This is a genomic window from Pseudomonas yamanorum, assembly GCF_013386765.1.
Classification (GTDB): Bacteria; Pseudomonadota; Gammaproteobacteria; order Pseudomonadales; family Pseudomonadaceae; genus Aquipseudomonas; species Aquipseudomonas yamanorum_A.
Map to the genome: position 1 here is coordinate 1 of NZ_JACARE010000008.1, position 42,066 is coordinate 42,066.

Consider the following 42,066-nt stretch of genomic DNA (forward strand, 5'->3'; position numbering starts at 1 on the left):
TTTTGTTTTTGGGCGGTCGAAAAGTACGGGCGCGCAACGCATCAAGCGTGTCTCGCTTGCAGCCTGCAACTGCCTTCAATGCTAAAGTCCATCCCTCGATTTTGCTTTTCCCAAGGAAGCCGTTATGCCGGATGCGACGTCCCTCAGTGCTGGATTCATGGTGGTTCACGGCAACCGCCTGGATGAACTGCGCAGCCTGGTTGTCAGTTGGATGCGTCGTTACCCACTGGCTCCCCTGGAAAACGAAATCGCCTTGGTACAAAGCAACGGCATTGCCCAATGGCTCAAACTGGCGCTGGCCGAAGACCCTGAAGATGACGACATGGGCGGTTGCGGTATCGCCGCGGCCATCGACGTGCAACTCCCCGGCAGCTTCATGTGGCAGCTCTATCGAATGGTCCTGGGTAAAGATGAAATCCCGCCCAAGTCCCTGCTCGATAAAGCCCCGCTGACCTGGCGCCTCATGCGCCTGCTCCCGGAGCTGATCGATCAGCCCCACTTCGAACCCCTGCAACGCTTTCTGACCCACGATACGGATCTGCGCAAACGCTACCAACTGGCAGAGCGTCTCGCCGACCTGTTTGACCAATACCAGGTCTACCGTGCTGACTGGCTGGAAGACTGGGCCGCCGGCCGCCACCAATTGCGCAACGGCCGAGGCGAATCAAAACCCTTGAGCCCGGCCAACTGCTGGCAAGCCGAACTATGGCGTGCCCTGTTGCTGGACGTCGGGGAGGAGGGCATGGCCCAGAGTCGTGCCGGTGTTCACCAACGCTTTATCGAGCGCATCAACACCCTGGAACAAGCGCCCGCGGGCCTGCCTTCCCGAGTGATCGTGTTCGGCATTTCATCCCTGCCAGCCCAAGCCCTGGAAGCGCTGGCTGGCCTGGCTCGTTTCAGCCAGGTCCTGTTGTGCGTGCACAACCCATGTCGCCACCACTGGTCCGACATCGTCGCCGACAAAGACCTGCTCCGGAACGAATACAAACGCCAGGCCCGCAAAGCCGGAATGCCGGTCACCATCGACCCGCAAACCCTGCACCAGCATGCCCATCCGCTGCTCGCTGCCTGGGGCAAACAAGGTCGCGACTACATCAACCTGCTGGACAGCTACGACGACCCCAACAGCTACCGCTCGGCATTTCGTGACGGCCGCATCGACCTGTTCAGCGAGAGCGAGCCCACCACCTTGCTCAACCAGCTCCAGGACGACATCCTCGAACTGCGCCCGCTCAACGAAACCCGAGAACTCTGGCCAAGCGTCGATCTGGAGCACGACACCTCCATCCGCTTCCACATTGCCCACAGCGCCCAGCGCGAAGTGGAAGTTCTCCACGACCAATTGCTGCAGCGCTTCAGCGCCGACCCCACGCTGCGCCCACGGGACATCATCGTCATGGTTCCCGACGTCGACAGCTACGCGCCGCACATTCGCGCTGTATTCGGCCAGCTTGAAAGAAGCGACCTACGCTTCATCCCGTTCACGCTCACAGACCAAGGCCAGCGCGGCCGTGACCCATTGCTGATCGCCGTCGAGCACCTGCTCAAGCTCCCCGACAGCCGCTTCCCGGTCAGCGAAATCCTTGACCTGCTCGACGTCCCGGCCTTGCGCGAACGTTTCGCCATCAAGGAGCGCGACCTGCCGACCCTGCACCGCTGGATCGAAGGCGCCGGTATCCGTTGGGGCCTCAATGCCGAACAGCGCGCGGGTCTTGGCTTACCCCATGAGCTGGAGCAAAACAGCTGGCGTTTCGGCCTGCGCCGCATGCTCCTGGGCTACGCCGTCGGCACAGGTTCTGCCTGCGACGGCATCGAGCCTTACGATGAAATCGGCGGCCTCGACGCCGCATTGATCGGCCCGCTGGTTGCACTGCTCGATGCGCTGCACGACGCCCACCAGGCACTGTCACAACCAGCCGCGCCGCAAGAGTGGGGCGAGCGTCTGCAAAACTTGATGCAGCTGTTCTTCCTCCCGAGCAATGAGCACGACGACTACCTATTGGGCCAGCTCGAGCAACTGAGAGAAACCTGGCTGGAGACCTGCGAGTCCGTCGGACTGCACGACGAGTTACCTCTCACCGTAGTCCGCGAGGCTTGGTTGGCGGGCCTCGACCAAGGCCGCCTGTCCCAGCGCTTCCTTGCAGGTGCTGTCAATTTTTGTACCCTGATGCCCATGCGAGCGATCCCGTTCAAGCTGGTGTGCCTGCTCGGCATGAACGACGGTGATTACCCACGCGCGCAACCACCGCTGGACTTCGACCTGATGGGCAGCGACTACCGCCCAGGCGATCGTTCGCGCCGCGAAGACGACCGTTACCTGTTGCTCGAAGCGCTGCTTTCGGCACGCGACCAGCTCTACATCAGTTGGGTCGGCCGCAGTATCCGCGACAACAGTGATCGTCCGGCGTCCGTTCTGATCGGCCAGCTGCGTGACCATATCGCCAGCGGCTGGCACACCACCAGCGGCGTACCACTCCTTGAAGCCACCACCCAGGAACATCCGCTCCAACCCTTCAGTGCTCGCTACTTCCATGAAGGTGACGAGCTGTTCAGCTATGCCCGTGAATGGCAGTTGCTCCACGCGACCCCGGAAAACCGGCTCGATACTGGCAACCTCGCTCCCTACATCCAGGAAGAACCGCTGAGCCTTGGCCAACTGCAGGATTTCCTGCGCAACCCGGTCAAACACTTCTTCAGCCAGCGTCTGAAAGTGTTCTTTGAAGCCGCCGAAGTCCCGCTGGAAGATGAAGAACCCTTCGTCCTCGACGCACTCCAGCGCTACAGCCTGAGCGACAGTTTGCTCGCCGCCGCGCTGACCCAACCCGACAACCTCGACGAAGCCCTCAACGCCCAGGCCTTGCGCCTGCAAGGTAGCGGCTTGCTGCCAATGGTCGGTTTCGGCGAATGCCTGCGCAAAGAACTGATCGAGCCTTTGCCTGATCTGCTGCAACGTTACCAGCAGCTCCTGGCACTCTGGCCCACACCATACACCAGCGCCGAACCGATCAGTTTTGAGTATCAAGGCATCCAGCTGGAAGGCTGGATCAGCGGCCTGCACCAGCGCAGCGACGGTGGCTTCCTGAGCGTCACCGCCATCCCCAACAGCATCGGTTCGATCAAAACCCGGAAGTGGCACCGCCTGATTCGTCCGTGGGTGAACCACTTGGTGGCCTGTGCTTGCGGACTGCCACTCAGTACCGGCCTGGTCGCCAGCGACGACACGCTGCTATTGGCCCCGCTGGAGCAAGCCACAGCCCAGGAACTCCTCGGCAACCTGCTGCTCGCCTGGAAAACCGGCATGAGTGAACCACTGCCGATTGCCGTTAAAACAGCGTTCGCCTGGCTCGGTCAAACCGACCCTGCCAAAGCCCAAGCCGCCGCCTGCAAGGCCTACGAAGGCGACGGCCAAACCACCGACGGCGAGCGCCGTGAAAGCCCAGCGCTCACCCGCCAGTTCCCGGACTACGCTGCGCTAATGGCCAGCGAAGAGTTCGAAGGCTGGTGCGAAACCCTGTATCGACCGTTGATCAATGCCCCCTGGCGATCACTCACCAGCGCGGAGGCCAGCGCATGAGCGGCACAAAACCCCTGGCCCTGGCTTTCCCGCTTAAAGGCAGCCAACTGATCGAAGCCAGTGCCGGCACGGGCAAGACCTTCACTATCTCGGCGCTCTATCTGCGCCTGGTACTCGGCCATGGCGGTGATGAGTCGGGCTTTGGCCGCGAATTGCTGCCGCCGCAAATCCTTGTGGTGACCTTCACCGACGCCGCCACCAAAGAGCTGCGCGAACGCATCCGTATCCGCCTGGCAGAAGCCGCGCGTTTTTTTCGCGAAGAAATCGAACAGCCCGATGCGCTGATCGCTGAGCTGCGCGATCAATACAGCCCCGAACAATGGCCCGGCTGCGCCAATCGCTTGGACATCGCCGCCCAATGGATGGACGAAGCCGCCGTCTCGACCATCCACAGTTGGTGCCAGCGCATGCTGCGCGAACACGCATTCGACAGCGGCAGCCTGTTCACCCAGACCCTGGAAACCGACCACAGTGACCTGCTCGGCGAAGTGCTGCGCGACTACTGGCGGTTGTTCTGCTACCCGATGCACGACGATGCGCTGAACTGGGTACGCAACAATTGGGGCGGCCCGGCTGCGTTGATGCCACGGGTACGCGCCTTGTTCGGCAGCGAACGGCCCACCGATGAAACCCGTGAACCCGCCGAGCTGATCAACGCGTGTTTGCAAGAGCGCCGCCAAGCCCTCGTTTCACTCAAGGCGCCCTGGCTGCAATGGGCAGAAGAACTGCGCAATATTTGCCTGCAAGCCGTCGCGGCCAAAGCGGTCGATGGCCGCAAGATGCAAGCCCGTTACTTCGAACCCTGGTTCGAAAAAATCAGCGCTTGGGCGGCTGACGAATCACTCGAACAACTGGATATCGGTACCGGCTTCACCCGGTTGACGCCCGACGGCATGGCCGAAGCCTGGAAAGGCGAACCGCCGCAGCATCCAGGTATCGAAGCCATGGCCGGCCTCAAGGCCAGCCTCGACGCCCTGCCAACGCCCGACGCCGCCGTACTGCAACACGCCGCCGGCTGGGTTGGAAAACGCTTCGAAGAAGAGAAACGCCGTCGCGCTGAAATGGGCTTTGACGACATGCTGATCCGCCTCAACGCCGCTCTGCAGGCCGATGGCGGCGAGCGCCTGGCCAGTGTGATCCGCGAGCAATTCCCGGTCGCCTTGATCGATGAATTCCAGGACACCGACCCGGTTCAATACAGCATCTTCGACAGCATCTACCGCATCGAAGAAAACCACCTCGACAGCGGCCTGTTCCTGATCGGCGACCCGAAGCAGGCGATCTATGCGTTCCGTGGCGCCGACATCTACACCTACCTGCGTGCGCGCCAATCCACCACCGGCCGCCATCACACCCTGGGCACCAACTTCCGTTCGAGCCACGCCATGGTCGAGGCGGTAAACCACGTGTTCCAGCGCGCAGAAAAAGGTCGCGGCGCGTTCCTGTTTCGCGAACCCGACGGTACGAATCCGGTGCCGTTCCAGTCGGTATTGTCCCAAGGCCGCAAGGAACAACTGCAGGTCAACGGTCAGACGTTGCCGGCGCTGAACCTCTGGCATCTGCCCACCGACCAGCCGATCTCCAGCGTGCTCTACCGCCAACAACTGGCCGCGTCCTGTGCCAGTCAAATTGTCGCCTTGCTCAACGGTGGCCAGCAGGGTACTGCGGGATTCCTGAGCAAAGACGGTAGCTTCAAGGGCGTACTGCCGTCGGACATCGCCATCCTCGTGCGCGACGGCAAGGAAGCCCAGGCCGTGCGTGGCGAGCTGGCCGCCCGTGGTGTGCGCAGCGTGTACCTCTCCGACAAGGACTCGGTGTTCGCCGCCCAGGAAGCCCACGACCTGCTGGCCTGGCTCAAGGCCTGCGCCGAGCCGGATGTCGAGCGCCCGCTGCGCGCCGCCCTGGCCTGCATCACCTTGAACCTGTCACTGCCCGAACTGGAACGTCTGAACCAGGACGAATTGGCGTGGGAAAAGCGCGTGATGCAGTTCCGCGATTACCGCACGATCTGGCGCACCCAAGGCGTGCTGCCGATGCTGCGCCGCCTGCTGCACGACTTCAAATTGCCGCAAACCCTGATCACCCGCAGCGATGGCGAACGGGTACTGACCAACCTGCTGCACCTCTCGGAATTGCTGCAACAGGCAGCCGCAGAGCTGGACGGCGAACAGGCACTGATTCGCCACCTGGCCGAACATCTTGCACTCTCCGGGCAGGCCGGCGAAGAGCAGATCCTGCGGCTGGAAAGCGATGAGCAGTTGGTCAAAGTGGTGACGATCCACAAGTCCAAGGGGCTGGAATACGACCTGGTCTTCCTGCCCTTCATCTGCTCGGCAAAACCGGTGGATGGCAGCCGCTTGCCGTTGCATTACCACGACGAAAACGGCAAGTCCCAGGTCAGCCTCAGGCCCACCGCCGAATTGATCGCCCAAGCTGACGACGAGCGCCTGGCCGAAGACTTGCGGCTGTTCTACGTAGCACTGACCCGTGCCAAACACGCCTGCTGGCTGGGGATCGCCGACCTGAAACGCGGCAATAACAACAGCTCGGTGTTGCACCTGTCGGCCCTGGGCTACTTGCTCGGCGGCGGCGCTTCACTTGGCGAATCCGCCGGCTTGGCCCGTTGGCTGCTCGACTTACAGGATGGTTGCCCCGCGCTGCATTACGCAGAAATACCCGAAGCCGACGCGGTCGTGTTTCATCCGCCGCGCAACGAAGCCACCTTGCTCGCGCCGCTGCTGCCCAAGCGCAAGGCGGCAGAAAACTGGTGGATCGCCTCCTACAGCGCCCTGCGTATCGGCGAAAGCATGAGTGCAGCGAGCCTGGAAGCGCCGGAAAGCCCACAGGCGCAGAAGCTGTTCGATGACGAACGCCTCGACCCGGATGCACCGCGTGAAGTGCCGGCTTCCGGTGGTGATATTCACCGTTTCCCACGCGGGCCGAACCCCGGCACCTTCCTCCATGGCCTGTTGGAATGGGCGGGCGGCGAAGGCTTCAACGTGACTCCCGAAGCCATCGAAGATGCAGTCGCCCGGCGCTGCAACCGACGTGGCTGGGAAGGCTGGATCGACACGCTGTCCGGTTGGCTTGGGCACTTGTTGCAGGCCCGGCTGCCCTTGGGCAACGGGCAGGTGGCCCTCAGCGAATTGCAGCAGTACCAGATCGAAATGGAGTTCTGGTTCGCCAGCCACAAAGTCGACGTCCTCGCGCTCGACAAACTGGTGTGCCAGCACACTCACAACGGCGTATCCCGTGTGGCCGCCGAGCCGGTGTTGCTCAACGGCATGTTCAAGGGCTTTATCGACCTGACCTTCGAACATGAAGGCCGCTACTACGTGGCCGATTACAAATCCAACTGGCTCGGCCCTGATGATTCGGCCTACACACAACAGGCCATGGAACTGTCGATCCTCGATCATCGTTACGACCTGCAATATGTCCTTTACCTGCTGGCCCTGCATCGCCAGCTCAAGGCTCGATTGCCGGATTACGACTACGACCGCCACATCGGCGGCGCCTTGTACCTGTTCCTGCGCGGCACCCATTCTGCGAGCCAGGGCGCGTATTTCACCCGTCCGCCTCGTGAATTGATCGAAAGCCTGGACCTGCTGTTCCAGGGCAAACCGCTACCACCCAAGGCCGAACCCGCGTGGGAACAAGGAGTGTTGCTATGAGCCTGTCGCCGTTACCGCTTGAGGACCTGACGCCCCTCAGCCGCGCCGCCGATCTGGTGCAGTTGCTCGATCTCTGGGTGCAGCGCGGATGGTTGCGTGCGCTGGATAAAGCCTTCGTCGGCTTCCTCCACGAACTCGATCCCCAGGCCGACCCCTTGGTGCTGTTGGCCGCTGCCTTGACCAGCCACCAACTGGGCCACGGCCATGTGTGCCTGGACCTGTTCGAAACCCTCAAGGCCCCGGATTTTGCCCTGTCGCTGCCGCCTGAAGGCGATGTGCAAACCGGCGCCATGCTGCTGCCTTCGCAATTGCTTGAAGGCCTGGACGGCGCTCATTGGTGCCACGCCCTGGCCGCCAGCCGCCTGGTGGCACTGGCCGTCGACGGCAGCGAAGACGCGCAAAGCCGACCACTGGTGCTGTCGGACAAACGCCTGTACTTGCGCCGCTACTGGACCTACGAGCGGCGCATTGACACCGCTCTGCGCCTGCGACTCGCCACCCGCGAGAGCGTTGCCGATGATCTGCCCGAACGCCTGAATCGCCTGTTCGACCAGGCCCCGCCGGATGGGGTTGTCGACTGGCAGAAACTCGCTTGTGCCTTGGCCACCCGCGGTGCATTCAGCATCGTCACCGGCGGCCCTGGCACTGGCAAGACCACCACCGTGGTGCGCTTGCTCGCGTTGTTGCAGGCACCCGCCGTGGAAGCGGGCAGCGCGTTGCGCATTCGTCTGGCTGCGCCCACCGGCAAGGCGGCCGCGCGCTTGACTGAGTCCATCAGCCAGCAAGTGCTGTCGCTGAAAGTGCCTGATGCAGTGAAGGAAAAAATCCCGACCCAGGTCACCACTGTCCACCGTTTGCTGGGCAGTCGCCCCGGCACCCGGCACTTCCGGCATCACCTCGGCAATCCGTTGCCCCTGGATGTGCTGGTGGTGGACGAAGCCTCGATGATCGACCTGGAAATGATGGCCAACCTGCTGGACGCCTTGCCGCCTCACGCCCGTCTGGTGCTGCTGGGTGACAAGGACCAGTTGGCCTCGGTTGAGGCGGGCGCGGTGCTGGGGGATTTGTGCCGTGACGCCGAAGCCGGTTTCTACAGCCCGCAAACCCGCCAGTGGCTGCAACAGGTCAGCGGCGAAGACCTCGGCGCCAGCGGCCTGCAGGAAGACCTCGACGGCAGCCATCCCTTGGCGCAACAAGTCGTGATGCTGCGTTACTCGCGACGGTTTGGCGAAGGCAGCGGCATTGGCCAACTGGCCCGCTGGGTCAACCAGCAAAACGCCGAACAGGCTCGCAAACTGCTGGCGGCCCGCAGCCATGCCGACCTGTTTTGCGTCAGCCTCAAGGGTGAGCACGACCATGCCCTGGAGCGCCTGGTGCTGGATGGTCACGGCGACGGTGCCCATGGCTATCGCTATTACCTGAAGTTGTTACAGACCGCGCGTCCGGCCCTCGACACTCCTCGGGATGACGAAGCCTGGACCCTCTGGGCGCAAAGGCTGCTCAAAGCCTTCGATGCCTTCCAGCTGCTTTGCGCCGTGCGCAAGGGGCCGTGGGGTGTCGAGGGCTTGAACCTGCGCATCACCGCCGCGCTGCTCAAGGCCCGGCTGATCGACAGCGACCAGCAATGGTACGAAGGCCGCCCGGTATTGATGACCCGCAACGATTACGGCCTGGGCCTGATGAACGGCGATATCGGCATTGCCCTGAAGCTGCCCGAAAGCGATGGCGGGCCGCAGGTGCTGCGCGTCGCGTTTCCACGCAACGATGGCCAGGGCGGTGTGCGTTTTGTGCTGCCCAGCCGGCTCAATGATGTGGAAACCGTGTACGCGATGACGGTGCACAAATCCCAGGGTTCTGAATTCACCCATACCGCGCTGATCCTGCCGGACGCCTTGAACCCGGTGCTCACCAAAGAGTTGATCTACACCGGTATCACCCGCGCCAAGGACTGGTTCAGCCTGATCGAACCCCGGGGCGGCGTGTTTGAAGAAGCGGTGCGGCGCAAGGTGAAGCGCTTGAGCGGGCTTATGCTTGAACTGGGTGCTTGATCATTAAATAAGCTGACCGATGGGTTATCTAAATTTTCTGATCCATATGTGTGATTTTTCTTAATAAAATGTCGGAATCCTCCTAGGTGTCGCCTCGGGGGTTTTCCGCCGTTGTGCTATCGTTGCGGCATCATCCAAAGAAGATCAAAGAGAATCGCTGCATGAACGTGGCTGTCTCGCCCACAGAGCGAAGTTTGAGCTGGAGACGCATGCTGCTGTTGGCGCTTCTGTGGATATTCACGCCTCTCGCTTTTGCCCAGCCACCTGCCGGCATGGCCGATCAACGGGCCAAGGCCGTCACCCAGGTGGTCCTGGGCATTCTCAGTTACGCCCGCTGGCCGGTAGAGCCCGCGCAATTGCGCCTGTGCATCGTCGGGCCGACCCAATACACCGATGACCTGGTCAAAGGCACCACCCAGGCTACCGGCCGTCCGGTGGTGGTGCAGCGTTTACTGGCCAACCATCCGGACATCGCCAATGCTTGCGACGCGGTGTACATCGGCCAATTGACCAGCGATGAGCGTAGCCGTCTGTTTGCGGCCTTGATCGGCCATCCGGTGCTCAGCATCAGCGAAGGCGGCGACCAATGCACCGTGGGCAGCCTGTTCTGCCTGCGTGTGGCCGATGAGCAGGTGTCGTTCGAGGTCAACCTCGACTCCGTTGCCCGCAGCGGTGTGCGTATTCATCCAAGCGTACTGCAACTGTCCCGCCGTCGAGCGCCAGGGTCATGAGTGTGGATAAAACCCCGGTACGGCCAACCCTGCGCTCAGTCATCGGTCGCGGGCACCTGAGCCTGGCGCTGATGGCGGTGACCATGGCGAGTGTCTCGCTGACGCTGCTCGGGGTGCTTGCGTTGCGGGTGTATGCCGACCACAACCTGCATTTGATCGCCCGCTCCATCAACTACACCGTAGAAGCGGCCGTGGTGTTCAACGACAGTGCGGCGGCTACTGAAGCGTTGGCGGTGATTGCCTCGGAGGAAGAGGTGGCCGAGGCCGAGGTCTTCAATGTCGACGGCAAGCAACTGGCACATTGGGAGCGCCCGGAAACCGGGATGCTCTCAATGATTGAGCTGCAGTTGGCGCATGCACTGCTCGAACAGCCGATCACCCAGCCGATCCTGCATCAGGGTCAAGTTATCGGCAGTGTCCACCTGACGGGGCATGGCGGCAGCCTGTTGCGCTTCCTGCTCAGTGGGCTGGCCGGGATTCTGATATGCACCGCCCTCAGTGCCTGGGTCGCCTTGTTCCTGGCGCGGCGGCTGTTGCGTGGCATCACCGGGCCGCTGCACAGCCTCGCCTCGGTGGCCCACGCCGCCCGCAGCGAGCGGGCGTTTGACCGGCGCGTGCCACCGGCGCAAATCGCCGAGCTCGACAGCCTGGGCAATGACTTCAACGCCTTGCTCGACGAGATGGAAGCCTGGCAAACCCACCTGCAAAGCGAAAACGAAACCCTTGCCCACCAGGCCAGCCACGACAGCCTGACCGGGCTGCCCAACCGGGCGTTCTTTGAAGGGCGATTGATTCGTGCCCTGCGCAGCGCCGCCAAACTCAACGAGAAAGTCGCGGTGTTGTTCCTCGACAGCGACCGCTTCAAAGACATCAACGACAACTTCGGGCACGCCGCCGGCGATGCGGTATTGGTGGCCGTGGCGGCGCGCGTGCGTGCGCAACTGCGCGAAGACGATCTGGTGGCACGCCTGGGTGGCGACGAGTTTGCGATCCTGCTGTCGCCCCTGCACAAGCTGGAGGACGCCCAGCGCATCGCCGACAAGATCATCGCCAGCATGGATACACCGATTCCTCTGCCCGGCGACACCCAGGTATTGACCTCACTCAGTATCGGCATTGCCGTCTACCCTGACCATGGCGCCACCCCGGGCACCCTGCTCAACGCCGCCGACGCGGCGATGTACCAGGCCAAACGGCTTTCCCAGGGGGGCCAGCAAACGGCGGAATCGGAGGATCCCGCTGTCAACGTTCAACACAGGAGTTGATCCCTTGTTCTCGACCGCACGTTTTTTGTTTATCACCTTGCTCGTGGCCCTGCTCGCGCTGACGGGCTGCCAGACCCCGCCACCCAAAGGCCTGACACCGGCGCAGATTGCCGTGCTCAAACAACAGGGTTTTGAACTGACTGATGAGGGTTGGGCCTTTGGCCTCTCGGGCAAGGTGCTGTTTGGCAGCGACGTCGAAGTGCTGAATGCACCCAGCACCGAGATCGTCCAGCGCATCGGCAAGGCGCTGTTGGGCGTGGGCATTGAGCGGGTGCGGGTCGACGGCCACACCGACGCCTCGGGCAAGGAGACCTACAACCAGCAACTGTCCCTGCGCCGGGCCAAAAGCGTTGCGCACGTGTTGGCGGGTGTGGGGATGAAAGAAGAAAACGTGCAACTGCGCGGGCTGGGCAGCAGCGAACCGGTGGCCTCCAACGAGACCGCGGCGGGGCGTACCGAGAACCGACGGGTGTCGATTGTGGTGATTGCTGACTAGTCTGGCTTCCGGGCAATTCGAGTTGGAATGCAATCAATGTGGGAGCCGGGCTTGCCCGCGATGGCGGTGTATCAGTTGATGTATTGGGTGACTGACACACCGCCATCGCGGGCAAGCCCGGCTCCCACATTTTATTTGTGGCGTGCTTTATATGACGTCCGCTTAACCACTTGGCAACATGGCCTTGGTCAGGTCATCAACCACGGCCTTCCCCATCTCACACAGATAATGCGCAGCCCACGCATACTGCTCGCCACGCACATCCATGGCGGCTTCCATTGCGAGCTTCAGCCTGCAAACCGCATCTCCCGCGTCTCCCCCATCAACAACGGCTGATTCTGCTCCGTCACCTCACGGATGTAATCCCACAACAGGGTGATCCGTTTCAACTTCCTCAAGTCCTCGCGGCAGTACATCCAGAACTGCCGCGTAATGTTGATCTCTTTGCCCAGCACTGGCAGCAATCGCGGGTCCTGCGCCGCCAAGAAGCACGGCAAGATCGCCAGCGATCGCCCCTGCTGCGCCGCCACGTACTGCGCGATCACGCTGGTGCTGCGCAAGCTCGCGCTGGCGCCGGGCACCACGTTGGCCAGGTACAGCAGCTCCGAACTGAACGCCAGGTCATCTACGTAACTGATAAACGGATGTTCGGCCAGATCCGCCGCCCGGCGGATGGGCGGATGCTGGTCGAGGTATTCCTGGGTCGCGTACAGCTGCAGTTTGTAGTCGCACAGTTTGCAGCACACGTACGGCCCGTGTTCCGGACGCTCCAGGGCGATGACGATATCCGCTTCGCGCTTGGACAGGCTGATGAAGTGGGGCAGGGGCAGGATGTCCACGGAGATCGCCGGGTAGGTGTCGACGAAGTGGCTCAGTTGCGGGGTGATGAAGAAGCTGCCGAACCCCTCGGTGCAGCCCATGCGCACGTGGCCCGACAGCGCCACGCCGGAGCCGGATACCTGTTCGCAGGCCATGTGCAACGTGCTTTCGATGGACTCGGCGTAACCCAGCAAGCGCTGGCCTTCTGTGGTCAAAACGAAGCCGTTGGTCCGGGATTTTTCAAACAGCAGGGTGCCCAGGGATCCTTCAAGGGAGCTGATGCGTCGCGACACGGTGGTGTAGTCCACCGCCAGGCGCTTGGCGGCGACGCTGGCCTTGCGGGTGCGGGCAACTTCGAGGAAAAACTTCAGGTCATCCCAGTTCAGGGAGCCTAGTGACGTGATGTTTTTTTGCATATTGGACCGGCTTTTATGTGCGTTCTTATTAGAAGTTTGCACATCTATACTCCAAAAACAGTCCGAACGCCTCATTCCTCAAGGCGATTCAACGCCTTGGTTCTCTGCATACCTACAAGAATTGGAGACCACATGAACGCATCTGCCGATATTTCCGTAAAACAGGTCAAGCTGCTGATCAACGGCGAGTGGGTCGAATCCAAGACCACCGAATGGCAAGACATCGTCAACCCGGCCACCCAGCAAGTGTTGGCCCGCGTACCGTTTTCCACCCCCGAAGAAGTCAACGCTGCCATCGACGCCGCCCATCGCGCCTTCCAGACCTGGAAGCTGACGCCGATCGGTGCGCGCATGCGCATCATGCTCAAGCTGCAAGCCTTGATCCGCGAGCACTCCAAGCGCATCGCCGTGGTGCTCAGCGCCGAGCAGGGCAAGACCATTGCCGACGCTGAAGGCGACATTTTCCGTGGCCTGGAAGTGGTGGAGCATGCGTGCTCCATCGGCACCCTGCAGATGGGCGAATTCGCGGAAAACGTCGCCGGTGGCGTCGATACCTACACCCTGCGCCAGCCGATCGGCGTGTGCGCCGGCATTACCCCGTTCAACTTCCCGGCGATGATTCCGCTGTGGATGTTCCCGATGGCCATCGCCTGCGGTAACACCTTCGTACTCAAGCCGTCGGAACAGGACCCGCTGTCGACCGTGCTGCTGGTGGAGCTGGCGCTGGAAGCCGGTGTGCCAGCCGGTGTGCTGAACGTGGTTCATGGCGGCAAGGACGTGGTGGATGCGCTCTGCACCCATAAAGACATCAAGGCGGTGTCCTTCGTCGGTTCGACCGCCGTCGGTACCCACGTCTACGACCTCGCCGGCAAACACGGCAAGCGCGTGCAATCGATGATGGGCGCCAAGAACCACGCCGTGGTGCTTCCGGATGCCAATCGCGAGCAAACCCTGAACGCCCTGGTAGGTGCCGGTTTCGGCGCCGCCGGTCAGCGTTGCATGGCAACTTCCGTGGTGGTGCTGGTGGGCGCGGCCAAGCAATGGCTGCCGGACCTCAAGGCCCTGGCGCAAAAGCTCAAGGTGAACGCCGGCAGCGAAGCGGGCACCGATGTGGGCCCGGTGATCTCCAAGCGCGCCAAGGCACGCATCCTCGACCTGATCGAAAGTGGTGTAAAAGAAGGCGCCAAGCTGGAGCTGGATGGCCGTGGCATCAAGGTGCCGGGTTTTGAAGACGGCAATTTCGTCGGCCCGACCCTGTTCTCTGGCGTGACCACTGACATGCAGATCTACACCCAGGAAATCTTCGGCCCGGTGCTGGTGGTGCTGGAAGTCGACACCCTCGACCAGGCCATTGCCCTGGTGAACGCCAACCCGTTCGGCAACGGCACCGGCCTGTTCACCCAGAGCGGCGCGGCGGCGCGTAAATTCCAGAGCGAAATCGATGTGGGCCAGGTTGGCATCAACATCCCGATCCCGGTGCCAGTGCCGTTCTTCAGCTTCACCGGTTCCCGTGGTTCGAAACTCGGCGACCTGGGCCCGTATGGCAAGCAAGTGGTGCAGTTCTACACCCAGACCAAAACCGTCACCAGCCGCTGGTTCGACGACGACAGCGTCAACGATGGCGTCAACACCACCATCAACCTGCGCTGATCGAGGAGACGACCATGAAGATTGCATTTATTGGCCTGGGCAACATGGGCGCGCCGATGGCGCGCAACCTGATCAAGGCAGGCCACGCGCTGAACCTGTTTGACCTGAACCAGACCGTGCTCAAGGAACTGGCCGAACTGGGCGGCACCATCAGCGCCTCGCCGCGCGCGGCAGCAGAAGGCGCCGAGTTGGTGGTAACCATGCTTCCGGCTGCGGCCCATGTGCGCAGCGTATGGCTGGGTGAAGACGGCGTGCTGGCCGGCATTGGCAAAGGCGTGCCGGCGGTGGATTGCAGCACCATCGACCCGCAAACCGCTCGCGACGTGGCGGCTGCGGCGGCGAAACACGGCGTGGTGATGGCCGATGCCCCGGTGTCCGGCGGCACCGGCGGCGCCCAGGCCGGGACGTTGACCTTCATGGTCGGCGCCACCCCGGAACTGTTCGCCACCCTGCAGCCAGTGCTGGCGCAGATGGGCCGCAACATCGTGCACTGCGGTGAAGTCGGCACCGGGCAAATCGCCAAGATCTGCAACAACCTGCTGCTGGGCATCACCATGGTCGGCGTCAGCGAAGCCATGGCCCTGGGCGATGCGCTGGGCATCGACACCCAAGTCCTGGCGGGAATCATCAACAGCTCCACCGGGCGCTGCTGGAGCTCGGACACCTACAATCCGTGGCCCGGGATTATCGAAACGGCGCCGTCGTCCCGGGGTTATACCGGTGGGTTTGGTGCGGAACTGATGCTCAAGGATCTGGGACTGGCCACTGAAGCAGCACGCCAGGCGCACCAACCGGTGATCCTCGGCGCGGTGGCGCAGCAGTTGTATCAATCGATGAGCCAGCGTGGAGAAGGGGGCAAGGACTTCTCGGCGATCATCAACAGTTATCGCAAGCCCCAATAGGGCGTTTGTGGTGAGGGGGCAAGCCCTCTCACCACAATGGCTTCAGGCAAACACAAAATACTTACGCACCGTCTCGACCACTTCCCACGTCCCCTTCATCCCCGGTTCCACCACGAAGATATCCCCAGCCCGTAAATGGATGGGCTCCAGGCCGTCCGGGGTGATCACGCAGTAGCCTTCCTGGAAATGGCAGTATTCCCACTTCACATACTCCACCCGCCATTTGCCCGGGGTGCAGATCCAGGTGCCCATGATCTTGCTGCCGTCTTCGCTGGTGTAGGCGTTGAGGTTGACGGTGTGCGGGTCGCCTTCGAGTTTTTCCCATTTGCAGGCGTCGAGCACCGGCAGTGGGTGGGTGTCGCGCAGTACGGTGATTGGCTTGGACATGATGATTCCGAGGCAGAGGAAGGGAAGCCCGAACCCTAGCGCCTTGGGCGGCGTGCCAGTGGTCTGAACTCGACATCGGGATGCCCAGAAGCGCAGGCATTTGCACAGCCGTGAGTCACCGCTAACCCCTGTGGGAGCCGGGCTTGCCCGCGATGGCGGAGTGTCAGGCGATGGACGGGCAAGCTGTGCCGACCTCATCGCGGGCAAGCCCGGCTCCCACAGGGAATATTTGTTGTTTGAAGGATTGAGTCAGTACGAAATATCTGTGCGCCAATCAGCCATTTCCTCGCAGTAAGTGCGAAAGATTTCCCGCTTTGCGCTGGAATTCGCAAGAATATTTACAGCTGGCCCTCGTATCATTCACCCCAGTAACGACCGAGAGCCTTGAAATGAATCCAATAAAAACGTGGTGGGACATCAGCCCGCCCTTGAGCACCGCGACCCCGACCTGGCCGGGTGATACGCCGTTTCAGGAAGAGCGCGTCTGGCAGTTCGGCCCTGAGTGCCCGGTGAATGTCGGGCGCATCACTCTGTCGCCCCACACCGGCGCTCATGTAGACGCGCCACTGCACTACAGCGCCGACGGTGCGCCGATTGGCGAAGTGTCCCTGGATGTGTACATGGGCCCGTGCCGGGTGCTGCATTGCCTGGGCAGTGGCGCGTTGGTGCAGCCGCACCAATTGGAAGGCCACCTGGAGGACCTGCCGGAGCGTGTGCTGTTGCGCACTTATCAACAGGTGCCGCTGGAGACCTGGGATTCGAATTTCACTGCGGTCGCCCCGGAAACGATTGAGCTGCTGGCCAGCCTCGGTGTGCGCCTGATCGGTATCGACACGCCGTCGCTGGACCCGCAGCAGTCCAAGACCATGGATTCCCACAACGCCGTGGCCCGGCATGGCATGGCGATTCTCGAAGGCATCGTCCTTGATGACGTGCCGGAGGGTGATTACGAGTTGATCGCGCTGCCGTTGCGTTTTGCCAACCTCGATGCCAGCCCGGTACGAGCCATCCTCCGCCCGCTCAAGGAGCCCACGCGATGAGCCAGTGTCCTTTCTCCCCTGACTACCAGCCGCCGGAAGAATGGCATAACGCCGAGCTGAATTTTTCCGAGTCCATGAGCTACGGCGACTACCTGGACCTGGGCAAAGTGCTCAGCGCCCAGCACCCGCTGTCGCCGGACCACAACGAGATGCTGTTCATCATCCAGCACCAGACCTCGGAGTTGTGGATGAAGCTGATGCTCCACGAGCTCAAGGCCGCCCGCGAACACGTGCGCCTGGGTGAGTTGCCGCCGGCATTCAAGATGCTGGCGCGGGTGTCGCGGATCTTTGACCAACTGGTGCACGCCTGGGCGGTGCTGGCGACCATGACGCCGTCGGAGTACAAGTCGATCCGCCCGTACCTGGGGCAATCGTCGGGCTTCCAGTCGTTCCAGTACCGGGAAATCGAATTCATCCTCGGCAATAAAAGTGCGGCGCTGTTGCGGCCTCACGCCCATCGCCCTGAGCTGTTGAACGAGCTGAAAGTGGCGATTGCTACGCCGTCGCTGTATGACGAGGCGGTCAACCTGATGGCCAAGGCCGGACTGGCGATCGACCCCAAACGCGGCGAACGCGACCCGACCGCGCCGACGGTTCACGATGATTCCGTTGAGGCGGCGTGGCGCGAGGTCTATCGCGACCCGAGCCGTTATTGGGACCTGTACCAACTGGCCGAAAAGTTTATCGACCTGGAAGATTCCTTCCGCCAATGGCGCTTCCGCCACGTCACCACGGTGGAGCGAATCATCGGCTTCCAGCCGGGCACCGGCGGCACCGAAGGCGTGGGTTACCTGCGCAAGATGCTCGACACCGTGCTGTTCCCCGAGCTGTGGCGAGTGCGTTCCACGCTGTAATAAAAAAGCCCCGGAGAACCGGGGCTTTTCATTTGCAATACGATCCAAATGTGGGAGCTGGCTTGCCTGCGATAGCGGTGTATCAGTCACCACCGCTATCGCAGGCAAGCCAGCTCCCACAGGTTTAGCGCACAGCCACAGCCTTCGCGTTATTCAACCGCAACCGGTACGCCACATAGATAATCCCGACCCAAACCGGGATCGCATACACCGACGCCCGCACACCCGGAATCGCCAGCATCACGCAGATGATCATCAGCATGAACGCCAGGCACAGGTAGTTGCTGAACGGGAACCAGAAGGTCTTGAACGACGGCACCACGCCTTGTTCGCCCATGGCCTTGCGGAACTTGATGTGAGTCAGGCTGATCAGCGCCCAGTTGATCATCAGCGAGGCAACCACCAGCGCAAACAACAACTCCAGTGCGTCATGCGGCGCGACGTAGTTGATCACCACGCACAGCAGCGTCACCAGGGCCGAAATACCCAGGGCACGCAGCGGTACGCCTTGCTTGTTGAGTTTCATCAGCGCTTTGGGCGCATCGCCTTGCTCGGCCAGGCCGAACAGCATGCGGCTGTTGCAGTACACGCCGCTGTTGTACACCGACAGCGCCGCGGTCAATACCACGAAGTTGAGGATGTGGGCGGCGGTGTCGTTGCCGATCAAGGAAAAGATCTGCACAAACGGGCTGCCGCTGTAGGCATCGCCCGACGCGCCGAGGGTTTGCAGCAGTTGGTCCCACGGGTACAGCGACAGCAGCACGGTGAGGGCGCCGACGTAGAAAATCAGGATCCGGTACACCACCTGGTTGATCGCCTTCGGGATCACCTTGCGCGGCTCGCTGGCTTCGGCGGCGGTAATACCCACCAGCTCCAGGCCGCCGAACGAGAACATGATGAACGCCATGGACATCAGCAGCCCCATGCCGCCATTGGGGAAGAACCCGCCGTGGCTCCACAGGTTGCTCACCGAGGCTTGCGGGCCGCCGGTGCCGCTGAACAGCAGGTAGCAACCGAGCACGATCATGCCGACAATCGCCACCACCTTGATGATCGCGAACCAGAACTCGGTCTCACCGAAGAACTTCACGTTGAGGGTGTTGATCAGGTTGACCAGCACGAAGAACACCACCGCGCTGACCCAGGTCGGAATCTCCGGCCACCAGAACTGGATGTACTTGCCCACCGCCGTCAGCTCGGCCATGCCCACCAGTACGTAGAGCACCCAGTAGTTCCAGCCGGCGAGGAAGCCTGCGTAACCGCCCCAGTATTTGTGGGCGAAGTGGCTGAAGGACCCGGCCACCGGTTCCTCGACGATCATCTCGCCGAGCTGGCGCATGATCAGGAACGCGATGAAGCCGGCTACCGCATAGCCCAGGATCATCGAGGGGCCCGCCGACTTGAGCACGCCCGCCGAGCCGAGGAACAGCCCGGTCCCGATCGCCCCTCCCAAGGCAATCAGCTGAATATGCCGGTTCTTCAGGCCACGCTTGAGGCCTACCGGGTTAACCATGTCATCCGCCATTAACATTCCCTTCTACTTGTTTTTTTCAGGGTTGATCGCACACCGAACCAGCCCCTCATACCGCTGAGGGGTCAGATATTACTCTCGGTAAACTTTTCGTAATACAGCTGAACGTCATCAAGTGCCTGATCCAGCAGCCATTGTTTGATGGATTCGACCATCGGCGGCGGCCCGCACACATACATATCTGCCGATCGATCCCGCAATTCGGCCAGGTCGAAATGCTCGGTGAGGTAGCCGCGTTTGCCGGGCCAGTCGGGTGGCGGGTCGCTGAGGACTTCGGTGTAGCGAAAGCCCGGGATTTTTTCGGCGTAGGCTTTTATGCGTGTGGCCTCGCACAAATCTGCCGCACCGCGCACGCCGTAGTACAGGTGCACCGGCTGCTGGCAAGCGTTGGCGGCCAGTTCATCGAGCATGCCCAGCAGCGCCGACAAGCCGGTGCCGCCGGCCACCAGTACCAACGGTTGGGTGACATGCCGCAGGTAGAAGGCGCCCAGTGGCGCTTCCAGCAGCAGCTCATCGCCGACCTGGCAGCGTTCGCGGAGGTAATTGCTCATCACGCCATCGGGCAGCAGGCGAATCAGGAACTGCAACTGATTGCCCGGGCGGTTGGCGAAGGAGTAGGAGCGCCAACTGTCGGTGCCGGGGATCGACAGTCGGGCGTATTGGCCCGGCAGGAAATCCAGTGGGGTTTCAAGCTCCAGGTGCAGGATCGCCGTGCTGGCCGAGACCTGCTGCACCGCGCTCACCGTGCTGCGAATCTGTACCGGCCCCGGTGCGTTGCACAGGCTGGAATCAAAATCGAAATAAAACGCTGCGTCGGATTGGACCCGGGTCTGGCAACTGAGCATTTTGCGTTGTTGCAGGTCGAGGCTGGAGAGGGCTTCCTCGTCCACATAGTCCTGAGTGAAATTGCCCGACTCGCACCGGCCCTGGCAGGTGCCGCACACGCCTTCGCGGCAGTCGAGCGGGATCTTGATGCCATTGCGCAAGGCAGCATCCAGCAGGATTTCATTGGCGCCCACCGGGAAAAACAGGGTCTTGCCGTCGGCAAAACTGAAGGCCACTTTGTGATTCATATGATCGCTCTCTAAAACGCCGCGTAGCAGCTGTCGAGCCTTGGCGAGGCTGCGTCGGCGGCGCATCTGACACTCCGCAGACGCAGCCTCGCCAAGGCTCGACAGCTGCTACGGGGGGGTGAGGTGTTCACAGGTGATAGAAATCCAGCACCGAATTGATGGTGTCGTTGAGCAACAACGCATGCTTGCGGGTGATCAACCAACTGTCGCCATCAGGCTTGAGGCTGTACGTGGCGCTGCCATAAAACTGCTCCGACGTCGCCAGTCGATAGAACAGCGTGTGCCAGTTCAGCTTCACTTCCAGCAGCCCGTCTGCCTGCTCGGCAATCCGCACGTTATTGATCAAATGCAGCGTCCTCGGCATCGGCGTGGCCGACGCCGCCTTGCCCGTGCGCAGGCGAAACACCCGATCCTCCAGCCCCGAACGGTTGGCGTAATAGATCAACGACATTTCGCGCTTGGGGTCGCGGGTGTAGACGTGTTCCGAATCCCATTGCGGCAGGTGCAACTCACTCTGCGGGTCGAACAGCTGCACGTAGGCGTCCCAATCCTGGGCATCGCACAGCTCGGACTTGCGATAAAAGAACTGCTCGATCCGGTACTGCAATTGCGCATTCATCATTCCACCTCCCGCAGTTTCAGGGCTTGGGCATCGAGCCCGTCCAGCAGGAACTTCTGCCAGTTGCGATGCTGGTTGACGTACAACCCTTCGTGGGTGAATTCGGTGCCGGTCATCGCCGGCTGGATACCGATGGATTCACTGTTGGGCGTCGGCCCGGTTTCCCAGCGATGGCTGCCCCGGGAGATATCGCTCCAGCGCTCCAGGCGACCCTGGAAGCCGCGCTGGGCTTCGCGAAATTCCACCAGGTCATCCGGCGTGCCCATGCCCGAGACGTTGAAGAAATCCTCGAACTGGCGAATACGGTTTTCACGGTCGGCGTCAGACTCGCCTTTCACCCCCAGGCACTGGCTGATGATCTCGGTCTTGTTCCAGGCGATAGGGCGGATGATCCGCAACTGCGAGCTGATCTGGTCGAGAAAGAACAGGCTCGGATAGATATTCAGGTTGCGCAGGCGGTGCATCATCCACTCGGCTTTTTGCTGGCCGTGTTCTTCGATCAGGCGCGGCATGATGGTGGCGTAGCCCGAGCGCACGGTGGGGTTGGGCATGTCGCTGAACAACAGGCTGTGGCCGTTGTTGAAGGCGAACCAGCCGTCGTCGGTGTTGGCATCACCGGCGCCGAGCTTGCTGTAGTCCAGGGTCGTACCGGAACCTGTGCCGTTCTCGGTGTTGACCTGCTGGCGGTGCTGCACGGTGGCCACGTAGTTGTAGTGCACGGTGCTGACGTGATAACCGTCCAGGCCGTTTTCGTTTTGCAGTTTCCAGTTGCCGTCATAGGTGTAGGCGGATTTGCCCGGCAGCACTTCCAGCTCACCGGTGGCCGACTGCGCCACCATCATGTCGAAGAACACTTTGGCATCGCCCAGGAAGTCTTCCAGGCGGTTGGTGCCGTTCACGTCCAGGCTGATGAACACAAAGCCCTTGTAGCTCTCGATCCGCGCCTTCTTCAGGCCGCGAGTGGCCTTGTCGAACCCTTCCGGGTATTCGCCCGGCGCCTTGACCTTCACCAGCCGGCCGTCGCTCTTGTAGCACCAGGCATGGAACGGGCAGGTGAAGGTGGACTGGTTGCCTTTGCCGACGCGCGTCAGGGTGGTGCCGCGATGCTGGCAGGCGTTGATCAGCGCGTTGAGCTGGCCTTCGCCATCGCGGGTGATGATCATCGGCTGGCGCCCGGCGCGCATCGTCATGAAGTCATGTTTGTTGGCCAGTTCGCTTTCGTGACAGGCGTAGATCCAGTTCTTTTCGAAGATCAGCTCCATCTCCAGATCAAACAGTTCCGGCTCGGTGAACATGTCCCGGGCGATGCGGAACACTTCATCCACCGGACGAAAATCCAGGCAGCCTTCGATAAAACTTTTCCACTGCTCGACGCTTCTTGCACCACTCATGGGAGGCACCTTTTTGATAATGGCTAAACGGGTAGGCCATTAAGGGGCTGCGGCGGGGCGGCGGGCTATCCGGTTAATGGGGGAAGGTGGGCCAGTTAGTTGGGCACGAAATACCCACGGCGGTGCAGGGAGGTGGCGCAATGCGCTACTGTCTTGCAAGGTGATTGTCGGAAAAGTCTGCTTGTTATCCACTTAGTCGACGGTTGCTATCCACCCAGTGGCGATCCCGCTGGCGTGGCGCAAAACTTGCTGTTGCTCTACCAGGACGCGCCGTCAGAGCGCGCCGACCACAATTGCCGTGGGTGCCCCGTGATGAGTAGCAATACACGCGATATACGTATCGAGCGCTTCGACCTTGAAGGCGCTTGCAGCTGGATGTCCGGCATTTGCGGGCCGCACCGGCTGCAAACCGCGACGCCGGAGCGCATCCGCTTTCACCACAGTGCCAATGTGTTCAAGTCCCGCGCCACGACGCTGGGGATTATCGAGTACGGCACCGACGTCACCATCGACATCGAAGACGCCGAGCACTTCAGCAGCTACAGCCTGACCCTGCCGCTGGTGGGCGAGCAGGAGCTGAGCAAGAACGGCGTGCGGCTCAGCTCCAACCGCGACCAGGGCGTGATCATCTCGCCCAACGAGCATCAGGTGCTGGAGATCTCCGGCGACTGCCGCAAGCTGCAAGTGGTGATCACCCGCGCGGCCATGAGCGAATCCCTGGAAAGCCTGCTGCAACGGCCGATTGAGGCGCCGCTGCGCTTCGAGTCGGCGATGGACGCGGTGGACGGTGCCTCCGCATCGTGGTGGCGCATGGCGCGGTATTTCATCGCCGAACTGGAACGCAGCAGCGAGCTGTATGACCAGGTGGCGTTTACCCGGGACCTGGAAAGCTCGCTGATCAAGGGCCTGATCCTGGCCCAGCCGAACAACTATTCCGAAGAACTGCGGGACGTGCTGGGAGTGAAGCTGCCGCACTATCTGATTCGGGCCCGGCAGTACATTCACGACAACGCGCGGGAAGCGGTGCACCTGGAGGATCTGGAGGCGGCGGCAGGCGTGTCGCGGTTCAAGCTGTTCGATGCCTTCCGCAAATACTTCGCCCTGTCGCCCATGGCTTACCTGAAGAAATACCGCCTGGGTGCCGTGCGCCAGCAAATCCTCGAACACGGCTCCACCCGCACCATCTCCGAGATCGCCCTGGGCTGGGGCTTTACCCACCTGGGACGGTTTTCGGCCGAGTACCGCAAGCTGTTCGACGAGTCCCCCAGCCAGACCCTGCAACGCAACGACGCCCGGCGCATGCGTGGCTGAACACACGACTCAAAACCGATGGAGATCCCCTGTAGGAGCTGGCTTGCCTGCGATAGCGGTGGATCAGCTTGCACCTTCTTTTCCGAATCACCGCTATCGCAGGCAAGCCAGCTCCCACAGGGGATCTGTGGTGGTTGTGAGACCTCAGATCAACTCTTCGACCAATTGCAGACAATGATTGAGCCCCGGCGACTGGTCGTTGATCCGCCGGCTGAGAATGATCGGCGACGTAGCGGTGGCTTCCACCACCGGCGTGTAGCCGATATCTGCGCGATGCAGCACCTGCACCGAAGCCGGCACCAGGGTCACGCCCATGCCCGCGCCGACCAGGCCGATGGCGGTCTGCAACTCATTGGTCCACTGCGAAACCTTGAGGCTCAAGCCATGGGCGTCGAACAGTGCGATCACATGGTCGGCATAGCTCGGCCGTGGGTTGCCGGGGTAGAGCACGAACGGTTCTGCAGCCAACTGCGCCAGGGTTGCCGGGGCGCCGAGCAAGGGATGCCCGGCCGGCAGCACCGCCACCAGCCGGTCCTCCACCAACACCCGCTGCACAATGGCCGGGTCGTCGATGCGAATCCGCCCGAAGCCCACGTCAATTCGCCCGGCCTTGAGGGCTTCGACCTGTTGCAAAGTAGTCATTTCCGACAAACCCAACTCCAGCTCCAGGCCATCGTGGCTGCGCAGCCGCCGGATCAACTCCGGCAGCACGCCATACAGCGTCGACGGCGCAAAACCGATGCCCAGCCAGGTCTTTTGCCCAAGGCCGATGCGCCGGGTGTTGTCGCACACCTTGCCCAGTTGCTCCAGCAGCACATTGGCGTGCTCATAGAAAAACCGCCCGGCCTCGGTCAGCCGCAACGGCCGCCCGCGTTCCAGCAGGACCACACCCAGTTCGTCCTCCAATTGCTGGATCTGCCGGCTCAACGGCGGCTGGGCAATGTGCAGGCGTTCGGCGGCGCGGGTGAAATTGAGGGTTTCCCCCAGCACCTGGAAGTAACGCAGATGGCGCAGTTCCATAAGGACTCCATTCATACCTTAAGGGTATTGTTCGAGACCAATTCTATATTGGAAGCCAGAAAAAATGAGGAACAGAATCAGGCCAAATCTATAAAGAACCCAACGGGTATTGCCATGCCGATTTGCGCCATCGAGTCGATCGAGACCATCATCGTCGACCTTCCTACCATCCGCCCGCACAAGCTGGCGATGCACACGATGCAGAACCAGACCCTGGTGATCATCCGCGTGCGCTGCGCCGACGGCATCGAAGGCATTGGTGAATCCACCACCATCGGCGGCCTGAGCTACGGCAATGAAAGCCCCGACAGCATCAAGATCAACATCGACCGGCACTTCGCGCCGCTGCTGCTCGGCCAGGACGCCAGCAACATCAACGCCGCCATGTTGCGCCTGGAGCGCAGCATTCGGGGCAACACCTTTGCCAAGTCGGGTATCGAAAGCGCCTTGCTCGATGCCCTCGGCAAGCGCCTGAACCTGCCGGTCAGCGAACTGCTCGGCGGCCGCGTGCGGGACGCCCTGCCAGTGGCCTGGACCCTGGCCAGCGGCAACACCGAAAAAGACATCGCCGAGGCCGAGAAGATGCTCGACCTGCGCCGCCACCGCATCTTCAAACTGAAGATCGGCGCCGGAGAAGTCAGCCAGGACCTGGCCCACGTCATCGCGATCAAAAAAGCCCTGGGCGAGCGCGCCAGTGTGCGGGTCGACGTCAATCAGGCCTGGGACGAAGCCGTGGCCCTGCGCGCCTGCAAGGTGCTGGGCGACAATGGCATCGACCTGATCGAACAACCCATTTCACGCAACAACCGTGGCGGCATGGCCCGCCTCAACCTGTCGAGCCCGGCGCCGATCATGGCCGACGAATCCATCGAATGTGTGGAAGACGCCTTCAACCTGGCCCGCGAAGGCGCGGCTTCGGTGTTCGCCCTGAAGATCGCCAAGAACGGCGGCCCGCGTGCGGTGTTGCGCACTGCCGCGATTGCCGAAGCCGCGGGCATCGGCCTGTACGGCGGCACCATGCTCGAAGGCGGTATCGGCACCCTGGCCTCGGCCCATGCCTTTCTCACCTTGAACAAACTGGCGTGGGACACCGAGCTGTTCGGCCCGCTGTTGCTCACTGAAGACATCCTGGCCGAGCCGCTGGTGTACCGCGATTTCCACCTGCATGTCTCCACCGCTCCGGGCCTGGGCCTGGCCATCGATGAAGAGCGCCTGGCGTTCTTCCGTCGCGATAAATAACAAGAGGACACTTGCGATGTTGTTCCACGTAAAAATGACCGTGAACCTGCCCGTCGACATGAACCCCGAGCGCGCCGCCGCGCTCAAGGCTGAAGAAAAAGCCTTCTCGCAGCGGTTACAAGAGCAAGGCAAATGGCGCCACCTGTGGCGCATCGCCGGGCTGTATGCCAACTACAGCGTGTTCGATGTCGACAGCGTGCAGGAACTGCATGACCTGTTGATGCAGCTGCCGCTTTATCCTTACATGGCCATCGAAGTGAATGCCCTGTGCCGGCATCCATCGTCGATCCGTGAGGATGATCGCTGAGTCTGTTTTTTCACCTAATAATTACAAGATGAGGATTGCACCATGACCATCCGACTTTCCCAGACTGCTCACGCCCAACAGTTTCTCGAAGAAGCCAGCGGCAACCTGAACGACGGCGGCAACCCACGGGCCAAGGCGCTGATCTACCGGATCCTGCGGGACACGGTGAACATCATCGAAGACCTGGAAGTGACCCCGGAAGAGTTCTGGAAGGCGGTCAACTACCTCAACGAACTGGGCAAGAACCAGGAAGCCGGCTTGCTCGCGGCAGGCCTGGGCCTGGAGCATTACCTGGACATGCTGATGGACGCGGCGGACGAGGAAGCCGGCAAATCCGGCGGCACCCCGCGCACCATCGAAGGCCCGCTGTATGTGGCCGGCGCGCCGCTGTCCAAGTACGAAGCGCGGCTGGATGACGGGCAGGACCCGGGTGTGCCGCTGTTCATGCAGGGCCAGGTGCGCGACACCAATGGCAAGCCGCTGGCGGGGGCGATTGTCGATGTGTGGCAGGCCAATACCGGCGGCACGTATTCGTGGTTTGACGGCACGCAGTCGGAGTTCAACCTGCGTCGACGGATCGAGACCGATGCTCAGGGCAACTATCGTTTCCGCAGCATCGTGCCGTCGGGGTATGGCTGCCCGCCGACCGGGCCGACCCAGCAGTTGCTGGACCAGTTGGGCCGCCACGGCCAACGGCCGGCGCATATCCACTTCTTCATCTCGGCCCCGGGCCATCGGCACCTGACCACGCAGATCAACCTGTCGGATGATCCGTACCTGCACGATGATTTTGCCTATGCGACGCGGGATGAATTGATCGCCGAGATTCGCTTCAGCGAAGACGCACACCTGGCGAAGGAGTTTGGTGTGGAAGGGCAGTTTGCGCAGATTGATTTTGACTTTGAGTTGCAGCCTGCGGCGGCGCCGGTGGAGCAAAAGCGCATGCAGCGAGTGCGCGCGCTCGAAGACTGAATGCGGTAAAAATGTGGGAGCTGGCTTGCCTGCGATAGCGGTGGTGAATGAAACACCGCTATCGCTGGCAAGCCAGCTCCTACAGGGGTTGTGGTGTTCGTGCTATTTGCGGACAACCAGATCCAGCAAATCATCCCGATCCTTGATCTTCTGCAACACAATCTCCGAACGAATATCCATCACCCCCGCCGTGCGGTTCAGGTGGTTCACGATAAAGTCCGAAAAGTGCTTGAGGTTACGTGCCTGCACCCGCAGCACATAATTACTCGCCCCGGTAATCACATACGCACTGGCCACCTCCGGCCACCCCTGCACCTTCTTGATAAACGTCTCGTGCCAATCCTCCACATCCTGGCGCAACGACAGGTGGACGATAGCCTCCAGCTCAATTCCCAACTGCTCGGCGTTCAACACCGCCCGATAACCACTGATGATTCCCTCGCTCTCCAGCAGGCGCAAACGCCGCAGGCAGGCCGATGGCGACAGGGCGACTTTCTCCGCCAGTTCCTGGTTACTGATACGGCCATCCTGTTGCAGGAAATGCAGAAGGCGCAGGTCGGTGGCGTCGAGAATCATGGTTAGAATAAATCCGCGTGTTTGGAGGTTAAATTCGAATTTCCTACAGCTTAATTAGCCTGTTGCCCACCACTTTGCACGAAAATTCTCTAAAGCTTCGTTCATTATTTGGCTCATTGTTACTACAAGAACAGGACTGACCATGACCACCCGCACCCATTGCCTGACCCTCGACGCCCAGGATCCGCTGGCGCCGCTGCGTAACCAATTCGCCTTGCCGGCCGGGGTGATCTACCTCGACGGCAACTCCCTCGGCGCGCGCCCGGTGGCAGCGCTGGCGCGGGCGCAAGCGGTGATCGCCGAGGAGTGGGGCAATGGCTTGATCCGCAGCTGGAACAGTGCTGGCTGGGCCGACCTGGCCCAGCGCCTGGGCAATCGCCTGGCGCCGCTGATCGGTGCCCGCGACGGTGAAGTGGTGATCACTGATACCACCTCCATCAACCTGTTCAAGGTGCTCAGTGCGGCCCTGACCGTGCAGCGCGAACGTGCGCCAGGCCGCAAGGTGATCGTCAGCGAAGCGAGCAATTTCCCCACCGACCTGTACATCGCCGAAGGCCTGACCGAACTGCTGCAACAGGGCTACTCCCTGCGCCTGGTCAACAGCCCGGACGAACTGCCCCAGGCCATCGACCAGGACACAGCGGTGGTGATGCTCACCCACGTCAATTACAAGACCGGCTACATGTACGACATGCAGGCCCAGACCGCGTTGAGCCATGAATGTGGCGCGCTGGCGATCTGGGACCTGGCGCATTCGGCGGGCGCGGTGCCGATCGACCTGCATCAGGCGGGCGCCGATTACGCGATTGGCTGCACCTACAAGTACCTCAACGGCGGGCCGGGCTCCCAGGCGTTTGTGTGGGTCAGTCCGACGCTGGTGGATGCGGTGACGCAGCCTCTGTCGGGCTGGTTCGGGCATACCCGGCAGTTCGCCATGGAATCGCGTTATGCGCCGAGCCAGGGAATCGCCCGCTACCTGTGCGGTACCCAGCCGATTACCTCGCTGGCGATGGTGGAATGTGGCCTGGATATTTTTGCCCAGACCGACATGGCCAGCCTTCGTACTAAATCCCTGGCGTTGACCGACCTGTTTATCGCGCTGGTGGAGTCCCGTTGCGCCGCCCACGAACTGACCCTGATCACCCCGCGTGAACATGCCCGGCGTGGCAGCCATGTCAGCTTCGAGCACCCGGAAGGTTATGCAGTTATCCAGGCCTTGATCGCCCGTGGCGTGATTGGTGATTATCGCGAGCCGCGCATCATGCGGTTTGGGTTTACTCCGCTGTACACCAGCTTTACCGAGGTCTGGGACGCAGTGGAAATCCTTGGCGAGATTCTTGACCAGAAAACCTGGGACCAGCCGCAATTCAAAGTTCGCCACAGCGTCACCTGATACAACACAAAACCCTTGTAGGAGCCCGGCTTGCCGGCGATGGCGTCCGTAAGATCGCCATCGCCGGCAAGCCGGGCTCCTACAAGGGGCATTAACATCGTGTGCAATCACAATAATAAAGGGGCACGCCACGTGACCACGCCAGACCAAGGCTTTGCCGAAATAACCAATCGCGAACTGGGCCTGCGGCGCCAGCTCACTTCCGGCCAGATGAGCATGATCGCCATCGGTGGCGCCATTGGCACCGGGCTGTTCATGGGCAGCGCCTACGCCATCGGCTATGCCGGGCCCAGCGTGCTGGTCAGCTACGCCATCGGCGCGCTGATCACCTTGCTGTTGATGGGCTGCCTGGCGGAGATGACGGTGGCGCATTCCACCTCGGGCTCCTTCGGCGCGTATGCCGAGTTCTACGTCAGCCCGCTGGCCGGTTTCCTGGTGCGTTATGCGTACTGGGCGGCGATTGTGCTGGCGGTGGGCGCCGAGGTCACGGCAGTGGCGATGTACATGAAGTACTGGTTCGCCAACGTGCCGGAGTGGGTGTGGATCGTCTCGTTTTCCAGTGTGTTGATCGTGCTCAACGCCATCAGCGTCAAGACCTTCGGCAACTTCGAATACTGGTTCTCCACGATCAAGATCAGCGCCATCGTCGGCTTCATCATCCTCGCGGTGTATGTGGTGTTCGGCTCCGGCAATCCGGATTACGGCGTGCAGAATTACACGGCCCACGGCGGCTTTTTCCCGAACGGGTTGAGCGGCATGTGGATCGCGGTGATTGTCTCGATCTTCAGCTACCTGAGCGTGGAGATGATCGCGGTGGCCGCCGGTGAAGCAGCCGACCCGGAGCAAGCGGTGAAGAAAGCCTTCCGCGCAACCATCGTGCGGCTGGTGGTGTTCTACCTGCTGACCCTGGCGCTGATGTTGGCCATCGTGCCGTGGAACCAGGCCGGGCATGCCCAGAGCCCGTTCGTCACGGTGATGCAGACCATCGGGATTCCCGGCGCCACGGGGGTGATGAATTTTGTGATCCTGATCGCGGCCTTGTCGGCGATGAACAGCCAGCTCTACATCACCACCCGCATGATGTTCAGCCTGTCCCGCGCCGGGTTTGCGCCCAAGTCCATGGGCGCCTTGAGCAAGAGCGGGATCCCGCTGAACGCCTTGCTGCTGTCCAGCTCGGGCATCGCCCTGGCGACGCTGCTGAATGTGGTGTACCCGGAAAGCTCGTTCACCCTGATGATGGCGATCTCGATGTTTGGCGCGATCTTCACATGGTTCATGATCTTCCTCACGCACCTGTTTTTCCGCCGCTATCGCAAGCGTCACTGCGGAGCGAAGTTGTCGTTCCAGCTGGCGCTGTTTCCCTACAGCACCCTGCTGGGCCTGGTGTTGATGGGTGCGGTGATGATCACCACGTTCTTCACCGACGCGTTCAAGATGACGCTGGTGTTCGGGGTGCCGTTCCTGCTGATTCTGTCGCTGGTGTATTACGTATTTTTCCGCAAGGGCCGCCAAAACCCTGTAGGAGCGAGCTTGCTCGCGAAAAACCCGAGGGCGCCGGGTTAAATCAGAAAACCCGCGTTATCGTTGACGTTCTTCGCGAGCAAGCTCGCTCCTACAGGGGGAGAGGGCGTTTAGCAGTTGGGTGGCGTAACCCGGCAATTGCTTGAACTCGCGGGCGCATAACAGCAGCTTGCGACAGGCCCACTCCTCGGTCAGGGGTTGGGCCTTGAAGCGCCGCACCAATGGCCAGCGTTCCAGCGCCGCCTGAGGCACGATCCCCAGCCCGGCGCCCCGGGCGACCATGCGAATCAACCCGTCAAAACCGTCCGCGCGGATGCGTGTCTGCAAGCGAAAGCCGGCGTGCAACGCTTGTTCTTCCAGGTACACCGCCAGCGCGCTGCCGGCGGCCAGGCCCACATAGTCGTGCTGCAAGCTGTCGATGAAACTCACGGTGCGTTCGGCCAAGGGATGATCCAGCGGCATGATCAGCACCAGCGGGTCGTCGCGAAAGGGCAGGGTTTGCAGGCCGTGGGTGTCCACCGCATCGGAAATAATTCCCAGGTCTGCTGTGCCCTGGCGCAAGGCTTGGGTGATGCGCAGGCTCGGCAGTTCCTGCAGGTCGATGTCTAGGTTGGGGTGCTCGTGCAGAAAATCCGCCAGCAGTTCCGGCAGGTATTCGCTCAGGGCAGTGGTGTTGCACAGCAGGCGCACCTGGCCTTTGACGCCGTTGGCGTATTCGGCGAGGTCTTGCTGCAGGTGTTCGGCTTGCTGCAACAGCAGGCGGGCGTGACGGGCCAGGGCTTTGCCTGCCGGGGTTGGGGTGACGCCTCGGCGGCCACGCTGCAGGAATTCGATGCCCAGTGAAGCTTCCATCGCCCGAATCCGCGCGCTGGCCGCCGCCAGGGACAAATGGCTGCGGCTGGCGCCGGCGGTGATATTGCCGGTGTCGAGGATGTGCAGGTAGAGGCGCAGGTCGATCAGGTCAAAGTGCATGGGCTGCAGGTTCCGGGTGAATGGGCCGGCCTCATCGCAGGCAAGCCAGCTCCCACAGTTGGAATGCGATCCACTGTGGGAGCTGGCTTGCCTGCGATGGCGTCATCAGCCTCATGCAAAACAAGAGGCTGCCTCAGTATATGGCGAATTTTCAGACATCACCCAAACCCGCAAAATCAACCCATGAATACTTTACTCGCGTTCTACCAAACCCTCGGCCCGGCCCTGACATTACTGGTGATCGGCACGTTTATGCTGGCCGGTACCGTCAAGGGCGTGATCGGCCTGGGCCTGCCCACCGTCGCCATGGGCATGCTCGGCCTGGCTATGTTGCCGGCGCAGGCTGCGGCGTTGCTGATCATCCCGTCCACCGTCACCAACCTCTGGCAACTGGCGTTCGGCGGTCACCTGAGCGCCTTGATCAAACGCCTGTGGCCGATGCTCCTGCTGATTTTCCTCGGCACCGGGCTGGGCTCGTTGTGGCTGGGCATGGACGGTGGGCATTGGGTGGTGCGGGCGTTGGGCGGGGCGTTGCTGGTGTATGCCTTGAGCGGGTTGCTGCTGCCGACGTTCAAGGTCAGCCCGGCTACCGAGCGCTGGCTGGGGCCGTTGTGCGGCGTGCTGACCGGGGTCATCACCTCGGCCACTGGCGTATTCGTGATTCCGGCGGTGCCGTATCTGCAAGCCTTGGGCTTGAGCCGCGATCAACTGGTGCAGGCGCTGGGCTTGTCGTTCACCGTCTCGACCCTGGCTCTGGCCGCCGGTTTGTTCTGGCGCGGCAGCCTGGGCGGTGGCGAGTTGAATGCCTCGCTACTGGCGCTGGTTCCGGCGCTGCTTGGGATGTGGCTGGGCCAGGCCCTGCGCCAACGCATCAGTGCCGTGTTGTTCAAGCGCGTGTTCTTTATCGGCATGGCTGCGCTGGGTGGGCATCTGCTGATCAGTGGTTAAGAATGCGTTATTGATTCGTGCGATTTGATCAAATGTATTTTGCCTGCCCGACGCTTATTCCAAAGCGCCGACCCCGTTACCCTGCCTTCAGACATTTTTAATCTTTAGGCATCTTCATGAAAAAAGTTCTGCTGCTCAACGGTGGTAAAAAATTCGCCCACTCCGACGGTCGCTACAACAGCACCCTGCATGAAGCCGCCCTGGCCGTGCTCGACCGTGGCGGCGTCGACGTCAAGGAAACCCACATCGACGCTGGCTACGACGTGGCCGAAGAAGTCGCCAAGTTCCTCTGGGCCGACGTGATCATCTACCAGATGCCCGGCTGGTGGATGGGCGCCCCATGGATCGTCAAGAAGTACATCGACGAAGTCTTCACCGAAGGCCACGGCAGCCTGTACGCCAGCGACGGCCGCACCCGTTCCGACTCTTCGCAGAAATACGGCAGCGGCGGCCTGGTCCAGGGCAAGCAATACATGCTGTCCCTGACCTGGAACGCCCCGCAGCAAGCCTTCGACGACCCTACCGACTTCTTCGAAGCCAAGGGCGTGGACGCGGTCTACTTCCCGTTTCACAAGGCCAACGAATTCCTCGGCATGACCGGCCTGCCGACCTTCCTGTGCGTGGACGTGATGAAGCGCCCGGCCATCGAAGCCGACGTGGCGCGTTATGAGCAGCATCTGGCCCAGGTGTTTAACCTGAGTCTGTAATGCGGCTAGTATCCGTGCAGCCGCTATAAAGAGGATTCACGTTGAAAGCCCGATCCGATGAGCTACAGATCTTCGTCTGCGTGATTGAATGCGGGTCGATTTCCGCCGCAGCCGAACAGGTCGGGCAGACGCCGTCAGCGGTCAGCCGCACCCTGTCGCGCCTGGAAGCCAAGCTCGACACCACCCTGATCAACCGCACCACCCGGCGCATGGACCTGACCGAGGAGGGCAAGTACTTCTTCGAGCGGGCCAAGGTGATCCTCGAGCAAATGGACGACCTGGAAGAGCGCCTGTCGTCGCGCCAGCAAACCCCGTCGGGGCGCTTGCGGATCAACGCGGCGTCGCCGTTCATGCTGCACGCGATCGTGCCGTACATCGCCGAGTTTCGTGGCCTGTACCCGGACATCCAGCTGGAGCTGAACAGCAACGACCTGATCATCGACCTGCTGGAGCAGAGCACCGACATTGCGATCCGCATCGGCGCCCTGGCGGACTCGACCCTGCACGCCCGCTCCCTGGGTTGCAGCCCGCTGCATATCCTCGCCAGCCCGGCGTACCTGAAACAGCACGGCACCCCCGGCACCGTTGCCGAACTGGCCGAACACACGTTGCTCGGCTTCACCCAGACCGAAACCCTCAACCACTGGCCGCTGCGCCATGTGCACGGGGATCGCTGGCAGATCCAGCCGGGCGTTGCCGCTTCCAGCGGTGAAACCTTGCGTCAGCTGGCGCTGGAAGGGCAGGGCATCACCTGTCTGTCGGACTTCATGACCGCCCAGGACATCAAGACCGGACGCCTGATACCGGTGCTGGCGGAGTTCAATAGCGGCTATCGCCAGCCGATCAACGCGGTGTACTACCGCAACTCGCAATTGGCCTTGCGCATCCAGTGCTTCCTGGACTTTATCCAGGGCAAGCTGGTCAGCTACGCCAGCTGATTCGTGACCCCTGCGCAAGATTGAATTGGGCAATACGGACTTATTCCGCATGGATAGGTCCGCAATACTGAGCCCATCAATTACTCACGCAGGGAGACACCTCCATGAACGTATTCATCACCGGCGCTGCCGGTTTTATCGGCGGCTCCATCGCCACTGGCCTGGTCAACGCCGGCCACACAGTCACCGGTTTGGTGCGCAGTGCCGAGCAGGCTGAAGAAATGACCGCACTGGGCATCACCCCGGTAATCGGCACGCTGGATGACGGTGCGCTGCTGACCGAGCAAGCGAAGAAGGCTGACGCCGTGATCAACGCTGCCAGCAGCGACCATCGTGGCGCTGTCGAAACCTTGCTGGCCGCGCTGCGCGGTTCCAACAAAACCTTCCTGCACACCAGCGGTTCGAGCATCGTCGGTGATGCGTCGGGCGGTAAGTCGAGCGATGTCATCTACTTTGAGGACAACCTGCCGGAGCCGACCGTCGACAAGGCTGCCCGGGTGGCCATCGACAATCTGATCCTGGCTGCCGCCAAAGACGGCGTGAACTCGGCAGTGATCTGCAACACCCTGATCTACGGCCACAGCCTGGGCGTGAAGCGTGACAGCGTGCAATTGCCGCGCTTGCTCAAGCAGGCGCGCAAGAGTGGTGTAGTGCGTCATGTGGGCACTGGCCAGAACATCTGGTCCAACGTGCACATTGAAGACGTGGTTGCGCTTTACCTGCTGGCGCTGGAAAAGAATGTGCCGGGTACTTTCTACTTTGTGGAGAGTGGCGAAGCGGCGTTTGTCGACATGACCACCGCGATTGCCGAAGCGCTGAAGCTGGGCAAGCCCCAGGATTGGCCATTGGCGGATGCCGAGGCCGAGTGGGGTTATGAGATGGCCAACTATGGCTTGGGCTCCAACAGCCGGGTGCGTGGCAAGCATGCGCGGGAATTGCTGGGGTGGGCGCCGAAGCGGACCTCCGTAGTCGAGTGGATTCGCAACGAGATGGTGTGATGCCAGGCTGCGTGGTCCCTGTTTTTTGTGGCGAGGGAGCTTGCTCCCGCTGGACTGCGCAGCAGTCCCAAACCGGTTGTCAAAATTGAACTGAAACATCGCAATATTCTTTTTAGGGCTGCTTCGCAGCCCAGCGGGAGCAAGCTCCCTCGCCACAGGATTGGCCACAATCGCTGGCTCCGCAGCGCCCAATTCCGTACCATCCCCAGCCTTATCCCCGCAACTCCCCGGTACTTCAATGAACCTCACCCGTCTGCGCGCCGACGCCCTGGCCGGACTCACCACGTCTTTTGCCTTGCTGCCCGAATGCATCGCCTTTGCCCTGGTGGCTCACCTCAACCCGCTGATGGGCCTCTACGGCGCATTCATCATCTGCACCCTCACCGCGCTGTTCGGCGGCCGGCCCGGCATGGTCTCCGGTGCCGCCGGTTCGATGGCGGTGGTGATCGTCGCGCTGGTGGTGCAACACGGCGTGCAGTACCTGCTGGCCACGGTGCTGCTGGGCGGGTTGTTCATGGTCGCCTTCGGCCTGTTACGCCTGGGCAAGCTGGTGCGCATGGTGCCGCACCCGGTGATGCTCGGGTTCGTCAACGGCCTGGCGATCATCATTGCCCTGGCGCAACTGGAACACTTCAAGAGCGGTGACAGCTGGCTCAGCGGCACGCCGCTGTATGTGATGACCGGGCTGGTCGCGGCAACCATGGCCATCGTCTACCTGCTGCCGCGCCTGACCCGCGCCGTACCGCCGGCCCTGGTGGCGATCCTCGGCGTCGGTTTGGCGGTGTACCTGCTGGGCCTGCCAACCCGCACCCTGGGCGATATGGCCCACATTGCCGGCGGCCTGCCGAGCTTCGCGTTGCCGCAGATTCCCTGGACCCTGGAAACCCTGCACATCATCGCGCCCTACGCGATCCTGATGGCCATGGTCGGCCTGCTGGAAACCCTGCTGACCCTCAACCTCACCGACGAAATCACCGAAACCCGTGGCTACCCGGATCGCGAAAGCGTGGCCCTGGGTGCGGCGAATATGGTCTCGGGCCTGTTCGGCGGCATGGGCGGCTGCGCGATGATCGGGCAAACCGTGATCAACCTCAGCTCCGGCGGGCGCGGGCGTTTCTCCGGGGTATTTGCCGGGGTGATGATCCTGCTGTTCATTCTGTTTCTGTCACCGCTGATCGAGCGTATTCCGCTGGCAGCGTTGGTGGGGGTGATGTTCGTGGTGTCCCAGCAGACGTTTGCCTGGGCTTCGTTGCGGGTGATCAACAAGGTGCCGCTCAACGACGTGCTGGTGATCATGGCGGTGACGGTGATTACCGTGTTCACCGACCTGGCGACGGCGGTGCTGTGCGGGATTGTGATTGCGGCGCTGAACTTTGCCTGGCAGCAAGCGCGTGAGTTATATGCCGATGAGCATATGGAGCCGGACGGCAGCAAACTCTATCGGGTGCACGGCACGCTGTTCTTTGCCTCGACCACGCCGTTTCTCAACCGGTTCGACCCGGCCAACGACCCGGTCCAGGTGACGCTGGATTGCCGTCACTTGAGCTTTGTCGATTACTCGGCGATTGCCGCGCTGATGACCCTGCGGGAGCGCTATACCAAGGCTGGCAAGCACCTGCGGGTGCTGCACCTGTCCGAGCGCTGCCGCAAACTGCTCAAGCGCGCCCGGGTACAGCACGACTGACCGCAGAGGTGCGATTGCGTAGCAGCTGTCGAGCCTTGGCGAGGCTGCGTCTGCGGTGTGCCTGACACACCGAAGTCTGAGGTTTTACGACTGCTGCTCCGCAGAGGTGCGATTGCGTAGCAGCTGTCGAGCCTTGGCGAGGCTGCGTCTGCGGTGTGCCTGATACACCGAAGTCTCAGGTTTTACGACTGCTGCGCAGCCGAACGCGGCCTCGTTCTACTCGACCGCTGCTACGCAGGGTGTGCTTGACCATCAGGGCCCGACCAGGTTTTCCAGCTCCTGGGCGCGGGTCTGGGTCATGTCCAGTACGCAGCCGGAACCGTTGACCTGGTCAATGGTGCCGCCGGTGGCCGAGCCGATGAAGCCGCAATTGGCATCACGAAATTTGATCCACTGGCGCTGCACATCCTGCAATTGCTGTTTACGGGTGCCTTCCATGGCCGTCATGGCAGCTTTGTAGGCGGTGTTCAGGCGCGCGTCCTGAACCTTGGTTTCCTTGGTGTTGCAATCGACCATGTCGGCGGTGGTGTTGGCGCCGTCCATGCATTTTTTCAGCGCCGGGTTCTCGTCGGCCGACGCCGTGCCGCACAAAGCCAGCAGCAGTGCGCTGGCGGCGAACGGAACAAGCAGGTGTTTACGATTCATTCTGGGTTTTCCTGGTCATGAGTCGGTGTGCAGTCTAAGACTCGGCCTGCGCCGTTGAGTTTCCAGCCCCGGGGATCTTCATGTAAGAACGCCCCCCGAATTTTCATTCACTGGCCCCGGGCATGTCCCTGCGCGACAAGGCTTATCCGTGGGCGAAAATTACTTTCATGAAAATTGAAAATCCACCTCGGTAATGATTTATGACTTTCACAACCTATTCGACGTGACCCTTTCCGAGGAGTACCGCATGGCCGCATCACCGGGGTATTGGCTGTTGATCTACGCCGCCATCGCCATCATTGCATTGATCGTATTGATCGCGCGTTACCGGCTCAACCCGTTTATCGTCATCACCCTGGTGTCCATCGGCCTGGCGCTGTTGGCCGGGATGCCGGCGGACACGATCATGGGCTCCTACGAGGCGGGCGTCGGCAAGACGCTGGGGCATATTGCGCTGGTGGTCGCGCTGGGGACGATGCTCGGCAAGATGATGGCCGAATCCGGCGGCGCCGAGCAGGTGGCGCGCACGCTGATCAACCGGTTCGGCGAGCGCAACGCGCACTGGGCGATGGTGTGCATTGCGTTCCTGGTGGGGCTGCCGCTGTTTTTCGAGGTCGGTTTTGTGTTGCTGGTGCCGATCGCGTTTACTGTGGCGCGGCGGGTGGGCGTATCGATCCTGATGGTCGGTCTGCCGATGGTAGCGGGCCTGTCGGTGGTGCATGCGCTGGTACCACCGCATCCGGCGGCGATGATGGCGGTGCTGGCCTATAACGCGTCGGTGGGGCAGACGGTGCTGTATGCGATTTTGATCGGCATACCCACCGCAATCATTGCCGGGCCGCTGTACGCCAAATTTATCGTGCCGCGCATTCACCTGCCGGCGGAAAACCCGCTGGAACGCCAGTTCATCGACCGCGAACCGCGCACCCGTTTGCCGAGTTTCGCCCTGACCATGGGCACCATCCTGTTGCCGGTGGTGCTGATGATGATCGGTGGCTGGGCCAACCTGATTTCCACGCCGGGTACCGCGTTCAACCAGTTCCTGTTGTTTATCGGCAACTCGGTGATCGCGTTGCTGGTGGCGACCCTGGTGAGTTTCTGGACCCTCGGCCTGGCCCAGGGTTTCAACCGCGAATCGATCCTCAAGTTCACCAACGAATGCCTGGCGCCGACCGCCAGCATCACCTTGCTGGTGGGCGCGGGCGGCGGCCTTAACCGGATCCTGGTAGACGCTGGCGTCACCAATGAAATCCTCGGCTTGGCGCATGCCTTCAATTTGTCGCCGCTGGTGATGGGCTGGCTGTTCGCCGCGTTGATGCGCATCGCCACCGGCTCGGCTACGGTGGCCATGACCACCGCCTCGGGCGTAGTAGCACCCGTCGCCATGGGCCTGGGTTATCCCCACCCGGAATTGCTGGTGCTGGCCACCGGTGCGGGCTCGGTAATCTTTTCCCACGTGAACGACGGCGGCTTCTGGCTGATCAAGGAATACTTCAATATGACGGTGATCCAGACCTTCAAGACCTGGACCGTGCTGGAGACCCTGATTTCAGTGGTCGCCTTCGGTCTGACTTATGGCCTGTCCTGCATTTTGTAACCCGGAGCCGAACCGATGGACATCCTCTACCAGATCCGCGCCCGCCAGGATTCCTTCAGCGCCGGCGAAGGGCGTATCGCCAAGCTGATGCTCGATGACGTCGGCTTTGCAGCGTCCGCCAGCCTGGAAGAGTTGTCTCAACGTGCCGAGGTCAGCACCGCCACCTTGTCGCGCTTTGCCCGCAGTGTCGGGTGCCGTGACCTGCGCGACCTGCGCCTGCAACTGGCCCAGGCCAGCGGGGTTGGCAGCCGTTTCCTCGACCCGGCGGGCCTGCCTGAGCAGTCGGCGTTTCACCGGCAGATTCTCAGCGATATCGAGGCGACGTTGCGCCGGCACTTGTCCGGTTTCAACCAGCGCAGTTTTGTCGACGCCGTGAGCCTGCTGGGCAATGCGCGGATGATCCACGCGTTCGGCATGGGCGGGCCGTCGAGCCTGTGCAGTGACGAGTTGCAAGTGCGCCTGGTGCGCCTGGGCTACTCGATCGCCGCCTGCCACGACCCGGTAATGATGCGCGTGACCGCCGCCACGCTGGGCCCGGAACATGCGCTGATCGTCTGCTCCCTGACCGGCATCACCCCCGAGGTATTGGGCGTGGTGGCGCTGGCGCGCAACTACGGCGCAAAAATCATCGCCATCACCCTGCCGGACTCCCCGCTGGCGCAGTTGGCCGACGTGCTGCTGCCGCTGCAACCGGCGGAAACCAGTTTTATCTACAAGCCAACGGCGGCGCGCTACGGAATGCTGTTGGCCATCGACGTGCTCGCCACCGAGCTGGCCCTGGCCATGCCGGACGACAACCAGGAACGCCTGCGACGGATCAAGCTGGCCCTGGACGATTATCGCGGCGGCCCCGACAGCCTGCCGCTTGGAGACTGAAATGAAGTACCACACGCTGATCCGCCAGGCTTTGATCATTGATGGCAGCAACACCCCCGGCTATGTCGCCGATGTGGCGTTGCGCGAAGGGCGTATCGAGAAAATCGGTGACCTGTCCCAAGACACTGCCGAGCATGAAATCGACGCCACCGGGCGCGTGTTGGCGCCGGGGTTTATCGACGTGCACACCCACGACGACACGGTGGTGATTCGTCACCCGCAGATGCTGCCCAAGCTCAGCCAGGGCGTGACCACGGTGATCGTCGGCAACTGCGGCATCAGCGCTTCGCCGGTGAGCCTGCGGGCTGATCCGCCGGACCCGATGAACCTGCTGGGCAAACGTGAGGCCTTCGCCTATCCGCGTTTTGCCGATTACCGTGCCGCGGTGGAAAACGCCCACCCGGCGGTGAACGTGGCGGCGCTGATCGGCCACACGGCCCTGCGCAGCAACCATATGGACGACCTGCAGCGCACCGCCACGCCCGGCGAAATCACCGCGATGCGCGCGCAGTTGCAGGAGAGTCTCGCGGACGGTGCCCTGGGGTTATCCACCGGCCTTGCGTACGCCAGTGCGTTCAACGCCGAGACCGATGAAGTGCTGCAGCTGAGTGAAGAACTCACGGCGTTCGGCGCGGTGTACACCACGCATTTGCGCAGCGAATTCGAGCCGGTGCTGGAGGCCATGGACGAGGCGTTTCAGATTGGCCGCCACGCCAGGGCGCCGGTGATCATTTCCCACCTCAAGTGCGCGGGCGCCGGTAACTGGGGTCGCAGCCCGCAACTGTTGGCCTCGCTGGAACACGCGGCGAAGACCCATCCGGTGGGCTGCGATTGCTATCCCTATGCGGCCAGTTCTTCGACCCTGGACCTCAAGCAAGTCACCGATGCGTTTCGTATCACCATCACCTGGTCCACGCCGCATCCGGAAATGGGCGGGCGGGACCTGCAGGACATTGCCGCCGAGTGGGCAGTGCCGCTGATGGACGCGGCCCGTCGCCTGCAACCTGCCGGCGCGGTGTATTACGGGATGGATGAGACGGATGTGCAGCGCATCCTGGCGCATCCGCTGTCGATGATTGGCTCGGATGGTCTGCCGGAAGATCCGTTCCCTCATCCACGCTTGTGGGGCGCGTTTCCACGGGTGCTGGGGCATTTCAGCCGGGACCTTGGGTTGTTCCCGCTGCACACCGCGGTGCACAAGATGACCGGCTTGTCGGCGGCGCGTTTTGGCCTGGCCGAACGCGGTGAAATTCGCGAAGGGAACTGGGCGGACCTGGTGTTGTTTGATCCGTTGCGGGTGCGCGATGTGGCTGACTTCAAGGAACCGCAGCGTGCGGCGCAAGGGATTGACGGTGTGTGGGTCAACGGCGTGCTGAGCTACAGCGACGGGCAGCCCAACGGCCAGCGGCCCGGACGATTCCTGGCGCGCAGCGGGGATTTGCGTAAAGGGTTTGCGGCTTTATAGTGGCCGCTCTCAAACACGGAGCAATCGCCATGCACTTAGGAAAAGTCACCCCCATTCTGCGCAGTTTCGACGAGGCCAAGACGCTGGAGTTCTACGTCGACTTCCTGGGGTTCAAGGTCGATTGGCAGCACCGGTTTGAAGACAATTTTCCGTTGTACCTGCAGGTGTCGCTGGGGGAATGCCTGCTGCACCTGTCCGAGCACCATGGCGACTGCTCGCCGGGTGCGGCGGTGCGGATTCAAGCCCGGGGCCTGGAGGCGTACCAGCAGCAGTTGCTGGCCAAAAACTACCGCAACGCCAAGCCCGGAATTGAAGACACGCCGTGGGGCAGTCGTGAGATGAGCATCAGCGACCCGTCGGGGAACCGGTTGGTGTTTGTCGAAGAAGTAGCGGTTTGAACCCGTTCTGATGTGGCGAGGGAGCTTGC

The 42,066-nt window shown here is 61.8% G+C and carries 35 protein-coding genes and 1 pseudogene; 25 read left to right on the plus strand and 11 right to left on the minus strand.

The window, feature by feature from the left end:
- The first annotated feature begins 124 nt into the window (after positions 1-124).
- The 6 genes from recC (at position 125) to HX875_RS04910 (ending at position 11,788) form a co-directional block, all read left to right on the plus strand.
- Entirely contained in the window at positions 125-3,574 is a 3,450-nt protein-coding gene (recC, locus tag HX875_RS04885; RefSeq protein WP_177042109.1) for an exodeoxyribonuclease V subunit gamma, read from the plus strand.
- Positions 3,571-7,248: an exodeoxyribonuclease V subunit beta gene (gene recB, locus HX875_RS04890; protein WP_177042111.1), complete on the plus strand. Its 3,678-nt coding sequence runs from the start codon at positions 3,571-3,573 to the stop codon at positions 7,246-7,248. The genes recC and recB overlap by 4 nt, the downstream gene beginning before the upstream one ends.
- Positions 7,245-9,296 (plus strand): exodeoxyribonuclease V subunit alpha, encoded by a 2,052-nt coding sequence (recD, locus tag HX875_RS04895; protein WP_177042113.1) that lies wholly within the window; start codon positions 7,245-7,247, stop codon positions 9,294-9,296. The genes recB and recD overlap by 4 nt, the downstream gene beginning before the upstream one ends.
- A 161-nt stretch (positions 9,297-9,457) precedes the next feature.
- Positions 9,458-10,027: a YfiR family protein gene (locus HX875_RS04900; RefSeq protein ID WP_177042115.1), complete on the plus strand. Its 570-nt coding sequence runs from the start codon at positions 9,458-9,460 to the stop codon at positions 10,025-10,027.
- Complete coding sequence (locus tag HX875_RS04905) at positions 10,024-11,292, plus strand: diguanylate cyclase domain-containing protein (RefSeq protein WP_177042117.1); 1,269 nt, start codon at positions 10,024-10,026, stop codon at positions 11,290-11,292. The genes HX875_RS04900 and HX875_RS04905 overlap by 4 nt, the downstream gene beginning before the upstream one ends.
- Before the next feature lie 4 nt (positions 11,293-11,296).
- Positions 11,297-11,788, plus strand: coding sequence for an OmpA family protein (locus HX875_RS04910; protein WP_177042119.1), 492 nt, complete (start codon positions 11,297-11,299; stop codon positions 11,786-11,788).
- A gap of 162 nt (positions 11,789-11,950) precedes the next feature.
- Here the strand turns inward: HX875_RS04910 and HX875_RS04915 are convergent.
- Together HX875_RS04915 and HX875_RS04920 are read right to left on the minus strand one after the other, a co-directional pair.
- Positions 11,951-12,076, minus strand: a pseudogene (locus HX875_RS04915) (DUF3077 domain-containing protein); the annotation flags it as partial.
- Positions 12,076-13,023 (minus strand): LysR family transcriptional regulator, encoded by a 948-nt coding sequence (locus HX875_RS04920; protein ID WP_177042121.1) that lies wholly within the window; start codon positions 13,021-13,023, stop codon positions 12,076-12,078. The gene HX875_RS04920 and the pseudogene HX875_RS04915, both read right to left, overlap by 1 nt.
- A 132-nt stretch (positions 13,024-13,155) precedes the next feature.
- Between HX875_RS04920 and HX875_RS04925 the strand changes: the two genes are divergently transcribed.
- Both HX875_RS04925 and mmsB read left to right on the plus strand, forming a co-directional pair.
- On the plus strand, positions 13,156-14,673 hold the full coding sequence (locus tag HX875_RS04925; protein ID WP_177042123.1) for a CoA-acylating methylmalonate-semialdehyde dehydrogenase: 1,518 nt from the start codon (positions 13,156-13,158) through the stop codon (positions 14,671-14,673).
- 14 nt (positions 14,674-14,687) lie between these two features.
- On the plus strand, positions 14,688-15,575 hold the full coding sequence (gene mmsB, locus HX875_RS04930) for a 3-hydroxyisobutyrate dehydrogenase (RefSeq protein WP_177042125.1): 888 nt from the start codon (positions 14,688-14,690) through the stop codon (positions 15,573-15,575).
- 42 nt (positions 15,576-15,617) lie between these two features.
- Here mmsB and HX875_RS04935 read toward each other — a convergent pair whose 3' ends face one another.
- Positions 15,618-15,962, minus strand: coding sequence for a cupin domain-containing protein (locus HX875_RS04935; protein ID WP_003212331.1), 345 nt, complete (start codon positions 15,960-15,962; stop codon positions 15,618-15,620).
- A 389-nt stretch (positions 15,963-16,351) separates the two neighbouring features.
- On the opposite strand from HX875_RS04935, the gene kynB reads away from it, so the two are divergent.
- A complete protein-coding gene (gene kynB / locus HX875_RS04940) occupies positions 16,352-17,002 on the plus strand; it encodes an arylformamidase (protein WP_177042127.1) in 651 nt (216 codons plus the stop codon).
- Complete coding sequence (gene kynA / locus HX875_RS04945) at positions 16,999-17,856, plus strand: tryptophan 2,3-dioxygenase (RefSeq protein WP_177042129.1); 858 nt, start codon at positions 16,999-17,001, stop codon at positions 17,854-17,856. The genes kynB and kynA overlap by 4 nt, the downstream gene beginning before the upstream one ends.
- Positions 17,857-17,980: 124 nt before the next feature.
- Here kynA and HX875_RS04950 read toward each other — a convergent pair whose 3' ends face one another.
- The 4 genes from HX875_RS04950 to antA all read right to left on the minus strand — a co-directional run bounded on the left by HX875_RS04950 (position 17,981) and on the right by antA (position 22,470).
- Positions 17,981-19,381, minus strand: a complete 1,401-nt coding sequence (locus tag HX875_RS04950; RefSeq protein WP_177025780.1) for an amino acid permease — start codon at positions 19,379-19,381, stop codon at positions 17,981-17,983.
- A 71-nt stretch (positions 19,382-19,452) separates the two neighbouring features.
- Positions 19,453-20,460, minus strand: a complete 1,008-nt coding sequence (antC, locus tag HX875_RS04955; RefSeq protein ID WP_177042131.1) for an anthranilate 1,2-dioxygenase electron transfer component AntC — start codon at positions 20,458-20,460, stop codon at positions 19,453-19,455.
- 127 nt (positions 20,461-20,587) lie between these two features.
- Positions 20,588-21,079: an anthranilate 1,2-dioxygenase small subunit gene (gene antB, locus HX875_RS04960; protein WP_177042133.1), complete on the minus strand. Its 492-nt coding sequence runs from the start codon at positions 21,077-21,079 to the stop codon at positions 20,588-20,590.
- A complete protein-coding gene (gene antA, locus HX875_RS04965; protein ID WP_177042134.1) occupies positions 21,079-22,470 on the minus strand; it encodes an anthranilate 1,2-dioxygenase large subunit in 1,392 nt (463 codons plus the stop codon). Before antA ends, antB begins: the two co-directional genes overlap by 1 nt.
- Positions 22,471-22,782: 312 nt before the next feature.
- Between antA and HX875_RS04970 the strand changes: the two genes are divergently transcribed.
- On the plus strand, positions 22,783-23,781 hold the full coding sequence (locus tag HX875_RS04970) for an AraC family transcriptional regulator (protein WP_177042136.1): 999 nt from the start codon (positions 22,783-22,785) through the stop codon (positions 23,779-23,781).
- Positions 23,782-23,925: 144 nt separating this feature from the next.
- Here HX875_RS04970 and HX875_RS04975 read toward each other — a convergent pair whose 3' ends face one another.
- Positions 23,926-24,801 (minus strand): LysR family transcriptional regulator, encoded by an 876-nt coding sequence (locus tag HX875_RS04975; RefSeq protein WP_088423584.1) that lies wholly within the window; start codon positions 24,799-24,801, stop codon positions 23,926-23,928.
- A gap of 114 nt (positions 24,802-24,915) precedes the next feature.
- Here HX875_RS04975 and HX875_RS04980 point away from each other — a divergent pair, with 114 nt between their 5' ends.
- From HX875_RS04980 to catA, 3 genes are read left to right on the plus strand one after another with little or no spacing between them, the layout of a single operon-like run.
- Complete coding sequence (locus HX875_RS04980; protein WP_177042138.1) at positions 24,916-26,040, plus strand: muconate cycloisomerase family protein; 1,125 nt, start codon at positions 24,916-24,918, stop codon at positions 26,038-26,040.
- Positions 26,041-26,056: 16 nt separating this feature from the next.
- Positions 26,057-26,347, plus strand: coding sequence for a muconolactone Delta-isomerase (gene catC / locus HX875_RS04985; protein ID WP_010165520.1), 291 nt, complete (start codon positions 26,057-26,059; stop codon positions 26,345-26,347).
- Positions 26,348-26,389: 42 nt separating this feature from the next.
- Positions 26,390-27,319, plus strand: coding sequence for a catechol 1,2-dioxygenase (gene catA / locus HX875_RS04990; protein ID WP_177042140.1), 930 nt, complete (start codon positions 26,390-26,392; stop codon positions 27,317-27,319).
- A gap of 102 nt (positions 27,320-27,421) precedes the next feature.
- Here catA and HX875_RS04995 read toward each other — a convergent pair whose 3' ends face one another.
- The gene (locus HX875_RS04995; protein WP_003212305.1) at positions 27,422-27,895 is read right to left on the minus strand and encodes an Lrp/AsnC family transcriptional regulator; all 474 of its coding nucleotides are present in this window, start codon (positions 27,893-27,895) and stop codon (positions 27,422-27,424) included.
- Positions 27,896-28,037: 142 nt separating this feature from the next.
- Between HX875_RS04995 and kynU the strand changes: the two genes are divergently transcribed.
- On the plus strand, positions 28,038-29,288 hold the full coding sequence (kynU, locus tag HX875_RS05000; protein ID WP_177042142.1) for a kynureninase: 1,251 nt from the start codon (positions 28,038-28,040) through the stop codon (positions 29,286-29,288).
- Between the two features lie 132 nt (positions 29,289-29,420).
- Positions 29,421-30,851, plus strand: a complete 1,431-nt coding sequence (locus tag HX875_RS05005) for an amino acid permease (protein WP_177042144.1) — start codon at positions 29,421-29,423, stop codon at positions 30,849-30,851.
- A gap of 15 nt (positions 30,852-30,866) precedes the next feature.
- On the opposite strand, the gene HX875_RS05010 is transcribed toward HX875_RS05005, so the two are convergent.
- Positions 30,867-31,781 (minus strand): LysR substrate-binding domain-containing protein, encoded by a 915-nt coding sequence (locus tag HX875_RS05010; protein WP_177042146.1) that lies wholly within the window; start codon positions 31,779-31,781, stop codon positions 30,867-30,869.
- Between the two features lie 183 nt (positions 31,782-31,964).
- Here HX875_RS05010 and HX875_RS05015 point away from each other — a divergent pair, with 183 nt between their 5' ends.
- The 5 genes from HX875_RS05015 to HX875_RS05035 all read left to right on the plus strand — a co-directional run bounded on the left by HX875_RS05015 (position 31,965) and on the right by HX875_RS05035 (position 37,056).
- Positions 31,965-32,729 carry a sulfite exporter TauE/SafE family protein gene (locus tag HX875_RS05015; protein WP_177042148.1) on the plus strand — a complete coding sequence of 255 codons (765 nt, stop codon included), beginning with the start codon at positions 31,965-31,967 and terminating at the stop codon, positions 32,727-32,729.
- A 116-nt stretch (positions 32,730-32,845) separates the two neighbouring features.
- The gene (locus HX875_RS05020) at positions 32,846-33,436 is read left to right on the plus strand and encodes an NAD(P)H-dependent oxidoreductase (RefSeq protein ID WP_177042150.1); all 591 of its coding nucleotides are present in this window, start codon (positions 32,846-32,848) and stop codon (positions 33,434-33,436) included.
- A gap of 41 nt (positions 33,437-33,477) precedes the next feature.
- Positions 33,478-34,374 (plus strand): LysR family transcriptional regulator, encoded by an 897-nt coding sequence (locus HX875_RS05025; RefSeq protein WP_177042152.1) that lies wholly within the window; start codon positions 33,478-33,480, stop codon positions 34,372-34,374.
- 104 nt (positions 34,375-34,478) lie between these two features.
- Positions 34,479-35,372, plus strand: a complete 894-nt coding sequence (locus HX875_RS05030; protein WP_177042154.1) for an NAD-dependent epimerase/dehydratase family protein — start codon at positions 34,479-34,481, stop codon at positions 35,370-35,372.
- Positions 35,373-35,610: 238 nt separating this feature from the next.
- Positions 35,611-37,056, plus strand: a complete 1,446-nt coding sequence (locus tag HX875_RS05035) for a SulP family inorganic anion transporter (RefSeq protein WP_177042156.1) — start codon at positions 35,611-35,613, stop codon at positions 37,054-37,056.
- A 252-nt stretch (positions 37,057-37,308) separates the two neighbouring features.
- Here the strand turns inward: HX875_RS05035 and HX875_RS05040 are convergent, their stop codons facing one another.
- Positions 37,309-37,701, minus strand: coding sequence for a lysozyme inhibitor LprI family protein (locus HX875_RS05040; protein ID WP_177042157.1), 393 nt, complete (start codon positions 37,699-37,701; stop codon positions 37,309-37,311).
- 193 nt (positions 37,702-37,894) lie between these two features.
- Here HX875_RS05040 and HX875_RS05045 point away from each other — a divergent pair, with 193 nt between their 5' ends.
- The 4 genes from HX875_RS05045 to HX875_RS05060 are packed head-to-tail and all read left to right on the plus strand — an operon-like array spanning position 37,895 to position 42,037.
- Positions 37,895-39,298, plus strand: a complete 1,404-nt coding sequence (locus tag HX875_RS05045; protein ID WP_177042159.1) for a GntT/GntP/DsdX family permease — start codon at positions 37,895-37,897, stop codon at positions 39,296-39,298.
- 15 nt (positions 39,299-39,313) lie between these two features.
- Positions 39,314-40,174, plus strand: a complete 861-nt coding sequence (locus HX875_RS05050) for a MurR/RpiR family transcriptional regulator (RefSeq protein ID WP_177042161.1) — start codon at positions 39,314-39,316, stop codon at positions 40,172-40,174.
- Between the two features lies 1 nt (position 40,175).
- Complete coding sequence (locus tag HX875_RS05055) at positions 40,176-41,639, plus strand: N-acyl-D-amino-acid deacylase family protein (protein WP_177042164.1); 1,464 nt, start codon at positions 40,176-40,178, stop codon at positions 41,637-41,639.
- Between the two features lie 29 nt (positions 41,640-41,668).
- A complete protein-coding gene (locus HX875_RS05060) occupies positions 41,669-42,037 on the plus strand; it encodes a glyoxalase superfamily protein (RefSeq protein ID WP_177042165.1) in 369 nt (122 codons plus the stop codon).
- Positions 42,038-42,066 lie beyond the last annotated feature (29 nt).

Bases quoted from the DNA above. Each gene is read 5' to 3' on its own strand.
- HX875_RS04925 (WP_177042123.1), top strand. From the start codon at position 13,156: ATGAACGCATCTGCCGATATTTCCGTAAAACAGGTCAAGCTGCTGATC.
- mmsB (WP_177042125.1), top strand. From the start codon at position 14,688: ATGAAGATTGCATTTATTGGCCTGGGCAACATGGGCGCGCCGATGGCG.
- HX875_RS05055 (WP_177042164.1), top strand. From the start codon at position 40,176: ATGAAGTACCACACGCTGATCCGCCAGGCTTTGATCATTGATGGCAGC.
- kynB (WP_177042127.1), top strand. From the start codon at position 16,352: ATGAATCCAATAAAAACGTGGTGGGACATCAGCCCGCCCTTGAGCACC.
- HX875_RS04980 (WP_177042138.1), top strand. From the start codon at position 24,916: ATGCCGATTTGCGCCATCGAGTCGATCGAGACCATCATCGTCGACCTT.
- HX875_RS04935 (WP_003212331.1), bottom strand. From the start codon at position 15,962: ATGTCCAAGCCAATCACCGTACTGCGCGACACCCACCCACTGCCGGTG.
- HX875_RS04900 (WP_177042115.1), top strand. From the start codon at position 9,458: ATGAACGTGGCTGTCTCGCCCACAGAGCGAAGTTTGAGCTGGAGACGC.
- HX875_RS05045 (WP_177042159.1), top strand. From the start codon at position 37,895: ATGATTTATGACTTTCACAACCTATTCGACGTGACCCTTTCCGAGGAG.
- HX875_RS05030 (WP_177042154.1), top strand. From the start codon at position 34,479: ATGAACGTATTCATCACCGGCGCTGCCGGTTTTATCGGCGGCTCCATC.
- HX875_RS05050 (WP_177042161.1), top strand. From the start codon at position 39,314: ATGGACATCCTCTACCAGATCCGCGCCCGCCAGGATTCCTTCAGCGCC.
- catC (WP_010165520.1), top strand. From the start codon at position 26,057: ATGTTGTTCCACGTAAAAATGACCGTGAACCTGCCCGTCGACATGAAC.
- kynA (WP_177042129.1), top strand. From the start codon at position 16,999: ATGAGCCAGTGTCCTTTCTCCCCTGACTACCAGCCGCCGGAAGAATGG.
- HX875_RS05035 (WP_177042156.1), top strand. From the start codon at position 35,611: ATGAACCTCACCCGTCTGCGCGCCGACGCCCTGGCCGGACTCACCACG.
- antB (WP_177042133.1), bottom strand. From the start codon at position 21,079: ATGAATGCGCAATTGCAGTACCGGATCGAGCAGTTCTTTTATCGCAAG.
- HX875_RS05040 (WP_177042157.1), bottom strand. From the start codon at position 37,701: ATGAATCGTAAACACCTGCTTGTTCCGTTCGCCGCCAGCGCACTGCTG.
- HX875_RS04970 (WP_177042136.1), top strand. From the start codon at position 22,783: ATGAGTAGCAATACACGCGATATACGTATCGAGCGCTTCGACCTTGAA.
- HX875_RS05015 (WP_177042148.1), top strand. From the start codon at position 31,965: ATGAATACTTTACTCGCGTTCTACCAAACCCTCGGCCCGGCCCTGACA.
- HX875_RS04905 (WP_177042117.1), top strand. From the start codon at position 10,024: ATGAGTGTGGATAAAACCCCGGTACGGCCAACCCTGCGCTCAGTCATC.
- recD (WP_177042113.1), top strand. From the start codon at position 7,245: ATGAGCCTGTCGCCGTTACCGCTTGAGGACCTGACGCCCCTCAGCCGC.
- antA (WP_177042134.1), bottom strand. From the start codon at position 22,470: ATGAGTGGTGCAAGAAGCGTCGAGCAGTGGAAAAGTTTTATCGAAGGC.
- catA (WP_177042140.1), top strand. From the start codon at position 26,390: ATGACCATCCGACTTTCCCAGACTGCTCACGCCCAACAGTTTCTCGAA.
- HX875_RS05010 (WP_177042146.1), bottom strand. From the start codon at position 31,781: ATGCACTTTGACCTGATCGACCTGCGCCTCTACCTGCACATCCTCGAC.
- HX875_RS04995 (WP_003212305.1), bottom strand. From the start codon at position 27,895: ATGATTCTCGACGCCACCGACCTGCGCCTTCTGCATTTCCTGCAACAG.
- antC (WP_177042131.1), bottom strand. From the start codon at position 20,460: ATGAATCACAAAGTGGCCTTCAGTTTTGCCGACGGCAAGACCCTGTTT.
- HX875_RS04975 (WP_088423584.1), bottom strand. From the start codon at position 24,801: ATGGAACTGCGCCATCTGCGTTACTTCCAGGTGCTGGGGGAAACCCTC.
- HX875_RS05020 (WP_177042150.1), top strand. From the start codon at position 32,846: ATGAAAAAAGTTCTGCTGCTCAACGGTGGTAAAAAATTCGCCCACTCC.
- kynU (WP_177042142.1), top strand. From the start codon at position 28,038: ATGACCACCCGCACCCATTGCCTGACCCTCGACGCCCAGGATCCGCTG.
- recC (WP_177042109.1), top strand. From the start codon at position 125: ATGCCGGATGCGACGTCCCTCAGTGCTGGATTCATGGTGGTTCACGGC.
- HX875_RS04920 (WP_177042121.1), bottom strand. From the start codon at position 13,023: ATGCAAAAAAACATCACGTCACTAGGCTCCCTGAACTGGGATGACCTG.
- HX875_RS04950 (WP_177025780.1), bottom strand. From the start codon at position 19,381: ATGGCGGATGACATGGTTAACCCGGTAGGCCTCAAGCGTGGCCTGAAG.
- recB (WP_177042111.1), top strand. From the start codon at position 3,571: ATGAGCGGCACAAAACCCCTGGCCCTGGCTTTCCCGCTTAAAGGCAGC.
- HX875_RS05060 (WP_177042165.1), top strand. From the start codon at position 41,669: ATGCACTTAGGAAAAGTCACCCCCATTCTGCGCAGTTTCGACGAGGCC.